At 72.4% G+C, this 55855-nt stretch carries 56 protein-coding genes, 1 tRNA gene and 2 riboswitches (2 of these 59 running past the window's edge); of the genes, 30 read left to right on the plus strand and 27 right to left on the minus strand.

The window, feature by feature from the left end; translation table 11 throughout:
* On the plus strand, positions 1-1159 hold the 3' portion of the coding sequence (locus IEZ10_RS08805) for a DEAD/DEAH box helicase (protein ID WP_189245981.1). 590 nt of this gene lie to the left of the window's left edge; the window shows 1159 of its 1749 coding nt (coding positions 591-1749); its start codon lies off the left edge, out of view; the stop codon is at positions 1157-1159.
* A gap of 141 nt (positions 1160-1300) precedes the next feature.
* On the opposite strand, the gene IEZ10_RS08810 is transcribed toward IEZ10_RS08805, so the two are convergent.
* The 3 genes from IEZ10_RS08810 to IEZ10_RS08820 all read right to left on the minus strand — a co-directional run bounded on the left by IEZ10_RS08810 (position 1301) and on the right by IEZ10_RS08820 (position 3984).
* Positions 1301-1948: a hypothetical protein gene (locus IEZ10_RS08810; protein WP_189245982.1), complete on the minus strand. Its 648-nt coding sequence runs from the start codon at positions 1946-1948 to the stop codon at positions 1301-1303.
* Positions 1949-2117: 169 nt separating this feature from the next.
* Positions 2118-2690: an isochorismatase family protein gene (locus IEZ10_RS08815; RefSeq protein WP_179819182.1), complete on the minus strand. Its 573-nt coding sequence runs from the start codon at positions 2688-2690 to the stop codon at positions 2118-2120.
* Positions 2691-2694: 4 nt separating this feature from the next.
* The gene (locus IEZ10_RS08820; RefSeq protein ID WP_189245983.1) at positions 2695-3984 is read right to left on the minus strand and encodes a nicotinate phosphoribosyltransferase; all 1290 of its coding nucleotides are present in this window, start codon (positions 3982-3984) and stop codon (positions 2695-2697) included.
* A 57-nt stretch (positions 3985-4041) separates the two neighbouring features.
* On the opposite strand from IEZ10_RS08820, the gene clpS reads away from it, so the two are divergent.
* The 5 genes from clpS to IEZ10_RS08845 all read left to right on the plus strand — a co-directional run bounded on the left by clpS (position 4042) and on the right by IEZ10_RS08845 (position 7235).
* Positions 4042-4311 carry an ATP-dependent Clp protease adapter ClpS gene (gene clpS / locus IEZ10_RS08825; protein WP_373287385.1) on the plus strand — a complete coding sequence of 90 codons (270 nt, stop codon included), beginning with the start codon at positions 4042-4044 and terminating at the stop codon, positions 4309-4311.
* Between the two features lie 142 nt (positions 4312-4453).
* The gene (locus IEZ10_RS08830; protein WP_189245985.1) at positions 4454-4984 is read left to right on the plus strand and encodes a DUF2017 domain-containing protein; all 531 of its coding nucleotides are present in this window, start codon (positions 4454-4456) and stop codon (positions 4982-4984) included.
* A 147-nt stretch (positions 4985-5131) separates the two neighbouring features.
* Positions 5132-5548 (plus strand): M67 family metallopeptidase, encoded by a 417-nt coding sequence (locus tag IEZ10_RS08835; protein WP_189245986.1) that lies wholly within the window; start codon positions 5132-5134, stop codon positions 5546-5548.
* 301 nt (positions 5549-5849) lie between these two features.
* Entirely contained in the window at positions 5850-6128 is a 279-nt protein-coding gene (locus IEZ10_RS08840; RefSeq protein ID WP_179819177.1) for a MoaD/ThiS family protein, read from the plus strand.
* A 159-nt stretch (positions 6129-6287) separates the two neighbouring features.
* A complete protein-coding gene (locus tag IEZ10_RS08845; RefSeq protein ID WP_189245987.1) occupies positions 6288-7235 on the plus strand; it encodes a PLP-dependent cysteine synthase family protein in 948 nt (315 codons plus the stop codon).
* A 152-nt stretch (positions 7236-7387) separates the two neighbouring features.
* On the opposite strand, the gene IEZ10_RS08850 is transcribed toward IEZ10_RS08845, so the two are convergent.
* On the minus strand, positions 7388-7957 hold the full coding sequence (locus IEZ10_RS08850; protein WP_189245988.1) for a hypothetical protein: 570 nt from the start codon (positions 7955-7957) through the stop codon (positions 7388-7390).
* Between the two features lie 357 nt (positions 7958-8314).
* Between IEZ10_RS08850 and IEZ10_RS08855 the strand changes: the two genes are divergently transcribed.
* From IEZ10_RS08855 to IEZ10_RS08865, 3 genes are all read left to right on the plus strand, one after another.
* A complete protein-coding gene (locus IEZ10_RS08855; protein ID WP_229811075.1) occupies positions 8315-9199 on the plus strand; it encodes a hypothetical protein in 885 nt (294 codons plus the stop codon).
* A complete protein-coding gene (locus IEZ10_RS08860; protein WP_229811102.1) occupies positions 9168-9458 on the plus strand; it encodes a Scr1 family TA system antitoxin-like transcriptional regulator in 291 nt (96 codons plus the stop codon). Before IEZ10_RS08855 ends, IEZ10_RS08860 begins: the two co-directional genes overlap by 32 nt.
* A 309-nt stretch (positions 9459-9767) precedes the next feature.
* Positions 9768-10922: a methyltransferase gene (locus IEZ10_RS08865; RefSeq protein WP_189245991.1), complete on the plus strand. Its 1155-nt coding sequence runs from the start codon at positions 9768-9770 to the stop codon at positions 10920-10922.
* Here the strand turns inward: IEZ10_RS08865 and IEZ10_RS08870 are convergent.
* Complete coding sequence (locus IEZ10_RS08870) at positions 10912-11184, minus strand: hypothetical protein (RefSeq protein WP_189245992.1); 273 nt, start codon at positions 11182-11184, stop codon at positions 10912-10914. The genes IEZ10_RS08865 and IEZ10_RS08870 overlap by 11 nt on opposite strands.
* Complete coding sequence (locus IEZ10_RS08875; RefSeq protein WP_229811076.1) at positions 11184-11765, minus strand: TetR/AcrR family transcriptional regulator; 582 nt, start codon at positions 11763-11765, stop codon at positions 11184-11186. The genes IEZ10_RS08870 and IEZ10_RS08875 overlap by 1 nt, the downstream gene beginning before the upstream one ends.
* A 106-nt stretch (positions 11766-11871) precedes the next feature.
* Between IEZ10_RS08875 and IEZ10_RS08880 the strand changes: the two genes are divergently transcribed.
* Together IEZ10_RS08880 and IEZ10_RS08885 are read left to right on the plus strand one after the other, a co-directional pair.
* A complete protein-coding gene (locus tag IEZ10_RS08880; RefSeq protein ID WP_229811077.1) occupies positions 11872-12642 on the plus strand; it encodes an ABC transporter ATP-binding protein in 771 nt (256 codons plus the stop codon).
* Positions 12627-14528 (plus strand): hypothetical protein, encoded by a 1902-nt coding sequence (locus IEZ10_RS08885; protein ID WP_189245994.1) that lies wholly within the window; start codon positions 12627-12629, stop codon positions 14526-14528. The genes IEZ10_RS08880 and IEZ10_RS08885 overlap by 16 nt, the downstream gene beginning before the upstream one ends.
* Positions 14529-14584: 56 nt before the next feature.
* Here IEZ10_RS08885 and IEZ10_RS08890 read toward each other — a convergent pair whose 3' ends face one another.
* On the minus strand, positions 14585-15820 hold the full coding sequence (locus IEZ10_RS08890) for an MFS transporter (protein WP_229811078.1): 1236 nt from the start codon (positions 15818-15820) through the stop codon (positions 14585-14587).
* 72 nt (positions 15821-15892) lie between these two features.
* Between IEZ10_RS08890 and IEZ10_RS08895 the strand changes: the two genes are divergently transcribed.
* Positions 15893-16735, plus strand: coding sequence for a LysR family transcriptional regulator (locus tag IEZ10_RS08895; RefSeq protein WP_189245995.1), 843 nt, complete (start codon positions 15893-15895; stop codon positions 16733-16735).
* A 129-nt stretch (positions 16736-16864) separates the two neighbouring features.
* Here IEZ10_RS08895 and IEZ10_RS08900 read toward each other — a convergent pair whose 3' ends face one another.
* Entirely contained in the window at positions 16865-18850 is a 1986-nt protein-coding gene (locus tag IEZ10_RS08900) for a DUF3352 domain-containing protein (RefSeq protein WP_189245996.1), read from the minus strand.
* Between the two features lie 251 nt (positions 18851-19101).
* Between IEZ10_RS08900 and IEZ10_RS08905 the strand changes: the two genes are divergently transcribed.
* From IEZ10_RS08905 to IEZ10_RS08930, 6 genes are all read left to right on the plus strand, one after another.
* Positions 19102-19893: a thioesterase family protein gene (locus tag IEZ10_RS08905; protein ID WP_189245997.1), complete on the plus strand. Its 792-nt coding sequence runs from the start codon at positions 19102-19104 to the stop codon at positions 19891-19893.
* Between the two features lie 106 nt (positions 19894-19999).
* Positions 20000-20962 (plus strand): glutamate racemase, encoded by a 963-nt coding sequence (gene murI, locus IEZ10_RS08910; protein WP_189245998.1) that lies wholly within the window; start codon positions 20000-20002, stop codon positions 20960-20962.
* Positions 20959-21711 (plus strand): MBL fold metallo-hydrolase, encoded by a 753-nt coding sequence (locus IEZ10_RS08915; protein WP_189245999.1) that lies wholly within the window; start codon positions 20959-20961, stop codon positions 21709-21711. Before murI ends, IEZ10_RS08915 begins: the two co-directional genes overlap by 4 nt.
* A 4-nt stretch (positions 21712-21715) precedes the next feature.
* Positions 21716-22432, plus strand: a complete 717-nt coding sequence (gene rph / locus IEZ10_RS08920) for a ribonuclease PH (RefSeq protein ID WP_189246000.1) — start codon at positions 21716-21718, stop codon at positions 22430-22432.
* A gap of 40 nt (positions 22433-22472) precedes the next feature.
* The gene (rdgB, locus tag IEZ10_RS08925) at positions 22473-23114 is read left to right on the plus strand and encodes an RdgB/HAM1 family non-canonical purine NTP pyrophosphatase (protein WP_189246001.1); all 642 of its coding nucleotides are present in this window, start codon (positions 22473-22475) and stop codon (positions 23112-23114) included.
* A gap of 102 nt (positions 23115-23216) precedes the next feature.
* Positions 23217-24887, plus strand: coding sequence for a molybdopterin-dependent oxidoreductase (locus IEZ10_RS08930; protein ID WP_189246002.1), 1671 nt, complete (start codon positions 23217-23219; stop codon positions 24885-24887).
* A gap of 69 nt (positions 24888-24956) precedes the next feature.
* On the opposite strand, the gene IEZ10_RS08935 is transcribed toward IEZ10_RS08930, so the two are convergent.
* Together IEZ10_RS08935 and IEZ10_RS08940 are read right to left on the minus strand one after the other, a co-directional pair.
* The gene (locus IEZ10_RS08935) at positions 24957-25286 is read right to left on the minus strand and encodes a hypothetical protein (protein WP_189246003.1); all 330 of its coding nucleotides are present in this window, start codon (positions 25284-25286) and stop codon (positions 24957-24959) included.
* Between the two features lie 56 nt (positions 25287-25342).
* The gene (locus IEZ10_RS08940) at positions 25343-25672 is read right to left on the minus strand and encodes a hypothetical protein (protein ID WP_189246004.1); all 330 of its coding nucleotides are present in this window, start codon (positions 25670-25672) and stop codon (positions 25343-25345) included.
* Positions 25673-26104: 432 nt separating this feature from the next.
* Between IEZ10_RS08940 and IEZ10_RS08945 the strand changes: the two genes are divergently transcribed.
* Genes IEZ10_RS08945 through IEZ10_RS08955 form a run of 3 tightly spaced genes read left to right on the plus strand, consistent with a single transcriptional unit; the run spans position 26105 to position 28652 of the window.
* Positions 26105-26860 (plus strand): toxin glutamine deamidase domain-containing protein, encoded by a 756-nt coding sequence (locus tag IEZ10_RS08945; RefSeq protein WP_189246005.1) that lies wholly within the window; start codon positions 26105-26107, stop codon positions 26858-26860.
* The gene (locus IEZ10_RS08950; protein ID WP_179819154.1) at positions 26857-27126 is read left to right on the plus strand and encodes a PepSY domain-containing protein; all 270 of its coding nucleotides are present in this window, start codon (positions 26857-26859) and stop codon (positions 27124-27126) included. Before IEZ10_RS08945 ends, IEZ10_RS08950 begins: the two co-directional genes overlap by 4 nt.
* A gap of 56 nt (positions 27127-27182) precedes the next feature.
* Complete coding sequence (locus tag IEZ10_RS08955; RefSeq protein ID WP_229811079.1) at positions 27183-28652, plus strand: ATP-binding protein; 1470 nt, start codon at positions 27183-27185, stop codon at positions 28650-28652.
* Positions 28653-28756: 104 nt separating this feature from the next.
* Here the strand turns inward: IEZ10_RS08955 and IEZ10_RS08960 are convergent, their stop codons facing one another.
* The 3 genes from IEZ10_RS08960 to IEZ10_RS08970 form a co-directional block, all read right to left on the minus strand.
* Positions 28757-31276 carry an ABC transporter permease gene (locus IEZ10_RS08960; protein ID WP_189246006.1) on the minus strand — a complete coding sequence of 840 codons (2520 nt, stop codon included), beginning with the start codon at positions 31274-31276 and terminating at the stop codon, positions 28757-28759.
* 3 nt (positions 31277-31279) lie between these two features.
* The gene (locus IEZ10_RS08965; protein ID WP_189246007.1) at positions 31280-32053 is read right to left on the minus strand and encodes an ABC transporter ATP-binding protein; all 774 of its coding nucleotides are present in this window, start codon (positions 32051-32053) and stop codon (positions 31280-31282) included.
* 293 nt (positions 32054-32346) lie between these two features.
* A complete protein-coding gene (locus IEZ10_RS08970) occupies positions 32347-33336 on the minus strand; it encodes a helix-turn-helix transcriptional regulator (protein ID WP_189246008.1) in 990 nt (329 codons plus the stop codon).
* Between the two features lie 93 nt (positions 33337-33429).
* Here IEZ10_RS08970 and IEZ10_RS08975 point away from each other — a divergent pair, with 93 nt between their 5' ends.
* The gene (locus tag IEZ10_RS08975) at positions 33430-33828 is read left to right on the plus strand and encodes a VOC family protein (RefSeq protein WP_189246009.1); all 399 of its coding nucleotides are present in this window, start codon (positions 33430-33432) and stop codon (positions 33826-33828) included.
* Positions 33829-33848: 20 nt separating this feature from the next.
* Here IEZ10_RS08975 and IEZ10_RS08980 read toward each other — a convergent pair whose 3' ends face one another.
* The 5 genes from IEZ10_RS08980 to bcp all read right to left on the minus strand — a co-directional run bounded on the left by IEZ10_RS08980 (position 33849) and on the right by bcp (position 40230).
* Positions 33849-34520: a response regulator gene (locus IEZ10_RS08980; protein WP_229811080.1), complete on the minus strand. Its 672-nt coding sequence runs from the start codon at positions 34518-34520 to the stop codon at positions 33849-33851.
* 20 nt (positions 34521-34540) lie between these two features.
* Positions 34541-35731, minus strand: coding sequence for a sensor histidine kinase (locus IEZ10_RS08985; RefSeq protein ID WP_229811081.1), 1191 nt, complete (start codon positions 35729-35731; stop codon positions 34541-34543).
* A gap of 383 nt (positions 35732-36114) precedes the next feature.
* On the minus strand, positions 36115-38526 hold the full coding sequence (locus IEZ10_RS08990; protein ID WP_189246011.1) for a M4 family metallopeptidase: 2412 nt from the start codon (positions 38524-38526) through the stop codon (positions 36115-36117).
* Between the two features lie 630 nt (positions 38527-39156).
* Positions 39157-39229, minus strand: a tRNA-Leu gene (locus tag IEZ10_RS08995).
* Between the two features lie 533 nt (positions 39230-39762).
* Positions 39763-40230 (minus strand): thioredoxin-dependent thiol peroxidase, encoded by a 468-nt coding sequence (gene bcp / locus IEZ10_RS09000; RefSeq protein ID WP_189246012.1) that lies wholly within the window; start codon positions 40228-40230, stop codon positions 39763-39765.
* A 111-nt stretch (positions 40231-40341) separates the two neighbouring features.
* Here bcp and IEZ10_RS09005 point away from each other — a divergent pair, with 111 nt between their 5' ends.
* Entirely contained in the window at positions 40342-40680 is a 339-nt protein-coding gene (locus IEZ10_RS09005) for a DUF3618 domain-containing protein (protein WP_179819147.1), read from the plus strand.
* 8 nt (positions 40681-40688) lie between these two features.
* Here IEZ10_RS09005 and IEZ10_RS09010 read toward each other — a convergent pair whose 3' ends face one another.
* Positions 40689-41882 (minus strand): amino acid deaminase/aldolase, encoded by a 1194-nt coding sequence (locus IEZ10_RS09010; protein WP_189246013.1) that lies wholly within the window; start codon positions 41880-41882, stop codon positions 40689-40691.
* 148 nt (positions 41883-42030) lie between these two features.
* Between IEZ10_RS09010 and IEZ10_RS09015 the strand changes: the two genes are divergently transcribed.
* Positions 42031-42651, plus strand: coding sequence for a DUF6286 domain-containing protein (locus IEZ10_RS09015; RefSeq protein ID WP_189246014.1), 621 nt, complete (start codon positions 42031-42033; stop codon positions 42649-42651).
* A gap of 227 nt (positions 42652-42878) precedes the next feature.
* Here the strand turns inward: IEZ10_RS09015 and IEZ10_RS09020 are convergent, their stop codons facing one another.
* The 4 genes from IEZ10_RS09020 to gcvT all read right to left on the minus strand — a co-directional run bounded on the left by IEZ10_RS09020 (position 42879) and on the right by gcvT (position 48109).
* Positions 42879-44861 carry a hypothetical protein gene (locus tag IEZ10_RS09020; protein WP_189246015.1) on the minus strand — a complete coding sequence of 661 codons (1983 nt, stop codon included), beginning with the start codon at positions 44859-44861 and terminating at the stop codon, positions 42879-42881.
* 316 nt (positions 44862-45177) lie between these two features.
* Positions 45178-46554, minus strand: a complete 1377-nt coding sequence (locus tag IEZ10_RS09025; protein WP_189246016.1) for an L-serine ammonia-lyase — start codon at positions 46552-46554, stop codon at positions 45178-45180.
* A gap of 77 nt (positions 46555-46631) precedes the next feature.
* On the minus strand, positions 46632-47021 hold the full coding sequence (gene gcvH / locus IEZ10_RS09030) for a glycine cleavage system protein GcvH (RefSeq protein WP_189246017.1): 390 nt from the start codon (positions 47019-47021) through the stop codon (positions 46632-46634).
* On the minus strand, positions 47018-48109 hold the full coding sequence (gcvT, locus tag IEZ10_RS09035) for a glycine cleavage system aminomethyltransferase GcvT (protein WP_189246018.1): 1092 nt from the start codon (positions 48107-48109) through the stop codon (positions 47018-47020). Before gcvT ends, gcvH begins: the two co-directional genes overlap by 4 nt.
* Before the next feature lie 33 nt (positions 48110-48142).
* Positions 48143-48237: riboswitch (glycine riboswitch) on the minus strand.
* Positions 48238-48336: riboswitch (glycine riboswitch) on the minus strand.
* A gap of 132 nt (positions 48337-48468) precedes the next feature.
* Between gcvT and IEZ10_RS09040 the strand changes: the two genes are divergently transcribed.
* From IEZ10_RS09040 to IEZ10_RS09050, 3 genes are read left to right on the plus strand one after another with little or no spacing between them, the layout of a single operon-like run.
* Positions 48469-49440, plus strand: coding sequence for a hypothetical protein (locus tag IEZ10_RS09040; RefSeq protein ID WP_229811082.1), 972 nt, complete (start codon positions 48469-48471; stop codon positions 49438-49440).
* Between the two features lie 17 nt (positions 49441-49457).
* Complete coding sequence (locus IEZ10_RS09045; RefSeq protein WP_189246019.1) at positions 49458-49772, plus strand: hypothetical protein; 315 nt, start codon at positions 49458-49460, stop codon at positions 49770-49772.
* Between the two features lie 25 nt (positions 49773-49797).
* On the plus strand, positions 49798-50505 hold the full coding sequence (locus tag IEZ10_RS09050; protein ID WP_229811083.1) for a nucleotidyl transferase AbiEii/AbiGii toxin family protein: 708 nt from the start codon (positions 49798-49800) through the stop codon (positions 50503-50505).
* 19 nt (positions 50506-50524) lie between these two features.
* On the opposite strand, the gene tsaA is transcribed toward IEZ10_RS09050, so the two are convergent.
* Both tsaA and IEZ10_RS09060 read right to left on the minus strand, forming a co-directional pair.
* Positions 50525-50929, minus strand: a complete 405-nt coding sequence (tsaA, locus tag IEZ10_RS09055) for a tRNA (N6-threonylcarbamoyladenosine(37)-N6)-methyltransferase TrmO (protein ID WP_189246020.1) — start codon at positions 50927-50929, stop codon at positions 50525-50527.
* A gap of 48 nt (positions 50930-50977) precedes the next feature.
* Positions 50978-51385: a nuclear transport factor 2 family protein gene (locus tag IEZ10_RS09060; RefSeq protein ID WP_189246021.1), complete on the minus strand. Its 408-nt coding sequence runs from the start codon at positions 51383-51385 to the stop codon at positions 50978-50980.
* A 469-nt stretch (positions 51386-51854) separates the two neighbouring features.
* On the opposite strand from IEZ10_RS09060, the gene IEZ10_RS09065 reads away from it, so the two are divergent.
* Entirely contained in the window at positions 51855-52055 is a 201-nt protein-coding gene (locus IEZ10_RS09065; RefSeq protein WP_189246022.1) for a hypothetical protein, read from the plus strand.
* A gap of 210 nt (positions 52056-52265) precedes the next feature.
* On the opposite strand, the gene IEZ10_RS09070 is transcribed toward IEZ10_RS09065, so the two are convergent.
* Positions 52266-52583 carry a hypothetical protein gene (locus tag IEZ10_RS09070; protein ID WP_189246023.1) on the minus strand — a complete coding sequence of 106 codons (318 nt, stop codon included), beginning with the start codon at positions 52581-52583 and terminating at the stop codon, positions 52266-52268.
* Between the two features lie 459 nt (positions 52584-53042).
* Here IEZ10_RS09070 and hutU point away from each other — a divergent pair, with 459 nt between their 5' ends.
* Both hutU and IEZ10_RS09080 read left to right on the plus strand, forming a co-directional pair.
* Positions 53043-54698 carry a urocanate hydratase gene (hutU, locus tag IEZ10_RS09075; RefSeq protein ID WP_189246024.1) on the plus strand — a complete coding sequence of 552 codons (1656 nt, stop codon included), beginning with the start codon at positions 53043-53045 and terminating at the stop codon, positions 54696-54698.
* Between the two features lie 170 nt (positions 54699-54868).
* Positions 54869-55684: a MurR/RpiR family transcriptional regulator gene (locus IEZ10_RS09080; RefSeq protein ID WP_229811084.1), complete on the plus strand. Its 816-nt coding sequence runs from the start codon at positions 54869-54871 to the stop codon at positions 55682-55684.
* 74 nt (positions 55685-55758) lie between these two features.
* On the opposite strand, the gene IEZ10_RS09085 is transcribed toward IEZ10_RS09080, so the two are convergent.
* Positions 55759-55855, minus strand: the 3' end of a protein-coding gene (locus IEZ10_RS09085) for an ABC transporter permease (RefSeq protein ID WP_189246026.1). Its footprint extends 653 nt past the window's final position; only the last 97 of its 750 coding nucleotides appear in the window; its start codon lies beyond the right edge, outside the window; the stop codon is at positions 55759-55761.

Raw genomic sequence — 55855 nt, forward strand, 5'->3', positions numbered from 1 at the left:
GCGCAGCCTCTCCGACTACTCCTACGGCTACGGCCCGGCGCTGGCCGACGGCGTGGTCCGTCCGGTGATCTTCCTCGCCTACGCCGGCGAGATGCGCTGGCGGACCCGCGCCGGCGACGAGATCGCCGCGACGCTCGGCACCCCGCTCACCAAGGACCAGCTCGGCCAGGCGTGGAAGGCCGCGCTCGACCCCAAGGGCGACTGGATCCGGCAGGTGCTCCACGCGGCCGACCGGCGGCTGACCGAGGTGCGCCGGGGCGTCCCCGACGCGGGCGGCCTGGTCATCGCCACCGACCACGAGACGGCCCGCGCCTACGCCCGGCACATCCGCTCGATCACCGGCGAGGGCGCCACGGTCGTGCTGTCCGACGACCCCGACGCGTCCAAGAATATCAAGCTGTTCTCCGTCTCGCAGGACCGCTGGCTGGTCGCGGTCCGGATGGTCTCCGAGGGCGTCGACATCCCCCGCCTGGCGGTCGGGGTGTACGCCACCAGCACCTCGACCCCGCTGTTCTTCGCCCAGGCCGTCGGCCGTTTCGTCCGGGCGAGGAAGCGCGGGGAGACCGCGTCGGTGTTCCTGCCCTCGGTGCCCACGCTGATGGGCCTGGCCGGGGAGATGGAGGCCGAGCGCGACCACGTCCTCGACCGCAAGCCGCCGGAGGAGGGGCTCGACGACTTCCTCCTGGAGGACGCCCAGCGCAAGAAGGACAACCCCGACGTCCTCGGCGACGAGCTGCCGTTCGAGACCCTGGAGGCGGTCGCCACCTTCGACCGGGTGCTGTTCGACGGCGGCGAGTTCGGCACCGGCGCCGAGCCCGGCTCGCCCGAGGAGGAGGACTTCCTCGGCCTGCCCGGCCTGCTGGAGCCCGACCAGGTGCGGACCCTGCTGAGCAAGCGCCAGTCCGACCAGCTCAAGGCCAAGCGCAAGGAGCCCGAGCCCAAGGAGACGGCGCTCGCCCCGCACGAGCGGATCGCCGAGCTGCGGCGCGAGCTCAACGGCCTGGTGGGGGCGTGGAACCACCGCACCGGCCAGCCGCACGGCGTCATCCACGCCGAGCTGCGCCGGGCCTGCGGCGGCCCGGCCATCGCGCAGGCCACCGCCGAGCAGGTCCAGGAGCGGATCGACCGGATCCGCCAGTGGGCCACCCAGCGCCGCTGACCCGCTGACCCGCCGACCCGGTGCTCGTCCCCGCCGTTCCCGGTGCGGGCTCGTCCTGACCTCGGACCGGCCGTTCCCGGTGCGGGCTCGTCCTGACCTCGGACCGGCCGTTCCCGGCTCGGGTCCGCCCGGCCTCGGCGGTCAGGCCCGGTCGAGGGTGATGAGGAGGCCGCTGCGGCCGTCCACCGTCCGGAGCCTGCCCCGGACCGGCGGCGGCGTCAGGCGCGTCCGTACGGAGGCGACGCCGTCCGACACGGTCACCGGGACGGTCCGGGCGCGGGCCGGGCGGTGCTCCATGGTGCCCTCGGCACCCTCGTCGCCCTCGTGCAGCCAGATCCGCACCTCGCGGCCCTCCCGGCGCAGCAGCACGGTGGCGGTGCGGCACTCGTCCGGCGAGGCCGGCCAGAACAGCCGCAGCGCACGCGGCTCACCCGCGCGGCGGACCAGCGCCGCGCGCTCCGGCACGACGGGCCGGGCGGCACAGGGCACGGCGGACGGCGTCGGACCGGTCGCCCCCGGGTGGGTCGCCGCGTGCCCGGCGGTCCACGCCCGGTGCCTGACGACCGCCGGGGACGGCTCCGCCGGTGCGATCGCGTGCCCGGCCGCGGCCGCGGCCACGGTGTCCCGGGGCCCGATCGTCCTGGGGCCGCCGCCGCTGACCCAGACGGTGGCCGCCTCCAGCCCGGCCAGCGCGAGCACCGCCCCGGCCCGGGCCGAGCCCCGGCCGCGCACCAGCAGCCACAGGGACAGGGGGGCCAGGACCAGCCAGGAGACACCGAGCAGCAGCATGGGCGGACACCACCGTGAGATCGAAGAGCGCTTCCGCTCTCCGTGATACTCCTGCCGCGGCCGGCGGTGTCCGCCTTGGACGTTCCGTGACCGTCCTTTGCGAACGGATCACCGGCCTGGCCGGCCTCTGGCCGCCGAGGCCGTCATCCTCGGGGAGCGGTCCCGCCGCTCAGGCGCGGACCACCGGCTCGCCGCTGAGCACGACCCCCGCGGCGCGCAGCCGGGCCAGCGCCGCGTCGGTGGTCGGCCGGGCCACCCCCGCGGTCAGGTCGAGCAGCACCCGTACGGCCAGGCCGCCCGCCGCCGCGTCCAGCGCCGTGGCGCGCACGCAGTGGTCGGTGGCGATGCCGACCACGTCCACCGAGTCCACGCCGCGGTCGGCGAGCCAGCGGCCCAGGGGGGTGCCGTCGGGCGCGGCGCCCTCGAAGCCGCTGTAGGCGGCGGCGTGGGCGCCCTTGCTGAACACCTCCTCGGCCAGGGAGTCGTCGAGCGCCGGGTGGAACTCCGCCCCCGGCGTCCCGGCCACGCAGTGCGCGGGCCAGGAGTCGACGTAGTCGGGTTCGGCGGCGAAGTGGGGGCCGGGGTCCACGTGGAAGTCGCGGGTGGCGACCACGTGGTCGTAGCGGTGGGCGGCGGCGTGCCGCGAGATGGCGGCGGCCACCTCCGCCCCGCCGCTCACCGCCAGGCTGCCGCCCTCACAGAAGTCGTTCTGGACATCGACGATGATCAGTGCATTCGTCACGAAGCTAGTCAAACACGGTCGGAAGCGCGGCGTCGCCCCGGGAGAGATGATGGGCGGCCGCGGGCAGCTCGGCCAGGACCTCGCGGTGCCAGGCGCGCGACGCCTCCAGGCTCTCCCGGCCGACGACCTCCCCGCCGCGCACCAGCGGGACCTGGAGCGGGCGGGCGCCGGAGGGCTCCCGCCCGGAGGTGACGACCAGTTCGGCGTCCGCCGTACCGGACTCGTCGAGCCGCCGGAAGGCGCACTTGCGGCCCCCGCGGCTGGGCTTGCCCACCGACCGCTTCGCCACCGGCGCGAGGACCCCGGAGGCGTCCTCGCGGGCGACGAGCTTGTACACCATCGCGGCCGTCGGCACCCCCGAGCCGGTGACCAGGGAGGTCCCGACGCCGTAGCCGTCCACCGGGGCCGAGGCCAGCGCCGCGATGGCGTACTCGTCGAGGTCGCTGGTGACGATGATCCGGGTCTTGTGCGCGCCCAGCGCGTCGAGCTGCTCGCGCACCTCCGTCGCGATCTCGCACAGGTCGCCGGAGTCGAGCCGCACCGCGCCCAGCTCGGGACCGGCCAGCTCCACGCCGGTCCGCACCGCCTCGGCGACGTCGTAGGTGTCCACCAGCAGCGTGGTGCCCGCGCCGAGCGAGGCGATCTGCGCCTGGAAGGCGCCCCGCTCGGAGTCGTGGAGCAGCGTGAACGCGTGGGCCGCGGTCCCGGCGGTCGGCACGCCGTACAGGTGGCCGGCCATCAGGTTGGAGGTGGAGGAGAAGCCACTGAGGTAGGCGGCGCGCGCGGCGGCGACCGCGGACATCTCGTGGGTACGGCGCGAGCCCATCTCGATGATGGGCCGCCCGGCCGCGGCGCGGACCATCCGGGCGGCGGCGGTGGCGATCGCGCTGTCGTGGTTGAGGATCGACAGGATCACCGTCTCCAGCAGCACGGCCTCGGCGAACGTGCCCTCGACGGTCACGATGGGGGAGCCGGGGAAGTAGCACTCGCCCTCGCGGTAGCCGTACAGGTCGCCCGAGAAGCGGTAGCCGGCCAGGAAGTCGAGGGTCGGCTCGTCCACCACCTGGTTGTCACGGAGGAACGCGAGCTCCTCGTCGCCGAACCGGAAGTCCTCCACCGCGTCGAGCACCCGGCCGATCCCGGCGACCACGCCGTACCGCCGTCCGCCGGGCAGCTGCCGGGCGAAGACCTCGAACACCGCGCGGCGGGACGCCGCCCCGCTGCGCAGCGCCGCCTGCAACATCGTCAGCTCGTAGTGGTCGGTCAGCAACGCACTGCTCGTGGAAGTACTCACGATTCGAAGACTATGGGGGCGGTAGGGCAGACTGTTCCTGTGGGTGGCATCGCTCCGATGGAGGTCGAGCGTCCGGAGTCGGACGTCCGGCCCGACCTGCCATGGGTCACCATCGTCTGGAACGACCCGGTCAACCTCATGTCCTACGTCACGTACGTCTTCCAGACCGTCTTCGGCTACTCACGGGAGAAGTCCGAGAAGCTCATGCTCGACGTGCATCAGAAGGGCAGGGCCGTGGTCTCCAGCGGCACCCGCGAGGAGATGGAGCGCGACGCGCAGATCATGCACTCCTACGGCCTGTGGGCCACGGTGCAGCACGACTCGTGAGCCGCGCCGCGTGGGGGTCCTCTGGGGCCGGGGTTCCGGAGCCGGATTCTCCCGGTGACCCGTCGCGGGGCCGTCCGACGGCGGACGCCGGCGGGAGGCGGCGGACGAGTGAGGGCAGGCGAGTGAAGGTGGTGGGCGGCCGGTGAGTTCGGGGTTCAAACGGGGACACGAGGGCGGGGTGATCGCCGTCTTCGAGGACACCGAGGTCTCGATCCTGCGCTCGCTCGCGGCCCAGATCCTCGACCTGATCGAGCCGGCGCAGACCGGCGACGACCCCCTGGAGCGCGCCCTCGGCATCGGGCCCTCCGGCCCGTCCGAGCCGCCCGGCGACCCGGTGCTGGCCCGGCTGTTCCCCTCGGCGTACGAGGACGACGGGGAGGCCGCCGAGTTCCGCCGCTACACCGAGGCGACCCTGCGCGACGGCAAGCGGGCCGACGCGCGGGCCATGCTCGACAGCGCCGCGCCGGGCCGGGTCGAGCTCACCCGCGAGCAGGCCCACTCGTGGCTGCGCGCCCTCAACGACGTACGGCTGGCACTCGGCACCCGTCTGGAGGTGACCGAGGACGTCCACGAGGAGTTCGCCGGGCTCACCGAGGACGACCCCCGATATCCGGCGTACGTCACGTACGACTGGCTGACGTACCTGCAGGACACCCTGGTCCGCGCCCTCTGACGCGCCGCGGGTCCTCCTTTCGAACCTGGGGCCCGTCCCGGTGCTCGCCGTCTCGGCCCACCCGACACTCGAACAGGTCCGGGCGTCCCGGGCTTCCTCCCCAGGTCACGACGCGGCTCTTCCCGGGCGCTCTGGTACCTTCCAGGCATGCTCACGATCTCGCGGGAACTGGTTGACAAGATCATCTCCCACGCCCGGGCCGACCACCCGGACGAGGCGTGCGGGGTGGTCGCCGGTCCGGCCGGTTCCGACGCCCCCGAGCGGTTCGTCCCGATGGAGAACGCCGAGCGGTCGCCCACCTTCTACCGCTTCGACTCGATGGAGCAGCTCCGCGTCTGGCGGGAGATGGACGACCGCGACGAGGAGCCGGTGATCATCTATCACTCCCACACCTCGACCGAGGCGTACCCCTCGCGCACCGACATCAGCTACGCCTCCGAGCCCGGCGCCCACTACGTGCTGGTCTCCACCCGCGAGGAACTGGGGGAGGACGTGGAGTTCCGCTCCTACCGGATCATCGAGGGCGTGGTGGAGGAGGAAGAGGTGAAGATCGTCCCGGCGTGACCGCGCCGCACCGGCATAGGGCGTAATCATCCTTTTCGGTAAACTGACCACGCCGACCATCGACCCGAGCCAGGAGGACCGACATGCTGTCACGTCCCTGCGCGCGGGCCCGGCACGCGGGCCTGGCGCCCGTGCAGACCTACCTCTTCGCGCACACTCCCACCGTCGTCGTCTACGACTGTCGTTGAGCCGCGGCTCCTCGGAGCCCTCCCCGAAACCCTTCCCGGAATCCCCCCGTGCCCGCCGGTGTTCTGATCCGGAGGGCGGCACTCTCATGACGACACAAGGAGATTGACCCGCGATGGCCATCGAGGTTCGCATTCCGACCATCCTGCGCACCTACACCGACGGCGCCAAGGCCGTCGACGCCAAAGGCGCGACGCTTGAGGAGCTGATCGGCGACCTGGAGACCCGGCACCCCGGGCTGCGGGACCGCCTGGTCGACAAGGGCGCGCTGCGCCGCTTCGTGAACGTCTACCTCAACGACGAGGACGTCCGCTTCCTGGGCGGCCTGGAGACCCCGGTCTCCGACGGCGACACCGTCACCGTGCTGCCCGCCGTGGCCGGCGGCGCCCGCTAGGCCCTGCCTCGTGGGTCCTCGCCGCAGCGGGGATCCACACGGCCCTCCGCCGTCACCGGCCCTCCGGCGGGCCGGTGACGCGCCACTCTCCAGGTCCCGCCGCGCCGCCGAGGCAGGCCGGCGCCGGGACACCACGAAGGACGACGCGGAAGCCACACCATGCGCTTTGACTCACTGATCGACTCGGTCGGCCGCACCCCGATGGTCGGCCTGCCCCGGCTGTCCCCCTCGGAGGACGTGCGGGTCTGGGCCAAGCTGGAGGACCGCAACCCGACCGGTTCGATCAAGGACCGCCCGGCGCTGTGGATGATCGAGCAGGCCGAGAAGGACGGGCTGCTCACGCCCGGCTGCACGATCCTGGAGCCCACCAGCGGCAACACCGGCATCTCGCTGGCCATGTCGGCCAAGCTCAAGGGCTACCGGCTGATCTGCGTGATGCCGGAGAACACCTCCGAGGAGCGCCGCCAGCTCCTGCGCATGTGGGGCGCGGAGATCATCTCCTCCCCGGCGGCCGGCGGCTCCAACGAGGCGGTCCGGGTGGCCAAGGGCCTGGCCGCCGAACACCCCGACTGGGTGATGCTCTACCAGTACGGCAACCCGGCCAACTGGCGCTCCCACTACGAGACGACCGGCCCGGAGATCCTCGCCGATCTGCCCACCGTCACCCACTTCGTCGCGGGCCTGGGCACCACCGGCACCCTCATGGGTGTCGGCCGCTTCCTGCGCGAGCGCGTCCCCGACATCAAGATCGTCGCCGCCGAGCCCCGCTACGGCGAGCTGGTGTACGGCCTGCGCAACGTCGACGAGGGCTTCATCCCCGAGCTGTACGACCCCGACGTCCTGACCACCCGCTTCTCGGTCTCCTCCGGCGACGCGCTGCGCCGTACCAGGGAGCTGCTGGCCACCGAGGGCATCTTCGCCGGGGTCTCCACCGGCGCCGCCCTGCACGCCGCGCTCGGCATGGCGGCCAAGGCCGTCAAGGCGGGGGAGCGGGCCGACATCGTGTTCGTGGTGGCCGACGGCGGCTGGAAGTACCTGTCCACCGGCGCCTACGAGGGCACCCTCGACGAGGCCGAGGAACGCCTGGAGGGCCAGCTCTGGGCCTGACGCACTTTCTGTTTCCGTACGGCAACGGAAAGTGTGCGTGAGTTGGCTGGAGCGGGGTACCATCGGGGTGCCGCCCCCTGCTAGGGGGAGAGGAAGTGAGCCCGGGTTTACTGCCGGAACTGACAGGACCCCGGGCTTCGCGCTTTCTTGGATCAATCGCAGCGGAGCCGATCGATGACCAGATCAGCTCCAAGAGCCGCCATCAGATCCACCTCACCTGCGGCCGCCGACGCGATGACGCCTGCGAGGATGTCGGGAAGCCAGAGCAGTTCCTCGCTCAGAGGGTCACACCACTCGACGCGCATCTCATCAGGCAGCACGTTCCGCGCACGCAGAGCGTTCACCATGTCGAGATCCTCCCTGTCATTCGTGGGACCACGCCTTTCCATGACCACGTGGTGCAGACGTAGCTGAGACAGTCGCCAGTAGAGGCGATCCATGCACTTGCGTCGTGCACGCTTCTGCTTCGATGACGGCATGTCCGTTCCCACGACCGCGACCACTTCGAGCGGTGGTTCGGCGAGTGCATGAACGATCTCAAGCCGGTGTTTCGGCTTTTCGTCCCGCCAGTGCAGACGGGGTTGCTTGGAAAGGAGTAACGCGCGGAGAGCCGTCCGATACATGTCGGCTCGATGACTGGGAACGATCGCGGATGCCAGCACATAGAGGCCCGCACCAACGCGCATGGACTCGTCCACGTACGCGCATGACTCACTGTTCACGATCCGTCACCGTAAGGGATCGGTGTGCTCTCCGCCCCTGGTTCGCCGATAGTGGGCAAAGTGTTCGGAGGAGATGGGCGGCATGTCGATTGACCTGTTCAAATGCGCTACTGAGGTGGAAGATCACTGCGGTCTTATCCCTGGAAGGCCGTCAAGGCGGGGAACGGGCCGACACCGTGTTCGTGGTCGGTCGCCCCGCCCTCGCTGAACGCCTGTAATCGGGGCCGTCGCCTGCCGTGAACGGTCGGTCGGGAACTGTGGTGGGACACGAAGACCTCCGTGCGGTGCGTTCCTGGACGGCTCCACCGCACCGGAGGTCTTCGTCATGATCCCTCACCGGTGTGGGAGCCTGGGCGCGTGGCGGTCGAGTGGTCCCGGGAAGAAGCCCTTGAAGCGGTCAGGGTATGCCTGCCAGGTGTGAGCGTGATGACAGACGGATGCTCCGACCTCGATGTCGTCGTGGAGCCGGACAATCTACTGGTGCTCTTCCGCTGGCGGCGGGATCCGAACGTGTACGCCGTCGAGGTCGCGCTTCCGGCGACGCCCACAAGTCCATGGACCGGCTTGCCGGTGACCTCGGTGTACGAATGGGCCGCGGACGTCATGGCCGGCCTCTCGGAGAACCTCGCGACCGGGCTGGTCCTCCGGAGCCGCCGGAAGGTCCGCGACGGGTATGTCGTGCTGGATGCTCGTGATCTTGTGGACGTCTGCCCCGCCGGTTACTTCATCGAGTCGGTTCCCCTCGTCGGTGCGCCTTCCTCCTGGCGGCCGTCCTTCTCATGGCCGTGGCGGAATCGGACCCATGTCACCTGGGGGCCGCCGGAGGAGCCGGTTCCCCTGCCCGTGTCCAAGGTGGGTTCCTGGCTGGCCAGAGCGGGGATGGATGTGAGCCTGCCCCGGCAGTTGATCGCCGAGACGAGGCTTGCCTGCTGGCTGCAGGCCTATGTCGACAACGACCGTGGAGAACCCTATGTCGGTCACACGGCCGTGTCCTGGGAGGACACGCGGTGCACCACCGCACGTCTCCACCTGGTGCACATCAAGCCCGGCGTCCTGTCGGAGGTACGGGGTGCGTTGGTGCGTTCCGCGGTCCGCATGGTGACCGAGAACGGCGCTCTGCACGTGGTCACCGCGATCGACGTTCCCGAACTGCATAGGCTGGGGTTCCGGCCCGCGAACGAGGGCGGTCTCACGTTGCGTACCAGCGACGCTGACCCGCCAGGGCGTCCTCACCCGCTCTGAGCAACCCATGCACCTTTGGGCGATCATGAACGAAGGGGTGCTGCGCCGCCAGGTCGGAGGCGAGCGCGTCATGAAAGAACAGCTCAATCACTTGGTGGACATTTCCGCCCAGCCGAATGTGACTCTCCAGGTCCTGCCGTATGCAGCAGGCGCCCATGCCGCGATGCTCGGCTCCTTCGCCACCCTGTCCTTCTCCTCCGGAGAGTGGAACGCCTTCCTCGCCATCATCAAGAGCGGCGGACTCGACGCGCTGGCCTGATCGGCTCTTCGACGACCCACCATGTACCGGTGGCAGGAGGGCGAAAAGCCTCTCCGGGATATGCGGACCAGGTCTGGATGCCGACTGAGCAGGAGTGACGACTCCGCGGCATCCGGAGCCGGCCGTACGGACAGGGGAGCCTGAGCCCTGCGCCACCGGTGCCCACTCGTCGTCCTCATCCGCGGCCACCCCGAGCGGGCGCGGTACCGGCCTGCGCCGTCGAACGGCCTCCTCGCCGGATTCGCCGGAACCGGTCCGATCCTCGACCGCCGTAACCCCGGCCATCCGCAGTCAGTAGCCTGGGGTCCGATGAACCGTTTTACGACGCCGGGAGGTGCATTCGACCTCACCCGCTTCCCCGAGGATCCCCGCGACCAGCTCCGTGCCTGGGACGCCGCCGACGACTACCTGCTACGGCACCTCGACGGAATCGACGGCGAACCCACCGACCTGTCGGGCACCGTGGTCGTGCTGGGCGACCGGTGGGGCGCCCTGGTCACCGCGCTGGCCGAGCACCGTCCCACGCAGATCACCGACTCCTTCCTCGGCCGGCAGGCGACCCTGGCGAACATGGGGCGCAACGGGATCCCCATTGACGCGGTGCGGCTCCGTACGACCAGGGACGCGCCGCCGGATCGGATCGACGTGCTGCTCATCCGCGTGCCCAAGAGCCTCGCGCTGCTTGAGGACCAGCTGCACCGCCTCGCACCCCGCATGCACCCGGACACCGTGATCGTCGGCGCGGGGATGGTCACCGAGATCCACACTTCGACGCTGAGGCTGTTCGAGCGGATCGTGGGGCCGACCAGGACGTCGCTGGCGGTGAAGAAGGCCCGGCTCATCTTCTGCTCACCGGACCCGGAGCTCCCCCGGAGCGCCGGCCCGTGGCCGCGAAGCTACGCGCTGCCCGCCGGCGTCGGAACCGTCTCGGGTCTGACCGTCACCAACCACGCGGGCATCTTCTGCGCCGACCGCCTGGACATCGGCACCCGCTTCTTCCTGCGGAACCTGCCGACGCGCCGTGGCCGCGAGCACGTCGTGGACCTGGGCTGCGGCAACGGGGTGGTCGGCCTCGCCGCGGCGCTCACCAACAGCGAGGCCCGGGTGACGTTCATCGACGAGTCCTACCAGGCGCTGGCCTCGGCGGAGGCCACCTTCCGGGCGAACGTGGACGCGGGCACCGACGCGGAGTTCCTGGCGTCCGACGGGATGTCGGACGTGCCCGCCGGGACGGTTGACCTGGTACTGAACAACCCGCCGTTCCACACGCACCGCGCGACGACCGACGCCACGGCCTGGCGCATGTTCAACGGGTCGCGCGCCGCACTGCGCCGCGGCGGCGAGCTGTGGGTGGTCGGCAACCGGCACCTCGGCTACCACGCGAAGCTGCGCCGGCTCTTCGGCAACTGCGAGGTCGCCGCGAGCGATCCCAAGTTCGTCGTCCTGCGCGCCGTCAAGAGGTGACCGCACCGCCGCGCGGCCCGGCGGTGCGGTGGGACCCTACGGTCGGCGGTGCCGTACGGTCGGCCGTACGGCACCCGCGTGATCCGGGAGAGGGTCGGTCGAACAACACTCGCAGGGAGAAGGTCGCCTCGTCGCCGGAGGCGGTGCCGCTCAGGCCCACGGCGCGCAGGGTCTGGACGCCGGGCCTCTCGTCGCCCTGCAGGCTTTTGAGGTAGAAGGGCTCGATCTTGTTGAGATCGGCGTAGAGGGTGATCCGAGCCATCAAGGCCTGGACCCCATCCCGGTGAAGAGGGTCTCGATCACGCGGTCGACGTATTCGTGCGTCAGCGGCTTCTGAACGATCAGGGCCCGGAAGTACAGCGGGCCCGACAAGATCTCCATCGCCAGGTCCAGGTCGAAGCCGGGCGACAGTTGCCCTTGGTCGCGGGCCGCCTTCAGTCGGGCGAGGGTCTTTTCCGCCTGCGGGGTGATGAAGTGATCGTTGAGCGCCGCGGCGACCTCGGGGGCGAGCAGGGCCTCACTGATCAGGGCCCGATACAGGGGACCCACGGGCGGCTGGTCCAGCAGGTCGATGGCCGCGTGGATCTGCCGGCGCAGGTCGGCGATGACGTCGCCGGTGTCGGGGTAGTCCAGATCGGACTTGTTCAGGGACAGGAGCGAGTCGAGGAACAGGGCGCCCTTGGACGACCAGCGGCGGTAGATCGTGTGCTTGCCGACGCCGGCGCGGGCCGCGACCGCTTCGATGCTGAGCTTGGCGTAGCCGATCTCCTCGCCCAACTCCAGCGTGGTCCGCATGATGGCCTCGGTCCGGTCGGTGGCGCGGCTGCCGCGCTTGTCGGTCATCCCACCACCGTAATGGAACGGCACGTGCCGTGTTGACAATCCCGACCATCCTCACCATGCTCCATAAGCGGCACGGCACGTGCCGTTCAGATATGAGAGGGGCACTGTGGGACCATCAAGCACAGACACGGCGCTTCGGCTCGCCGCTCTGACCAAGACCTTCGGCCGCAAACCGGTGGTCGACCACATCGATCTGGAGGTGCCGCGCGGGTCCTTCTACGGCCTGGTCGGCCCCAACGGGGCGGGCAAGACGACGTCGTTGTCGATGGCGGTGGGCCTGCTGCGTCCCGACGGCGGACGGGCCGAGATCTTCGGCCTCGACGTGTGGGCCGACCCCGCGCGGGCCAAGGAACTGATCGGCGTGCTGCCCGACGGGCTGTCCATGCCCGAGCGGCTGACCGGCCGCGAGCTGTTGCGCTTCACCGGCCTGCTGCGTGGCATGGACCTCAAGGAGGTCGAGCGGCGGGCGGGCGAACTGCTGACGGTCTTGGAGCTGGACAGGGCCGAGCGCACCTTGGTGATGGAATATTCGACCGGCATGCGCAAGAAGATCGGTCTGGCCGCGGCACTGCTGCACGCGCCGAGACTGCTGGTGCTGGACGAGCCGCTGGAGGCCGTCGACCCCGTCTCGGCCGCCACCATTAAAGCGATCTTGCAGCGGTTCGTCCGCGGCGGCGGCTCGGTGGTGTTCTCCAGCCACGTGATGGCCGTGGTCGAGCAGCTGTGCGACCACGTGGCAGTGATCGCCTCCGGCCGGGTCGTGGCCTCAGGCCCGCTGAGAGCCGTGCGGGCGGGTCGGAGCCTGGAAGAGCGGTTCGTGAGCCTGGTCGGCGGCCGGATTCCCGAGGTGGGTGAGCTGGCGTGGCTGTCCTCCTGATCCAGATGAAGCTGGCCGTGCTGCGGCACTCCATGACCGGCCGGCGCGCCGCCCAGATGATCACCGGCGCGCTGACCGGGTCGGCCCTCGCGGGGGGTCTGATCGTGGTCGCGGGGCGCGACCACCCGCTCGCGTCGCTGCCGTTCGATCTGCTGGGGGTGGGGTTCGCCCTGTGGACGGCGGGCTGGCTGCTGGGCCCGGCGCTGTTCGGTGGCGGCGATGAGACGCTGCGTCCCGAGCATTTCTCGTTGCTGTCGTTCACGCCGCGCCGCCTGGCGGCCGGGCTGGCGGGGGCCGCGTTCGTCGGCGTCGCACCCCTGGTCACGCTCGTGGCCTTCTCCGCGCTCGTGGTGGTAGCCGCCAAGGCCGGGCTCGGCGCGGCGGCCACGGCGGTCGGCGTGCTCGCCGCCGTCCTCCAGCTGGTGATGTGCGTGCTCGCCTCCCGGCTGGTCACCGCGGTGCTCGGCCAGGTCATGCGGTCCAAGGCGGGCGCGGCGCTGGCCGCTCTCGTCAGCGCCGTCATCTTGGCCGGCCTGCATTCGAGCTGGGTGCTCTCGCCCCTGGCGCAGGCCGCCCTGCGCACCGGGTTCCCCGACCCCTTCTCCACCTGGATTGCGGCGCTGCCCTCCGGCTGGGGTCTGGTGGCCGTACGGGCGGCCGGGCACGGACAGTGGCCGACGGTGGCCGCCGCCCTGACGGGGCTGGCCGCGCTCGGCGTGGTGTGCTGGTACGGCTGGGCCGCCTTGCTGAAGCGGCGGCTGACCACCCGGCGCGCGAGCGGCCGCCCGGCCAGGGTGGCCTCCGGCGCCTGGGCCAAGGGCCCGATGACGGCGGTCGCCGCCCGGGAGTTGCGCACCTGGTCTCGGGACCTGCTGCGCTTTCACTACCTGGTCTTCGCCCTGTGTTACGCCCTGGCGTTCTGCCTGCTGCCGCTGGCCATCGACGCGCCGATCTTCCTGCCCTGGACCGGAGCGGTCTTCGCCCTGTGGGTCGCGGCCATCTCCGCCAACCTCTACGGCGAGGACGGCACCGAGCTGTGGGGCAAGATGATGATCCCCGACGCCGCGCGCCACGACGTGCGCGGCCGTCAGCTCGCCTGGCTGCTGGTCACCGCGCCGCCAACGCTCGTCTTGACCGCCGCCATGGTCGTCTTCACCGGCGAGTTCGATCTGTGGCCCTGGCTGGCGGCGCTCGTGCCCGCGCTGCTGGGCGGCGGCGCGGGCGTGACCGTGCTGGTGTCGGTGCTGCGGCCGGTGCCCCTGGCCGACCCGCACCGCAGAGGCGGCAACCTGCTGGAGAACGGCACCGACTTCGCCCAGGTGCTGCTGGTGCTGATCCTCACCGCGGCGACCGCCGCCCCCGCCTATTTCGCGGTCCGGCTGGGGCCGGTCTGGGCGGGACCGGTCACGGGTCTGGTCGGCGGCGCCGCGATGGCTTGGCTGCTGGGGCGCCTCGCCGCAACCAGACTCGAATCGAGCGCGCCCGAGTTGCTCCTGCACCTGCGCACCGGTGTCTCGCCCAAGCGGAGGCGACCGGCCCCCGCCCTGGATCGGGGGCGGCCGCACCTGCCCAAGCCCGACCTGGGCCTGGAGAAGCTCGGCCTCGATCTGGCCCCGACGGGCCGGCGCGCGTACGTCATCGCGAGCCTGACCCTGTGCTGGGTGCCCCTGGTGGCCCAGGGCATCGTGCCCGCACTCATGCTGACCACCGGCCAGATCACCCGATCGTGGTTCTTGGCCCTGCACCTACCGCAGCATCTCCAATGGCCCACCGTCATCGCCATGATCGCCCTCGGGCTCGTCCTGCTGACCACCGGACTGGGCATCGGCCTCTACTACCTGGCCAAGTCACGGCGAGACGGCATCGAACCAGACGGTGGGCCGTGACAGCCGCCCTTCCGGAAGGGGGCGCGGATCGGGGCCGTGGCCGTACCGGACTGACGTCACGGGGCCGGCGCGGTGGCGTCGCAGGGCTCGGGGGCCTGCGACGAGGACGATGAGGACGACGGAGACGGCGCGGCGGCAGGCGACCGGCGCGAGAGCAGATATCCCGTCAGCGCGGTGAGCAGTCCAACCAGGCCGGCCGCCGCGAAGCCGCCCGCCGGCGTGGACGCGTCGATCGCCGCCCCCACGACCGGGGAGCCGAGCGCGAACCCCGCGCTCGACGCCGAGGACTGCAGGCCGGTCGCCTCGCCTCGCACGCCGGCCGGCGCCAGCCGGCTCACCGCGTCGGCGACCGTGGAAAGGGTCGGTGCGGTGAGCAGCCCGGCAGCGATGACGGCCACGCACAGCCAGGGCCAGTCATGGGCGAGTCCGATCGGAACCGTCGCCAGCCCGAGCAGGCCGAGCAGCAGCCAGGTGGACATCGGCCGGGACAGCGCTCCGTACACCAGGCCGCCCACGACGGACGCCACCCCGAGCACGGCGACGACCACGGCCGCCCACGAGACCTGACCGGTTTCTTGGAGAGTGGCGACGATGGCCAGGTCGACGCCGCTGAGCAGCATCGCGACGCCGAACCCCGTCGTCAGGACGGCGACCATGCGCGCTTCCAGCCATTCTCGGCGCCGGGGCCGGTCCGCCGCCTCACCGTCCGCCTCGTCCTCGGCACGCAGCGGCGGGTCGAGCAGGGCGATCCCCGTCCCGCCGGCGACGATCGCGGCGCCCAGTCCCCATGCCACCACCCCGGGGGACATCTTCGCGGCGCACAGGATCACCACCGCCGGCCCCACCATGTACGACAGCTCGCCCACCACCGACTCCAGCGCGAACGCCGCCCGCCGCTGCTCCGCCGTCGTCATCGCGGCGATCGCCTGCCTGGTGACCTGCTGGATCGGCACCATCAGCAGACCGGCGGCGAAGGAGGCGCCCAGCAGGATCACGTACGGCAGCACGGGCACGGTCAGCCAGAACACGAGCTGTGACACGACCGTGGCCGTCAGCACGGCACGCAGGCCCCGCCGGTCGGTCATCCGGCCCAGCAGCGGCCCGCCCAGCGCGACGCCGGCGGTGAGCGCCGCCACCACGGCTCCCGCCGCCGCGTAACTCATGTCGAGGGCGAGGACGATGTACATCGTCAACGCCGTCGCGTCCGCCGTGATCGCGGCACGGGCGAGCAGTGAGATGCCCAGCAGCGGCGTCATCTCCGGCACCGCGAGCACCTGTCGAAACCTGATCACCGGTTCGACGCTAGGTCACCCGGAAGGTCATAGGAAGTCGTCAGTTCGTTAGACCAGGCATAATGAATGCTTATGGCGCGTGATCTTGAGACGGCACTGCTGCGGTCGTTCGTCACCGCGGTGCGGGCGGGCAGCATCAGCCGTGCGGCGGCGGCGCTCGGCCGCACCCAGCCCGCGCTCAGCCAGCAGTTGCGCAAGCTCGAACGGGCCGTCGGCAGTCCGCTGCTGCACCGGGCGCCGTCCGGCATCTCGCCGACCCGGGCGGGTGAGGAGCTGCTGCCCTACGCCGAGCGCATCCTCGCGCTGTCGGCACAGGCGCTCGCCGAAACAGGACGTGCGCTCACCGGGCACTGCGGGGTGGGACTCCTCGAAGACCTCGCCGCTTCCCGCCTTCCCCAGGCGCTCGCCGATCTCGCGCGGCTGCACCCCGGCGCGACGCTGGAGGTGCTCAGTCTTTCCACCGCGGCGATGCGGGGGACCTACGACACGGGCCGCGTGCAACTCGTGCTCGACGAGGTCCCGGATCTTCCCTGGCCGCCGCGCTGGACGGTGCGTCTGCCGCTGGTCTGGGCGGTCGGGCAGGGTGTCGCCACCGACGCCGATCCGCTGCCGGTGGTGCTTTTCTCGAACACCTGCGCCTGGCGGACGTCGGTGCTGGAAGCGATGGAAGGCTCGGGGCGCCGCTGGCGGGTGGCGTTCGAGAGCAACAGTCTCGCCGGGGTGCTCGCCGCGCTACGGGCCGGGCTCGGAGTCGCGGCGCTTCTGCCCGCCAACCTTGAGCCTGCCATGGCCTGCCACGACGCGGCCGCGTTGCCCGCTCTGCCGGACGTCGAACTCGGCCTCGCCCGCCACCCCGGTACCGAAGGCGACGCGCTCGTCGACGCCGTGGAGACCGCCCTGCGGCGGATGATCTGAGCCGCGGACGGCCGGAGCCCGGCGACGGTGGTCGCCGGGCTCCGTTCTCGGACGTGAACCGGGTCGTCTCCCGGTTCCGGGCCTCACGTGGCGGTCGGCCGTACGGCCGTCGCACGCGAGGCGGGTGGGTCAGTCGAACAGCACTCGCAGGGAGAAGGTCGCCTCGTCGCCGGAGGCGGTGCCGCTCAGGCCCACGGCGCGCAGCGTCTGGACGCCGGCCTTCTCGTCGCCCTGGAGGCTCTTCAGGTAGAGGGGCTCGATCTTGTTGAGGTCGGCGTAGAGGGCGAAGGTCGCCTTGTCGCCGTCGGGGATGGCCTGCTTGAAGCTCTCGCTGTCGCCCAGCTCGCCGTCCTTGGCCAGCGCGGCGGCGTACTCCTGGGTGCTGGCCACGGTGAAGACTCCGTCGCCCGCGACCTTGCCGAGCTGCGGGACGGTGCCGGACTGGGCGGCGAGCTTCTCCACCTTGCCGATGACCGCCTGGGCCTTGGCCGGGTCGGTGGTGATCCGGGCGCCGACCCTGGGCTGGTTGCCGGTGAGGCCGTTGGCGTCCAGCGCGACGGTGAGGTTCTCGCCGAGCAGCGTCACCAGGTCGGCCGGGAGCGACAACCCGGACTGCTGCTGGAGCTGGGCGACGGACTGCTTGAAGCGTCCCCCCGCGGCCTGGTCCGCCGACTCCATGATCTTGGGCCACTGCTTGGCGATCGCGTTGCCGAGGCCGGAGACGGAGACCGCGGCGACGGTGGAGCCGGGCAGCTCGCCCATGCCGTTGGGGGCCGGGTCCTCCAGGCCCTCGACCGGCTGGGTGCCGCGGGTGACACCGGCCAGCTCGGCGTAGTCGCCGTCGAAACGAAGGGCCGCGGCGATCCGGGCGTTCTTGATCGCTTCGAGGGCCGTGGCGTTGTCCTTGGCCTCGGGGATGAACGGGACCATCCGGCCGGCGCTCACCCAGAACGACAGCACGCCGGTCTCGCCGAGCGCACCCAGGTCGTCGGAGAAGTCTGCGTCCTCGGACAGCGTGGGCGCCTGCGCGGCCCGGTCGGCCTCCGCCTTGCTCTTGGCCACCAGCGCGTAGTCGTCGCGGAAGGCGACGCCGTGCTCGTCGTCGCCCATCAGCTTGTCGATCCCGGCCTTGGCCTTGCCCTCGTCGGTGACCTGGACGGCGACCACGGCCTCCGGCTCGCCGCCGCTCTTGACCGGCGGGAGCACCGCCACGCCGATTCGGCTGCCGAGCCACGGCTCGATGTCGGTGGCGTAGTCCACCTTGGCGAGGTCGGAGTCGTCCTTCTTGATCAGGGAGAACAGCGCCTTGCGCGGGTCGTCGCCGCTGAAGGAGTCCTTGGTGGCCGGGAACTTCCGCGCGATCTGGAAGAGCGCGAGCTTCTGGTTGGCGGCCGGGTCGAGGTCCAGGCGGACGTAGGCGATGGCGTTGCCGGGCAGCACGTCGTGCGGCTGGGTGCCGCCGCCGCTGAGCAGGTTGACGGCGTAGAAGCCGCCGCCGCCCACCAGGGCGGCGACCAGGACGGCGATCGCCGTGATCAGCAGGCCCTTGCCGCCCTTGCGGTCCTTGCGGCGGTCCGGCGGGGACGCGGGGTGGCCGGAGCCGAGGATCTCGGTGTTCTGCCCGCCGCCGTAGGGAGGCTGCTGCCCGTAGGCCGCCTGGCCTCCGTACTGCTGGCCGCCGTAGGGCTGCTGTCCTGCGCCGTAGGACGACTGGTCGCCGTACGGCTGCCCGCCGGAGGGCTGGCCTCCGTACTGCTGACCGCCGGGGGGCTGGTTGCCGTAGGGCTGCTGGCCGTACGGCGCCTGCCCGGACGCCTGCTGACCGTAGGGCTGCTGCTCGTAGGGCTGGCCGTAGGACGGCTGCTGGTGGGCGGCCTGCTCCTGCCCGCCGTACGGCGAGGAAGGCTGCTGCCCGTAGGAGGGCTGGCCGTAGACCTGGGTCTGGTCGTAGCCGGAACCGCCCTGGGGGTGACCCGGCTGCGGCTGCTGCGGGTAGCCGCCCTGCTGCGGGTGCCCAGGGGCGGGCGGCGGGACCCGCTGGGTGGCGTCGTTCCAGGGATAGGGGGACGTGCCGTCGGGTTGCCAGCCGGAGCCGGGGGGATTGTTGGGAGACATGCTCACTCACAATGTGGATTTATTGGGTGAAGCGAAAATAGTGGACTTTGGTAACTGATCACTTGCATTGCACTAACCGTGAGACGGCCTGTCAGGGCGGAACCGGGGGAGCGGGGCCTCCCGCGGGGCCGCGTCCCGCACCCGGACGGCGCGGTGTCATCGCAGGTCATGACGGTGATGAGAGGCCGGGGAGGCGGGGCCCGGCGGGAGTCGGTACAGTGAGCGCTCTAGAACAAGGTTCGGGAGTGTGGATGACGAAGTTCGACGAGGCGACGCAGGCGATCCGGGTGGACGAGACCACCTACGACGTGTGCCTGGACGGCGGCTACTCGATCGGCGGCCCCCTCAACGGCGGCTACCTGATGGCGGTGCTGCTGCGCGCCGTGGTGGACGCCTCCCCGCACGAGCACCCCGTCAGCACCGGAGCCCAGTTCCTGCGCGCCCCCGTCCCCGGCCCCGCCCAGGTGCGGCTGGAGCAGCTCAAGGCGGGCCGCACCGCGGCGATGACCCGCGCCACCCTCGTCCAGGACGGCGTCTCCTTCATCGAGGCCCTCGTGACGACGGCGACCCTCGGAGACGCCGCCCCCGACTGGACGGGCGAGCCGGCGGCGGTCCTGCCGCCCGTCGAGGAGTGCGTCAAGCTGCCCGACCCCAAGCCGGAGTCGAACATGACGCTCAGCGCGCAGATGGACATGCGGTTCGACCCGCCCACCATCGGCTGGCTGCAGGGCCGTCCCACCGGCCGCCCCGAGGCCCGCGCGCACTTCCGGATGGCCGAGCCGCAGGACCCCGACCCCTACGTGCTGGCGCTGGCCGTCGACGCGCTCCCGCCCGTGGTGTTCTCCGCCGGGGCGCGCGGCTGGGCCCCCACCGTGGAGCTCACCTGGCACCTGCGAGCCCTGCCCGCGCCCGGCTGGCTCACCCTGGTCGGCAGCGGCAGGCTGATCAGCGACGGCTGGTTCGACGAGGACGTCGAGGTCTGGGACTCCGCCGGGCGGCTGGTCGCCCAGTCGCGGCAGCTCGCCCGCGTCGGCCGCGGCTGACCCCGCCCCCGGCGGGACTCCGCGCGGCGGGACCCCGCGCGACGGGGCGCCGCTGTGACGATTCTTACCGTGATCGGAGGCCCGGGGTCGCCTAACCTTGGGAACCGTGTCGCAAGCAAGCATCGGGATCTTCGACAGCGGGGTGGGCGGCCTCACGGTGGCCCGCGCCCTCATCGACCAGCTCCCGAACGAGTCCATCCTCTACGTGGCCGACACGGCGCGGCAGCCGTACGGGCCCAAGACCATCGCACAGGTCCGCGCCTACGCCCTGGAGGTGATGGACCACCTCGTCGAGCACGACGTCAAGATGCTGGTGATCGCGTGCAACACCGCCAGCGCCGCGGTGCTGCGCGACGCCCGCGAGCGCTACGACGTCCCGGTCGTCGAGGTGATCCAGCCCGCGGTGCGCCGTGCCGTGCGGGCGACCCGCAACGGCAGGGTCGGGGTGATCGCCACCCGGGCCACCATCGAGTCGATGGCCTACCACGACGCCTTCGCCGCCGCCCCCGACGTGCTGCTGACCGGGGTGGCCGCGCACCGGCTGGTGGAGTTCGCCGAGCGGGGCGAGACCATGAGCGACGAGCTCATCGAGGTCGTCCGCGACTACCTCAAGCCGGTGCTGGCCGACGGATGCGACACGCTGATCCTGGGATGCACGCACTACCCGCTGCTGGCCGGGCCGATCGCCTACGTGGCGGGGGACGACGTCACGCTGGTCTCCAGCGCCGACGAGACCGCCAAGGACGTCTACCGGATCCTGCACGACCGCGGGCTCGCCGCGACCTCCGGCACGCCCCGGCACCGGTTCCGCACCACCGGCGACACCGGGCTCTTCGAACGTCTCGGGCGGCGGTTCCTCGGACCGGAGATCGAGACGGTGGAGTTCGCGGCGCTGGGCGACGGCCCCGGAGGGCGGCTCGTGGCCGGCTCCGCCGAGTGGCCCGCAGACGGCGGACGGCCCGAGACGGACGGCGGGCGGCTGACAGCGGCCGGTGGGTGGCCCGCGGAAGCCGGCGGGCGGACGATGGAGGCCGGCGGACGGCTGACGGAAGGGCGGGAGACGCCGTGAAGGTGACGATCGTCGGATGCTCCGGGAGCTTCCCCGGGCCGGACAGCCCCTCCTCCTGCTACCTGCTGGAGGCCGAGGGGTTCCGCATGCTGCTGGACTTCGGCAACGGCTCACTGGGCGCGCTGCAACGCCACATCGGCCTCTACGACGTGGACGCGATCTGCCTGTCCCACCTGCACGCGGACCACTGCCTCGACATGTGCTCCTACCACGTGGTGCGCACCTACTCCCCGCAGGGGCCGCACCCGAGGGTGCCGGTCCACGCGCCCGCCGACGCCCCCCGTCGGCTGGGCCGCGCCTACGACATGCCCGCCGAGCCGGGCATGGAGACCTCCTTCGACTTCGCGCCGCTGGCCCCCGGCACGTTCGAGGTGGGCCCGTTCCGGGTGACGGCCGCGCCGATGAACCACCCGGTCGAGACCTACGGCTTCCGCGTCTCGTACGGCGGGCGCTCGGTGGCCTACTCCGCCGACACCGGGGAGACCGACGAACTGGTCCGGCTGGCCGCCGGGGCCGACCTCCTGCTGTGCGAGGCCAGCTTCCCCGACGTCCCCGGACTGCCCGCCGACCTGCACCTCACCGGACGCCAGGCCGCCGAGCACGCGGCCAGGGCGGGGGCGGGCGCGCTGGTGCTGACCCACCTGGTGCCCTGGCACGATCCGGCCCGCATCCTCGCCGACGCCTCCCGGGCCGGTTTCCCCGGACGGATGGAGCTGGCGCGGAGCGGCGCCGTCTATGACCTAGGGTGATTCCATGGCTCGTGCAGATGGACGCTCCCCTGACCAACTCCGCCCCGTCACCATCACCCGTGGCTGGCTGGCCCACGCAGAGGGCTCGGTGCTCGTCGAGTTCGGCGGCACCCGGGTGCTGTGCGCCGCGACCGTGCAGGACAGCGTGCCGCGCTGGCGGCGGGGCAGCGGCCAGGGCTGGGTCACCGCCGAGTACGCCATGCTGCCCCGGTCGACGAACACCCGCAACGACCGCGAGTCGGTACGCGGCAAGATCGGCGGGCGGACGCACGAGATCTCCCGGCTGATCGGCCGCTCACTGCGCGCCTGCGTCGACTACAAGATCCTCGGTGAGAACTCCGTCGTCATCGACTGCGACGTCCTGCAGGCCGACGGCGGCACCCGTACGGCGGCCATCACCGGCGCCTACGTCGCGCTGGCCGACGCGGTGAAGTGGATGCGCGAGCGGAAGATGTGCTCGGGCAACCCGCTGGTCGAGTCGGTCGCCGCGGTGTCCGTCGGCGTCGTCGGCTCCACGCCGCTGCTCGACCTCTGCTACACCGAGGACGTCGCCGCCGAGACCGACATGAACGTGGTGATGACCGGCTCCGGCGCGTTCGTCGAGGTCCAGGGCACCGCCGAGGGCCGCCCGTTCGACCGCGCGGCGCTGGACGAGCTGCTCGACCTCGGTGCCGCCGGGTGCGCGGAGCTGACCCGCCTGCAGAAGGAGGCCCTGGCGTGAGCGCCGGAGCGGCCCGGGTCGCGAACCGGGTGGTGCCGGCGTGAGCGCCGGAGCGCCGCCGGCCGCGGGGCGGGTGGTGCTGGCCACCCGCAACGCCGGGAAGATCACCGAGCTGCGCCGCATCCTGGCCGAGGCCGGAGTGCCGGTCGAGATCGTCGGGCTGGAGGAGTTCCCCGAGATCGGCGACGTCCCCGAGACCGGCCTGTCCTTCGCGGAGAACGCCCTGCTCAAGGCGCACGCGGTCGCCCGGGCCTCCGGCCTGCCCGCGGTCGCCGACGACTCGGGCCTGTGCGTGGACGCGCTGAACGGCATGCCGGGCATCTTCTCGGCCCGCTGGTCGGGCAGGCACGGCGACGACCTCGCCAACCTGGAACTGCTGCTCGCGCAGGTGTCCGACGTGCCGGCCGCGCACCGGGGCGCGCACTTCGCGTGCGCCGCCGCGCTGGCCCTGCCGGACGGGCGGGAGCGGGTCGCCGAGGGCACGATGCACGGCGTGATCGTCGACGCGCCGCGCGGCACCGGCGGTTTCGGTTACGACCCGATCTTCGTGCCCGAGGGCGAGAGCCGGACGAGCGCCGAGCTGTCGGCGGCGGAGAAGGACGCCATCAGCCACCGGGGCCGGGCCTTCCGCGCCCTGGCCCCGATCCTGGCGGAGACGCTCTCCGGCGGGACGGACTCATAGCGGCGGACGGCCGTTCGGCGGGTGCCCGCGCGGACGGCCGGGCGGGCACCCGTCATCGGCGCGTAATATCTCGGCCCCGCCGCCGGGCGTAGCGTCGGAGGCATGAGAAGTGACAACCGCCTGCCCGGCTGGGCGGCGGCGCTGATCGGCCTGGTGACCGGCGCGGTGGCGGTCGGGGTCTCGCTGCCGGCGGCGGGGTTGGTGAAGGCGTCGGCCTTCCCGGTCGTCGCGGTCGGCGACGCCGCCGTCGATCTCGCCCCGGCCGGGTTGAAGGACTTTGCGATCCGGACCTTCGGTGAGAACGACAAGCCGGTCCTGCTGGCGGGCATCCTCGCCGTCATGGCCGCGCTCGCCGTCGCCGTGGGCGTCTTCGCCGCCCGGGACCTCCGGTACGGCCTGGCGGGGCTGGCGGCCTTCGGGGCCGTCGGCGTGGCCGCCGTCCTGACCCGCCCCGGCGCCGGCCCGGCGGACGTGATCCCCACCGTCGCCGGGGTCGCGGCGGGCGCGATCGCGCTGCGGGCCCTGCTGAGACGGGCCTCCGCCGCCCGGCCCGACGACGCCCGTCCGGAGGAGATCCGGTCCGACGACGCCCGTCCGGAGAAGACCCGGCCCGGTGACGCCCATCCGAAGGAGACCGGGCTCGGTGACGCCCGCCCGGAGGAGACGGGGCCGCCGGTCATGCGGGCCGGGCGTGACCGGTACGCGGTGAACCGGCGCGGGCTGCTGACCGGCGTGCTCGGCGGCGCCGCCGTCGCCGGGGTGAGCGGCCTGGCCGGCCGGGCGCTGACGAGCCGGTCGGAGGTGAGCGCCGCCCGGGCGGGCCTGGTGCTGCCCCGCCCGGCCGCCCCGGCCGAGCCGATCCCGGCCGGGGCGGATCTGCGGATCAGGGGGTTGACGCCGTTCGTCACCCCCGGCCGTGACTTCTACCGGGTGGACACCGCGATCGTCGTGCCGCAGGTCGATCCGCGCGACTGGACGCTGCGGATCGGCGGCATGGTGGACCGGCCGGTCGAGCTCACCCTGGCCGACCTGCTCAAGCGGCCCCTGGTGGAGGCGGACGTCACGCTGTGCTGCGTCTCCAACCCGGTCGGCGGGCCGTACGCCGGCAACGCCCGCTGGCTGGGCGCGCGGCTGGCCGACGTGCTGCGCGACGCGGGGGTGCGGAGCGGGGCCGACATGCTGCTCAGCACCTCCGCCGACGGCTGGACCTGCGGCACGCCGCTCGACGTCGTCCTCGACGGCCGCGAGGCCCTGCTGGCCGTCGCCATGAACGGCGAGGCGCTCCCGGTCGACCACGGCTTCCCGGTCCGCCAGGTCGTGCCCGGCCTGTACGGGTACGTCTCGGCGACCAAGTGGGTCACCGAGATCAAGGTGACCCGCTTCGACCGGGACACGGCCTACTGGACGACCCGGGGGTGGGCGGAGAAGGGGCCGGTCAAGACGCAGTCGCGCATCGACCTTCCGAGGGACGGCGCGCGCGTCCCGCCGGGCCGTACCGTGATCGCGGGCGTCGCCTGGGCGCAGCACCGGGGGGTGGACGCCGTCGAGGTGCGGATCGACGGCGGGTCGTGGCGCCGGGCCCGGCTGGCCGAGGCGCCGACCGCCGACACCTGGCGTCAGTGGGTGGTCGACGACTGGGACGCCGTCCGGGGCCGGCACACCATCGAGGTGCGTGCCACGGACGCCACCGGACACACCCAGACCGCTCAGCGCGCCCCGGTCATGCCCGACGGCGCCACCGGCCTGCACACCGTCACGGTCACCGTCGCCTGAGCCTTTCGGCCTCACGGCCCCATGGAGCCGGCTCCCGGCCGGGTACGGCCCGGCCGGGGCCGCGGGGCGTCAGCCGTTGATTCCCGCGGGCTCACCGCCGCCGCCGCCGGGATTGATCTCCCCGCCATCGCCGATACGGCCCGGGTTGATACCGGGGCCGCTCTTGGGCGTACCCCCGCCCCCGCCCCCGCCCCCGCCGTGGCCGCCGCGCCGGGCGCGGCACTTGGCGGGATGCTTGGCCTCCGAGCAGGGCTTGGCGGTCTTGACCTGGGACGACGCCGCGGAGAACGGTCCGGCCTGCGGGGGGAGGCCGCCGAGTCCGTCCGACGCCACCGCCGGGACGGCGAGGAGGGAGGCGAACATCGCTCCCGCGGAGAGGGCATGTCTGATCGTCGTCATGGTCATCACTCCCTGTCTGGTTCCGGTGCCCGGGCGGTGCCCGGGCCGGGGAACGGTCAGTCGTTGATCCCGCCGGGACCGCCGGGGCCGCCGGGCTGTCCGGGGGCGCCGTCGTCGCCGTGGATGCCCGGGGTGGGCTTCGGCGGGCGGTACCGGTCCGGGCCGAGGCCGTAGGAGGCGGCGGAGTAACCGCGGTGATGCCTGATGCATCTGCTGGTGCTCCGCTTGCTCGGGCAGGTGCCGCCGTCCCTCGCGGCGACCGTGACGGCGACCGGGACGGCGACCTGGGCGGGCTGTGCGGCCCCGGCCGCTGCGGACACGGCCGCCGGGACGGCGAGGAGGGATGCGAGCACCGCCCCCGCGGAGAGGGTGCGCCTGATCGTCATGGACATCACTCCGTCCGGCCCTCGGGGTCCGGGTGCGGCCCGGACCGGCGAACCGCCGGGCCGTCGCCGTACGCGACGCCGTCCCGGCCTGGGAACCTCGTGTCCCACGGTAGGCACGGCGGGTCCCGGAGGTCGTCCAGGGGAGATCAAAGCCTTGCGCACAGCTTATTACCATTAAGTAACATAGCGTGACTGAATGAAGCTGATCGGCTACTAAAGGTGTCCGCCGCCGGGCCGGGCGGCCACGTCGTCGCGGGGTGACGCCGGATCCCCGGGTAACGGCCCGGTAGGTCGCCCCGCCGCCGGTCGGTTCCGGAACGCTCGGTGCGCGCCCCCGGTTCGGTCAACTCGCCCGCCGGTCTGGTCAACTCGCCCGCGCCGCGGGCGGGGCGGCCCTACCATCGGCCCCGGACGGATGGGCGAGGGGGACGCATGACGCGGTTGTTTCTGCCCGAGGGGGTCTACAACCCCGTCGTGGCCGCGGACGGGCGGCGGTGGCGCGACTTCGAGCTGGACGGCTCGCAGCCGGTCCCGGCTCCGGTCGCGGCGCCACGGGAACCGGAGCCGGCGCGCTGGCGGCCGCTGCTGCTCGACCGGTGCCGGCCGTACGGCGTGGCGGGCGGGCTGGCGATGCCCGACCCGCAGACCCAGGAGGACGTGACGCGGGCGGTGCCGCTGACCGAGCGGGGCGTGCCGCGGCGCTTCCCCGACCCGCGCGGCATGTGGATCAGGCTGGTCAACGGCGCCGGCCCCGCCGAGGACCCGTTCCGGGCGACCAACGCGGTGGACTGCGCCCTGGCGGTGCTGTCCACCTGGTACGGCGCACCCGCGGTGGCGGCACCCCGGCGGCCGGAGTACGACCGGGCCGGCAAGCCGCTGCTCACCGGGGAGGCCGGGGGAGTGGCCCGCGCCGAGCGGTGGCTGGGCCAGCGCTTCCGGTACGTCGGGCAGGGGCGGCACTCCTACGTCCCGATCGCGCAGGCGCTGCTGTCCGGCGGGCACGGCTCGTGCGCGGTCATCATGAACCGCTGGCCGGGCGGCGGCAGCCACGCCTGGAACGCGGTCAACTTCTCGGGCGAGGTGATCTGGATCGACGCGCAGCGGGGCCACATGTCGGTGGAGCCGCCGTACGAGTCGGTGGCCGGCGTCTTCTGCGTGGCGGTCGACGCGGAGGGGCGGCGGCTGTGAACCTCGACCAGGCCAGGGCGATCGCCGAGGAGTACTTCAACGGCGTCCGCCGTCCCGGCTCCACCGTGGAGATCCGGCTCCACGGCTTCGGCGGCGGCTACGTCGCCTGGGCCGTGGAACCCGAGCCCGACGACCCCGGCGTGCTGCCCGACACCGTCGGCGGCGGCTGCGTGGTGATCGACAAATACACCGGGGAACTCGCCCTCCGGCCGCTGCTCCACCCCGAGGCGGTCGCCGAGCAGTGGCCGGGCCCCCGCCTCCGGTAGATCGCTGTTTTTAGGAGTACGATACTAATAAACGTACTCCTAGAAATGGAGGACTCGTGCGGCTGACCAAGCCTCCGGACATGTTCGATCGCGACTGGGAGTGGCGGCAGCTCACCCGCTTCGCCGGTGACGACGGCCCGGGCGCCACCCTGGGGGTGGTATCGGGGCGTAGGCGGCAGGGCAAGTCCTTCCTGCTGGAATCGCTCTGCGAGGCCAGTGGCGGCTTCTACTACGCGGCGACGGAGGCCGTGCCGCGGCAGGAGGCGCTCCGGCAGCTCGGTGACGCGGTGGCCGCCTACAACGGCGCACCGGGGACGGTCCGCTTCGGCGACTGGGCGCAGGCCATCGACGGGCTGCTGGCCTTGGCAGCGGACCGTCCGGTCCCCGTGGTCCTCGACGAGTTCCCCTACCTGGTCAGAGACGCCAAGGACCTTCCCTCCGTCATCCAGAAGGCGCTGTCGCCGCGCCGCGCCGCGAGGCTGGCCTCCAGGGCGCGGATTCTGCTGTGCGGGTCCTCGATCTCCTTCATGGGGGGCCTGCTCACCGGTGCCGCTCCGCTTCGCGGCAGGGCGGGCCTCGAACTGGTCGTGCCGACCTTCGATTTCCGGACGGCCGCCGGGTTCTGGGGCATCACCGACCATCGGCTCGCGGCCATGCTGTACTTCGTGCTCGGTGGCACGCCCGCCTACCGCACCGAATACCTCCGCGGCGAAGCGCCGGCGAGCCTCGGCGAGTTCGACGCGTGGATCGTCGAGCACGTGCTCAATCCGGCGAGCCCTCTCTTCCGTGAGGTGCGCGCCCTTCTCGCGGAGGATCCGACACTCCGCGACACGGGTCTCTACCACACGGTTCTCGCCGCCGTGGCCGAAGGGAACGCCACCCGGGGCGGTATAGCGACCCGTATCGAGCGCAAGGCCACCGACATCTCCCACCATCTGACGGTTCTGGAAGAGGCGGGTCTTCTCGTCACCGAACCGGACGCGTTCCGATCCAACAGGTCGGAGTACCGCATCACCGAGCCACTGATCCGCTTCTATCACGTGATCATGCGTCCGTACTGGGCGCAGCTGGAGCAGGTACGGCCCGGCCGTACCGAACGTATCTGGAAGGCGTCCGCGCCGAAGTTCCTCAGCAACGTCGCCGGGCCGGTGTTCGAGCGGATGTGCCGGGTCTGGGCGTCGAACATGGCCGCCGACGACACCTTCGGGGGATTTCCCGCGAGGATCCTCTCGGGAGTCGTCTACGACCAGGCCACGCGCACGGGGCACGAAGTCGACCTCGCCGCGTTCGACCCCGAGGGCCGGCTGCTCGCCATCGGTGAGATCAAGTGGGGAGACGTCGTCGGTCTCGGCCACCTGAACAGACTTGAGAAGATCGCCTCCGTACTGGCCGCCCGGGGGCGGGCCCCGGGGGTGCTCATCATGTTCAGCGGATCGGGGTTCACCGACGATCTCCGGACGGCGGCCGCTTCCGGTGATGGCCGGATCCAGTTGGTGGACCTCCACCGGCTCTACACGGGGGAGTAGGGGAAACGGCCGGGGCGCCGCCCCCGCGGGCGACCCGGCCGTGTGTGCGCTTCTCCACCCGACGCGCGCCGCCCCGCGGACACCCCGGCCGCCGTGCCGGCCGGTCAGCCGGTGGCGAGGGAGCCGACGATGGAGGCGCGGGCGGCCCGGCGGGCCGGCAGCACGGCGGCGATGACCCCGGCCAGGCCGGACAGCGCCACGAACACCAGGATCTGTGTGACCGGCACCTGGAAGGCGACGTCGTCGTTCATCGTCTGCGTCGCGGCCCAGCCGAACCCGACGCCGAGCGCCACGCCGACCAGCGCGCCGATGACCCCCAGGATCAGCGCCTCCACCGAGAGCATCCGCCGCAGCTGGGGCCGGGTCAGGCCGAGCGCCCGCAGCAGGGCCGACTCCCGGGTCCGCTCGTACACCGACAGCGAGAGCGTGTTCGCGATGCCCAGCAGGGAGATGAGCACCGCCAGGCCCAGCAGGCCGGTGATGATCATCACCATCATGTCGAGCGACTCCTCGAACTCGCCGCGGATCTCGGCCGCGCTGGCGACCTTGGCCGTCGGGTACGGCTGCGCCGCCGCCTCGACCGCCCGGCGTCCCACGTCGGCGCCGACGCCGTCCCGGGCGTTGACCATCAGCCGGCTGTCGCCGACCGCGCCGAAGTAGCGGTCGAAGTCAGCCGTCGGCACGGTGACCGGGGGCAGGACCCCGGAGGCGGGGTCGAAGGTGGCCACCACCCTCAGGTCCACCGCGCCGGCCTTGGCGGTCCGCACGGTGATCCGGTCGCCGACCTTCAGTCCCAGGTCGGCGGCGACGTGCCGGCCGATGACCGCGGTCCCGGGCGTGAGCAGCGCGATCGACCCCGCATCGAGCTCCGGCCGGAAGTCCGGCGCCGGGGTGAAGGTCCCCACCCGGAACTCGGCGCCGCGGCCCCCGACCTCGGTGATCTTCTCGCGGAACGCGGCGACCGAGGCGAGCTCGGGCCTGTTCCGCAGGCCCTCGCCCAGGGCGCGGGGGAGTGTGGCGTCGTCGTCCTGCGGCTGGATCAGGTAGTCCACCGGGAACTGCTCGTCGAGCCGCTCGGTGAAGGTCACCCGCACGGTGCCGGTGATGACGGCGATGAGGGTCATCAGCGTCACGCCCACGGTGAGCGCCACGGTCGTGGTGGCCGACCGGCGCGGGTTGCGGCCGGAGTTGTCCACCGCGAGCTTGCCGGGCACCCCGAAGAGCTTCGCGGGCAGCCAGCCGACCAGCGCGCCGAGCGGCCTGACGAGCACCGGGCCGAAGATCAGCACCCCCAGGAAGAAGACCGTGCCGCCTGCCATGACGACGAAGAGCGCGGACTCGCCGGGGTCCATGGCGACCCCGGCCGCGGTGACGCCCGCGCCGGCGAGCAGGAACAGCGCCGCCAGGACCGTCCGGACGACGCCGGTCCGGAAGGTGCGCTCCTCGACCTGCGAGCGCAGTGCCGCGATCGGCGCGACCCGCGTCGCCGTCCGGGCCGGCAGCAGCGCCGCGCCCACGGTGACGACGACGCCCAGGGCCACGGCCAGCCCGATCGTGCGCGGCGACAGGGTGGGGACCACACCGGTGGGCAGCGGCGCGCCGAACGAGGTCAGCGCGGTGAGCGCCCCCAGGCTCAGGCCGTAGCCGAGCAGCAGCCCGAGGGCCGAGGAGAGCAGTCCGACGACCGTCGACTCCAGCAGGACGGAGCCGAAGACCTGCCCGCGGGTGGCGCCGATGCAGCGCAGCAGCGCCATCTCCCTGGTCCGCTGGGCGACGAGGATGGTGAAGGTGTTGTAGATGACCAGGGCGGCCACGAACATCGCCACCAGGCCGAAAAGCAGCAGGCCTGTCTTGAGTATCCCGGTGTCCGCGCCGTTCTGCTTCGCCAGGTCGTCGGCGAACTTCTCCCCGGTCACGACCTGGTAGCCCGACCCCAGGGCGGCGGCGACCGCCGCGCGGGCCTGCTCCTGGGAGACGCCCTCGGCGGCCGCGACGTCGATCTCGGTGAAGGTGCGCTGCCCGGTCATCCGCTGCGCCATGGCGGTGGTGTAGCCGACCGCGCCGGTGTAGCCGAGCTCCTGGTCGAGGCCGACGTCGAACAGGCCGACCAGGGTGAACTCGTGCCTGGTCTCGCGCGAGTCGAGCACCGTGATCCGGTCCCCGACCTTGAAGCCGCGGGTCTTGGCGGTGTTCTCGTCGAGTACGGCCTGCGCGTCGGTCTTCGGCGCCGCGCCGCTGGTGATCTCGGTGCGGTTCAGCGGGCCCTCGACGACGGCGATGCCGGAGGTGGGGTAGTCGCCGGCGGCCTTGCCGTCCTTGCCGATCAGGGCGGAGGTGCCCCGCACGAGCCCCTGGGCGTCGGCGACCCCGCGGGCCGCACGGACCTTCTCCAGCGCCGCCGCCGGGACGTGGGGTGGCACCTGCCGGTCCGTGCCCGGGGCGGGCAGCACGGCGACGTCGACCTTGTCGGCCGCCGCGGCGAACCGCTGGCTGAAGCCCGCGTCGATGGTGTCGGTGAGCACGAGCGTGCCCGCGATGAAGCCCACGCCCAGCGCGATCGCCAGCGAGGTGAGCAGCAGGCGCAGCCGGTGCGCCAGCAGCCCGGCCAGTGTCGCCTTGACCATCCCTCAGGCCTCCAGCTTCATCAGCGTGTCCAGCACGCTCTGCGGGGTCGGCCGGTGGATCTCGCTGACCAGCAGGCCGTCACGGAGGAACACCACGCGGTCGGCGTAGGAGGCCGCCACCGGGTCGTGGGTGACCATCACGATCGTCTGGCCGAGCTCGCGCACCGACGTGCGCAGGAAGGACAGCACCTCGGCGCCGCTGCGGGAGTCGAGGTTGCCGGTCGGCTCGTCGGCGAAGATGACCTGCGGCTTGCTGATCAGCGCCCGGGCCACGGCCACCCGCTGCTGCTGGCCGCCGGACAGCTCCGTCGGCCGGTGCCCGAGCCGTTCGCGCAGGCCCACGGTCTCCACCACGCGGTCGAACAGGTCCTGGTCGGCCTGGCGGCCGGCGATGTCCAGCGGAAGCCGGATGTTCTGCTCGGCGGTCAGCGTCGGCAGCAGGTTGAACGCCTGGAAGATGAAGCCGATCCGCTCGCGGCGCAGCAGGGTGAGCCGCTTGTCGCCCAGCCCGGTCAGCTCGACGTCGCCGATGTGCACCTGCCCGCCGCTGACCGTGTCGAGGCCCGCCAGGCAGTGCATCAGCGTGGACTTCCCGGACCCGGACGGCCCCATGATCGCGGTGAAGGCGCCGGTCGCGAAGGAGACGTCCACTCCGCGCAGCGCGTGCACGGTCGCGTCCCCCCGGCCGTAGCTCTTCGTCAGCCCCTTCGCGACCACGGCGGGCACCGCGTTCTCCCGCGCGCCCCGCGCGCCGACCTCTCCACCGGTGAGGGTCACGTCAACTCTCCTTGCGACAACAGCGTTCATGACGGGAAAAACGCTATTGCCAGGGGAAACGCCCGCCATCGGACTGCAGGACGGACTTGTCCTCCACCGAAGGGCCCGCGCGGAGCGGCCGTTCCCACCGGAGGGGTAGACCCGCATCGGCCATTCGGCCGACCCGGCCCCGCCCCGGGCGAGGGTCCCCGGGCACGGACCCCGGCCGGGCTCGACGAGACTCGGCGGGCGGGGAGCCGGGGCGGCAGGGAGGAGAGCCGGTTGTGCCATCTCCTGACACCGGTTCCTCGCCGTCAGGCCTGGCGGGCGTAGGAGGCGAGGCGATCGCCGAGCGCGATGACGAGGCCGCGCAGTTCATCGGGGCGCTCGATGACGAACGGCCGGTCGAGTGAGGCGAGTGCCGGAGGCAACCAGTCGAGCCGCTCCGCACGTAGCTCGACGCGCAGCCAGCGTTCGGCCGCCGGGTCCTGGTCCGTCGCGGGTTCGTGCTCCGCCAGGCTCGCGATGCCGGCGGGAAGGTGGGCGCGGATGTGCTCGGCTGTCCCGTGGATTCGCAAGGTCACCTCATGCCGGTACTCAGCCGTGGCGAACCCTGACAACACGCGCTGTGCCGGACCGGGACCCGCGGGCGCTTCGAATGAGCCGGGCAGGGTCCTCGCGTCCGCGATGCGCTCGAGCCGGAAGGTTCGGTCCTCGCTGATCCGGGCGTCCTTGCCCGTGACGTACCACCGGCCCGAATGGGCGACGATCCCGTACGCGTGCAGTGTGCGTTCGCTGCGCCGTCCGTTGCGGTCGGTGTAGCGGATCGAGACCGGTCGGCGGTGGCGTACCGCATCGGCGATGGTGAGCAGGACCCCGGCGTCCGGGGTGTCGAACCCGCCGGGCTGGTCCGTGAAGGCGAGAGCCTCCAGGAGTGTGTCGAGCCGGCGGGCGATGTGCCTGGGCAGCACCCGCCGGATCTTCGCCGATGCCGTCTCGCTCGCCGTGTGCTCCGTCGTCGTCAACCCCGCTCGGCGGCCGGCGACCAGGCCGAGCAGCACGGCCAGCGCCTCGTCGTCGCTGAGCATGAGCGGAGGCAGGCGGTACCCGGGAGCGAGCCGGTAACCGCCGTAGCGGCCGCGCACCGATTCCACAGGCACGTCCAGATCGATCAACTGGTCCACATACCGCCGCACGGTGCGCCCTTCGACGCCGAGCCGGTCGGCGAGTTCGGCCACGGTCCGGGTGCCGCCCGACTGCAGCAGCTCCAGGAGTGTCAGCACGCGGCCGGTGGGTCGAGGCATGTGCACAACTTAACGCGAATAGTGGACCGATTCTGTCCACTATTTCTCCTAGCCTGCGACGTGCACGCCTCCGGTACAGCCAAGGAGATCCCCATGGACTTCGTCTCGATCCGCATCATCACCAGCGACGTCGCGCGTCTCGTCGAGTTCTACGAGCGCGCCACGGGGGTGCGGGCGATGTGGGCCACCGAGGACTTCGCCGAACTCACAACCCCCAACGCCACCCTCGCGATCGCCGGCACCCGCACCGTCCCGCTGTTCGCCCCGGGCTCTGCCCGCCCGGCGGACAACCACAGCATGATCATCGAGTTCCTCGTCGACGACGTGGACCGCGTTCACCGGAACCTGACCGGCTTCGTCACCGACTTCGTCAACGGGCCCACCACGATGCCCTGGGGCAACCGGTCGCTGCTGTTCCGCGACCCCGACGGCAACCTCGTCAACTTCTTCACCCCCGTCACCCCGGCGGCCATCGAAAAGTTCGCACGTTGAGGAGCCAACGTCCTGAGACATCACATCCAGTCCGCCGAGTTCGGGGTGACCAGGCCGCTCTCGTAGGCGTACACCACCGCCTGCGCCCGGTCCCGCAGGCCCAGTTTGGCCAGGATCCGGCCCAGGTGCGTCTTGACCGTCGCCTCGGCCAGGACCAGCCGGGCGGCGATCTCGGTGTTCGACAGCCCCCGCGCCACCAGCACCAGCACCTCGCGCTCCCGCGCGGTGAGCCCGTCCAGCGCCGCGGGCTCCGCCGTACCCGGTGACGGGAGGTGTACGGCGAAGCGCTCCAGCAGCCGCCGCGTCGTGCTCGGCGCCACCACCGCGTCGCCGCTGTGCACCGACCGGATCGCGCTGATGAGGTCGGCGGGCGGCACGTCCTTGAGCAGGAACCCGGACGCGCCGGCCTTCAGCGCGGCGAACGCGTACTCGTCCAGGTCGAAGGTGGTGAGGATCAGCACCCGTGGCCCGTCCGGCGCGGCGCGGATCAGCCGGGTCGCCTCCACCCCGTCCATGACGGGCATCCGCACGTCCATCAGCACGACGTCCGCCCCGGCCGTCCGCGCGACCCGGACCGCCGCGGCGCCGTCGCCCGCCTCCGCGACGACCTCGATGTCGGGCTGCGCCCCGAGCACCATGCGGAACCCCGTCCGCAGCAGCTCCTGATCGTCCACCAGCATCACGCGGATCACGTCCCGCGCACCCCTCTCGCTCAACCGGCCGCGGGCTCGCCCACCGGCAGCCGCGCCGTCACCTGGAACCCGCCGCCGGGCCGGGGGCAGGCGTCGACGCTCCCGCCGAACACGGCGGCCCGCTCCCGCATGCCGACCAGGCCGTGGCCGTCCGGGCTGCGGGGGGCCGCGGCGCCGCGGCCGTCGTCGGTCACCCGCAGCAGCAGCTCGCGCACGCCGTACTCCATCTCGACCGTGGCCCGCGTGCCGGGACCGCCGTGCTTGAGGGTATTGGTCAGCGCCTCCTGGACGATCCGGTACACCGTCAGCTCCTCCCCCTCGGGGAGGGCCTGCCGGGCCCCGGTGACGCGCAGGTCCACCGGCAGGCCGGAGGAGCGGACCCGCGTCACCAGGTCGTCGAGCTGGGACAGGCCGGGCTGCGGGGTGTACTCCTCGGCGGTGTCGTCGGCCCGCAGCACGCCGACCATCCGGCGCATCTCGGCCAGGGCCCGGCGGCCGGTGGCGGAGATCGTCCTCATCGCCTCGCGGGCCGTGTCGGGGTCTCCGCCGCCCAGCGCGTAGCCCGCCCCGTCGGCCTGGACGATCATCACGCTGACGTTGTGCGCGACCACGTCGTGGAGCTCGCGGGCGATCCGGGCCCGTTCGGCGGCGGTGGCCAGCCGGGCCTGCTGGTCGCGTTCGCGCTCGGCCCGTTCGGCCCGCTCCTCCAGTCCCTCCAGGTAGCGGCGGCGGGTGCTGGTGTAGATGCCGGTGATCCAGATCGCCACGACGAACACCGAGGAGCTGGCGAAGGATCTGCCGTCGGGGTCGCCGGGGGACTGGAGGAGGGCGAGGAAGACGCCCAGCTCGGAGGTGAGCAGCGCGCCCACCGCCCAGCGCGGCGCGCAGTGCGACGCCACGCCGTACATGGCGATGAGCACGGAGAGGTTGAAGAACTGCGGCTGCGCGTCGGCGAGCCACTGGACGAAGCTGACCAGCGAGACGATCGCGAACACCGCCAGCGGGCGGCGGCGCATCCAGAACATCGGCGCCACCAGCGCCACCGCGAGCACGAGGAACCCCCAGGGCCCGAGGTCCCTGCCGAGCAGGTGGGCGTCCCCGGAGCGGAGCAGCTGAAGGTTGGCGAACGAGATCAGCAGGAACGGCGCCAGCCACAGGAGGTCCACGACCGCCGGGTGCCGCCGACCCCAGGAGTGCAGTCTGCCGAACACATCCCCACGATATGTACGGGCGGATCGATCCCCTTCCCCCTCAGGGCGGAGCACGGTGTACGACCCAGGTAGCACATTTTGTACGGCTTACGTGTGCTTTACCACTTCTTGGGCATCATGGTGGCTGGGAGCACCCTCCGGGGTGAGTAAAGGGAGACCGTTTGTGATGGCGGATCACAACAACGCCGGGCCGCGCGATGGTGAGGACGCACCGCGCGGCCCGGCGACTCGGGAGACATCCGCCCGCCCGGCCGGCCGGCGACTCGGGAGAACACGCCGGCCGGTGACGATGGGGAGAGCGCGAAGCGGCCCCGGCCCCTGGGGAGGGGACCGGGGCCGCGACGTTCACGTGACGGCCGGGCCGCCACGCCGGACCCGCCGGATCAGGACTTGGTGATCTTCACGTCGTCGACGCCGGCCTCGATGAGGCTCGCCGTCGAGGCGTCGGCGGTCTCGACCAGCAGGCGGACCGTCTGACCGGCGTAGGACGACAGGTTCACCGTCGCCGTCTGCCAGGCCCCGGCCCGGTTGGAGGCCGCGCCGAGCTGCTGGAACACCACGGTGTTCGAGCTGCCGCTCACCACGCGGACCCGGAAGTAGTCGCTGCTGCTGGCGTTGTTCAGGTGCGCCAGGTACCAGGAGAACGTCAGCGTCAGCGTCCCGGACGGCAGCGCGATCTCCGGCGAACGGACGCTCGTCAGACCGCCGTCCACGTCGTAGTCGCCCGCCGCGGTGCCCGCCAGACGGCCGGTGACCAGGTCGTTGGACCCGCTGACGGTGGTGCCGAGCTGCAGCGTCACGCCCGAGGAGGTCGTCGCCGCCGGGTCACCGCGCTCCCACTTCCCGGCGGTGGCGGTGTCGGTGCCGCTCGCGTTCACCGTCCAGCCCAGGTCGGTCTCGAAGGTGTCGTTGAAGACGACGTTGCCCGTCGTGCCGACCGTGAGGGTGAACGTGGCCGTGTGGTCCACACTGGCGCCGTCACCGGTGACGATCACGTTGTAGGTGCCCGCGGCCGTGTTCGCCGGGACCGAGATCGTCATGGTGGAGGAGGCGCCCGAGGTCACCGACGCCGGGCTGAAGGACGCGGTCGCCCCCGACGGCAGGCCGGAAGCCGAGAACGTCACGCTCTGCGCGCTGCCCGAGGTGGTCTGCGTGCCGACCGTCGAGGTCGCCTGCTGGCCGGCCTGCACGCTGGCCGAGGCCGGGTTCAGCGTCATCGAGAAGTCGTTGCTCGTCGAGCCGCACGAGGTGGGCTCGCCCGAGGCGGCCGGAACGCTGACGGCGTTCCACGCGGCCTTGGTCGCGTTGAACTCGGTGCAGGAACCCGGGAACAGCTGGATCGCCGCCTCCAGGCTCGCCTTGCGGACGAGCTGGTGGGTCCACGTCGTGGTCTTGCGGTTCAGCGCGCCCATGAAGATCTGGCCCGCCTTCTGGATGCCCACGCCCGCGACCGTCGTGCTGTTGCAGGTCGGGCTGACCGGCTGGCCGTTGGTCGGGTTGGAGCCCATGGAGAGCAGGTAGAACCAGTGGTTCTGCACGCCCGCCGCGGCGTGCACCTCCATGTTCGGCACCGAGGAGGAGTAGCAGTCGGGGTCGCCGAGGAGGGACGGCTTGTGCATGTAGCGGATCGGCCCGTCGCCGACCAGGTCGACCTCCTCGCCCACGCTGAGGTCCGGCGGGTCGTACTGCGCGGGCTCGTTGGCGTAGAACTCCGTCAGCGCGCCGAAGACGTCACCGGTGGACTCGTTGAGCCCGCCCTTCTCGTTGCTGCCGCTCGAACCGCCCGGCGTGGTCTGGAAGATCGCGTGCCCGAACTCGTGGGCCACCACGTCGATCGGCGTCGCCTGACGCTGCCCGTCCTGGGAACGGCCGAAGTTGGTGTAGCTGCCGTTCCAGTAGGCGTTGACATCGCTCAGGCCGACCCGCGCGGGGAAGCCGTTGCCGTTGCCGTCGATGCCGTTGCGGCCCAGCCAGCTCTTGAGCATGTCCCATTCCTGGCTCACCGCGTACATGGCGTCCACGCACGCGGTCTCCAGGTTGGTGCCCGAGCCGTTGCCCCAGCTGTCGTCCGTCCCGGTGTAGGCGGTGCCGCCCTGACCGCCGCAGCGGATGCCCGGGCGGGCCGGGTCGGTCATGGAGTACGACGTGCCGGAGCCGGAGGTGCCGATGGTGACCGGGCCGTTGTAGTAACTCGCCCCCGAGCCGTCCCTGACCTCGTCCGACTTCTCGGCGACCTCACCGGTCACCGCGTCGACGAAGACGTGCATCTTGCTCTCGCGGCCGCGGTCGGCGCCGGTCACCAGAACCTCGTAGGCCAGCCGGCCCCGCCCCTGGGCCATCACCGACAGCTTCGGCGCGGCGACCTCGGCGGGGTCGCTGATCTGCGTCCGGGCGATCTCGGCGGCCTTCGCCGCGTCGATCTTCGGGGTGGTCGAGACGCTCAGCGGCTCGGTCTGGGCGACCGATGTGCTCAGCACGCCGCCGGTGGAGTTCGTCACGACGACGAAGTCACCGCCGTAGACCGGCAGGCCGGAGTAGGTGCGCTCGTAGGCGATGTAGTTGAGCCCGTCCTTGGTGGCGAGAGCGCTGTGGCGCAGGAAGCGGTCCTTGGGAGAGGCCCGCAGGATCGCCGGTTCGGACTCCACCAGGCGGTCGGCGGCCTGGGCGGGAGTGTCGGGGGAGGCGGCCGGCGGAGCCTGGGCGGTCAGCCCGATGGCTCCGGCGGACGGGGCGGACAGTGCCACGGCGAGGCTTGACGCCGAGGCAACGAGCGCAAACGCGACAGAGCGTTTCACGCGGGTGCTCCTTTGCTGAGCGGCGGCCACGGGATCTTTTCGGAGGGGTGTCCGTGGTCCGCCGTGGTGCGTGGTGGCGAGTCCCGGAGCGCGTCCACGCACGCTGCGCGCCTGGCGAGGTGAACGGCGGAGGGGAGGGACTCGTCGGTAGCACTGGGGCTGAGAGGATTTGACCCTGCCGTGAGATCGCCGTCAATATTTCGGTCAAAAGATGAATTTTCACGATTTGGTGACGAGAGTGATCACTGCGTGGAGATCCTGTTCACGGCCCCACCCGCCATTCACGGGCGGGTTTCGGCGGGTACGGATGGGGCCCATTGCCAACCGATCCCACCCGGCGCGGCGGGACGCGGGGGCCCGGCGACCGGCGGCACGCGGCGGACGGCGGGGCGGGCGGAGTGCGGGCGGAGTGCGGGCGGAGTGCGGGGGAGGCGTTTCGGGAAGGGCGGTGGCGAGCCTCTCCCCAGGGTCGCCTCGCGCGGCGGTCACAGCGCCTCGCGGATGGCCGCGAACCTCGGCCTCGCGCCCTTCTCCCTCCGGTGGTACTCGATGAAGAACGCGTCCTGCGGTGAAACGGTCACGGCGGTGTTCACGGACCTGGGGACCGCCGGATTGTTTTCGATTCTTTTGTGGGGCCGGCGGGATTCGAACCCGCTCTGTACAGTACCTAAAACTGCCGCCTCTACCGTTGGGCTACGGCCCCTGCTTTTCCTGCGGAATTCCCTGTCTGAGGATGGCGGCTCGGGCGGGGAAAGCGCAAGTTTTTTTATTCTGTTGTCCAGTCGGTCGCCGTTGATGTGATCGACGTGCAGGGTCAGGGCCCGGCCCGGCCAGATCCCCTCGATCTTACAGCCAGCACACCGGTACGGCACCCCGGCGGCCAGAAGGCTCCGCCGGAGCCGGCCCGCGTCGGGGCGGGGGCCGCCCTTCGGCCATATGGCGAGGATCCGCTCCGGACGGCGGCGCCTGGGCGAGGGCCGCCCCTTGTCGGAAGCGACCCTTCGGAAGTGGGACGCGTCATCCGGAAGCGCTTCAGCCGGCGGCTGATGTGGGCGTGGTCGCCTCCGGCGACGGTCACGCCCAGGCGGCGGAGGACCTCGGTGACGCTGAGGGATTTCGCCGCCGCCTCGGCCGGCATTTCGGGGGTGTATTCGTATTCGATGGGCACACCCCGAGGACGGGTGGCGCGACCGACAATCCCCGGGGTGCGCTCAAATGGCTATAAAAAGGGAAATGCTACTGGTCCACGCCCAGTTCGCGGCGCAGGCGGGCCACGTGGCCGGTCGCCTTCACGTTGTAGAGGGCCTTTTCGATTTTGCCGTCCGCGTCGATGACGAAGGTGGAGCGCAGCACCCCGACGGTGGTCCTGCCGTACATCGTCTTCTCGCCGTGCGCGCCGTACGCCTTGTGGACCTCCAGTTCCGGGTCCGACAGCAGCGGGAAGGTCAGCGCGTCGCGCTCGGCGAACTTCGCCAGCCTGGCGGGGGAGTCCTTCGACACGCCGAGTACGGCGAAACCGGCGGCGGCCAGCGAGTCGAGGCTGTCGCGGAAGTCGCAGGCCTGCTTGGTGCAGCCCGGGGTCATCGCGGCGGGGTAGAAGTACAGGATCACCCGCCTGCCGCGCAGCCCCTCCAGGGAGACGGTCGTACCGTCGGCGGCGGGAAGGGTGAAGTCCGGGGCGGCGTCGCCGGGCTCGAGTTTCATGGTGTCCCTCCGTGGAATCGTTCCCGGGTCAACTTACCGGTCGGCCCGAAGTGTCGTCGGGGGGACGGACCTGACAGACTGATCGATGTCAAGGGCGATGAGAGGAGAGCCATGGCGGACACCGATCCCATGGAGCTGGAACGGCGGATCGCGCGGACCCGTGCCGAGTTGGCCCAGACGGTGGACGCCATCGCCGACCGGGTGAGCCCGAAGAACGTCGCGCGCCGGACGGTCGCCAAGGCCGAGTCGGACGCCAGGAGGTTCCTGGTCTCGGTGGGCGAGCGGGTCGGGGAGGCGGTCGGGCTCAACCCGCGGCCGGTGCGGCCGGGGGAGGAGCCGGAGGACCTCTGGGCCGGGGAGCAGCCGGAGCTCGGGCCGATCCTGGTGGGTGTGGGGGCGGTGCTCGCGGTCAGCGCGGCGGTCCTGCTCTGGCGGCGCCGCCGCCGCTGACCCGGGTCTCAGAGGAAGGTCCGGCCCTCGCCGCGGTAGGTGGGCGCCTCCTCCACGATCTCCTCGCCGTCGACGAGGTGCAGGCTCGCGAAGCGTTCGGACAGTTCGCCGGCCTTGGCGTGGCGGAACCAGACGCGGTCGCCGACGTGCAGGTCCTCGGCCGCCTGGCCGAGGAGGGGGGTCTGGACCTCCCCGGCGCCCTCGTCGGGGTCGTAGCGCAGCCCGCAGGGGAGGTACGGCTGGGGGAGGCGGTCCGGGCCGGGGGCGCCGGAGGCGTGGTAGCCGCCGCCGAGGACGGTGACGACACCGGCGGCGGGGCGGCGGACGACCGGGAGGGCGAACAGCGCGGCGGGCCGGCCGGTGAAGCCGCGGTAGAAGTCGAACAGGCGGGGGTGGAAGAAGCCGGATCCGGCGGCGATCTCGGTGACGGCCTTCTCGCGGGCGGTCTTCTCGATGCTGCCGGTGCCGCCGCCGTTGACGAACTCCAGGTCGGCGACCTGGCGGACGGCGTGGACGATGCGGCCCCGGCGGGAGACGAGCTCGCGCCGCGACCTGGCCTGCATCCACCGGATCGCCCGGGTGCGGGCGGGGCTGCCCGGCGCGGCGTCGCCGACTCCGGCGATCTGGGCCTCGTAGGCCATCAGCCCGACGAGGCGGAAGCCGGTCCGCTTGGCGATGTCGGCGGCCAGGTCGGCGGCCTGGCCGGCCTCGCGTACGGCGGAGCGGCGGGCGCCGACCCGGAGCCGGCCGCCGAGCGCGACGAACCCCGCGTCGATGTCCAGGCAGACCCGGATCTCGTGGCGGTCGCGGACGCCGGCCACGGCCGACTCGACGAGGTCCAGGTGGTCGGGGTGGTCGACCATGATCGTGACCTCCCGGGCCGCGCGGCCGTCGGAGGCCAGTTCGGCGAGCGCGGCGCGGTCGGCGGTGGGGTAGGCCACGAGCACGTCACGCAGCCCGGTGGAGACGAGCCAGAGGGCCTCGGGCAGGGTGAATGCCATGATGCCGGCGAAGCCGTCCATGGCGAGGATCCGTTCGAGGACGGGGCGGGATCGGATCGACTTGCTGGCGACCCTGATCGGCTTGCCGCCGGCCCGCCGGACCATGTTCTCCGCGTTGGAGCGCATGGCCGCCAGGTCGAGGACGGCGAACGGGGGATCCAGGTGCGCGGTGGCCCGGTCGTAGCGCTGACGGTCGTCCATGACCGCAGGATAACCCGGCGATGTCGAACATGAGTAGGATTCATATTCGATGGGCGGCGGTAAAGTCTCCCGCCAGGGCGATCCCAAGATCATGAAAATGGCAGGTCGCGGCCCGCGCGGGGGCCTCCGGCCGGTTAAGCCTGGGGGCGTGACGAGTAGCCTTCAGGAGACCGCGGCGGGGGTCGGGGGGACGACGGCCGAGGAACAGCAGCACGCCGCCCGCCGCCGGGCGGTACGGCTGTTCCGCCCGGCCAGGAGCCCGGCCGGCGTGGTGGTCGCCCTGATGACGTCCACCGCGCTGTCGGCCGCCGCCGGGGTGACGGTCGGGATGGTGACGGACCACCCGCTGGGGAGGGTGCCGTACCGGAGGATCGCCGCCGGGCCCGGCGCCGCCGCCTGGTCGGATCCCGCCGTGATCCTCATCTCGCTGGGCGCGATCATGGCCGGCGCCGTGCTGCTCACCCTCGCGCTGCTGCCGGGACGCACCCGGCTGGTGCCGCTGGAGACCTCCGACCCGCGGCTGTACATCGGCCTGACCAGGAGCGCGCTGCGCCGTACGCTCCGGGCGGCGGCCGAGTCGGTGGACGAGGTGACCGGCGCGCGGGTGCGCCTCGGCGCGCGGGACATCGAGATCACGGTCGTCAGCGGCGCCGAGCGGACCGGCCCCCTGCTCCGCCAGGTCGGCACGGTGGTGGGCGACCGGCTGGCGGGCCTGGGCGCGATCTCCGAGGGGGAGATCGTGGTACGGCTCCGCAGGCGGAGGCTCTAGATGGCCGGCGGACGGGGGAGACGGATGGACGGGGGTCGCGGATGAGGCCGTACCGGGGGAACCGCGTCGGGCTCGCCGTCGTCGGGCTGGCACTGGCCGTGGCCGGCCTCTACGGCTTCCTGCGCGGGGAGGGCAGGCTCCCCTGGCCGCGTGGGGAGCGCCTGCTGCCCCGCGGTCTGCCCGCCCGCGTGGCCGAGCACCCGTGGGCGGGGTGGGCGGCGGCGCTGCTACTGACGGCGCTGGCGCTGCTGTCGATCCGCTGGCTGATCCGGGCCGTGGGACTGGGACGTCTGGGGAGCCGGAGCGGCAGCGCGACCGCCATGCTGGGGGTCGCGCTTAAAGAAATCGAAGGGCTCGGCCGGGTTCGCGTCCGATGGGTCAGATGCGACCGGCTGCGGATCTCGGTGACCTGCGGGCCGGCGTCGGACCTCGCGAAGCTCGTCGCGCGGCTGAACCGCGACGCGGTCGGCAAGGTGCGCCGGACGGTCGGCGACGACGATCTCGGGGCGGTCGTCCGGCTGCACGTCGGACGGCGCTGACCCTCCGGCCCGGGACCCGGCGGGCATGGCGGGCGCGGCGGGCGCGGCGGGCGCCGCCGGCCGGTCCGCCCACGGGTCCCGGTCACCCGCACTCGGGAAGGCACCCGAGAACGCACCGGGAGGCGCGCCGGGGAAGGCGCCGGGAGACACGCCGGGGAACGCGCCGGCCGTCATGGACGACCCCGCCGCCGCGGGCGGGAGCGGATGCACGAGCAGGTCGCTCAACCCGGCCGTCGGGACCGCCGGGCCGGACGCGTCCGGGGTCTCCCGGACCGCTCGGGACGTCCGTGAGAAGGCCAGCCCGGCCGCCAGGCAGACGAACGGCAGTGCGGGCACCACGTACCGGTGGTCGAAGGCCGCGATGAACGGCGGCAGCGCCAGCAGCGTCGCGCCGGCCGCCCACGGCAGCAGCACGGCGCCGCCGAGCCGCCGGACGCGCGCCAGGACGCCGGCCAGGCCGATCAGCGTGATCACGGCGATGAACGGGCCGCGCAGGTAGCCGTACCGCTGGTAGTCGCGGAGCAGCCCGGCGTACGGCTCGGCCAGCACGGGCCGGCCGGAGGCGCCCTGGTAGGCGACGGTGATCTGCTCGGCCGTCCGGCCCTGGGAGGCGGTCCCCTTGGGGAAGGGCCTGGCCGTCTCCGGGAAGACGTAGGCGCTCTGCGGGCCGGGGGTGGGGTAGACGCGGCGGTTCCAGTCGAAGATGTGGGCCACGTCGGCCAGGCCGGTGCGCAGGAAGTCGAGGGGCTGCGCCCTGATGGCCTGGGCGGCGAAGTCGCCGGCGAGCCGGTCGCGCTCGGCCCAGCTCCCCTTGACCTTGTTCAGCGGGGAGGAACCGTCCCAGATGTAGAGCGGCGGGGCCTTGCGCTCGCCGACCGGCTCGTCGGGGCACAGGGCGGCCTCCGGGCCGGCCGGTCTGATCTTCGCGCAGTCGGCGAAGGTGAGCGTGCGCGCGTACAGGAAGGCGTTGCCCCGGGTCATGCCGTAGGTGCCGTACTCGGAGTGGAACCAGGCGGCGTAGGCGCCGAGGCCCAGCGCGGCGGCCACGGCGGTGGCGGTGACCGCCCGCCAGCCGGCCCGGCGGATCACCAGGCAGACGAGGACGACGGCGGTCAGCGGCAGGCCGATCGTCCGGGTGGCGGTCGCCGCGGCCAGCAGCAGCCCGGCGAGCAGGCCGGCCGGGATGCCCGGCCGCTCCCGCCGCATCAGCAGCGTGACGGCCAGCACCGCGAGGAACTCCATCAGGGAGTCGGCCATGACGAGGTGTTCGAGCTGGATCTGGTGGACGTCCAGCAGGATCGGCAGGGCGGCGAGCGTGGCGCCCCAGCCGGGCAGGCCGCCCGGGCGGCGCAGCACGACGTAGACGCAGGCCGCCGTGGCCAGGCCGAGCAGGTGCTGGACCACGACGACGGCCGGCACGCTGGACAGCGGGTGCAGCAGCCACAGGAACAGCGAGTATCCCGCGGGCCGCGACTCCATGGGCCGCGGGTCGAGGCCGCCGTTGAGGTAGACGAAGGAGTCGGCCCAGAACCACAGGGCCGGGCGGTAGCCGAGCACGGCCAGGGCCCGCAGCGCGCCCCCGGCCAGCAGCGCTGCCAGGAATATCCGGTGGGCGCCGAGGAGGCTGAGGAGACGCGGGGAACGGCGGTCCGGACGTACTCCCGCTGACACCTTCCGACCTCCCGGGTTCGTCTCGGCGGGAGGCCCCTGCGGCCGGGACCTCCGCGACGAGCCAACCAGCATAGGCCGCGCGGCGGAGATCAGGTGCGAGAAGGTGGCTTTTGCGCTGATTCGGTGGTCTCGCGCCGGAGACGTTCCCGCGCGGCCGCCGGTCCGGAGGGCGGGAAGCCCGAACCGGACCCGGCGGGGGAGACCCGTCCGCCCTGCCGTCCCGGCCGCCGGACCGAGTCAGGCGGGAAGACCCGTCCGCGGTGCCGTCCCGGCCACCGGGCCCGGCGGGGGAGATCCCCGCCGGGCCGGTGGCGGGTCAGCACTCGATGACGTTCACCGCGAGCCCGCCGCGGCTGGTCTCCTTGTACTTGTCGAGCATGTCCCGGCCGGTGTCGCGCATCGTCTTGATCGCCTTGTCCAGCGAGACGAAGTGCCGGCCGTCGCCGCGCAGCGCGATCCGGGCGGCGGTGATCGCCTTGATGGAGGCCACCGCGTTGCGCTCGATGCACGGGATCTGCACCAGCCCGCCGATCGGATCGCAGGTCAGGCCGAGGTTGTGCTCGATGCCGATCTCGGCGGCGTTCTCCACCTGCTCCGGGGTGCCGCCCAGCGCCTCGGTGAGCCCGGCCGCGGCCATCGAGCAGGCCGAGCCGACCTCGCCCTGGCAGCCGACCTCGGCGCCGGAGATGGAGGCGTTCTCCTTGAACAGCACGCCGATCGCCCCGGCGGTGAGCAGGAAGCGCACCACGCCGTCCTCACCGGGCGTCGGCGTGAACCGGTGGTAGTAGGTGAGCACGGCCGGGATGATGCCCGCGGCGCCGTTCGTCGGGGCGGTGACGATCCGGCCGCCGGCCGCGTTCTCCTCGTTCACCGCCAGCGCGTACAGCGAGACCCAGTCCATCGCCTGCAGCGGGTCCCGCTCGGGCGACTCGCCGCTGAGCCGCCGGTGGAGCTGGTGGGCCCGGCGGCGGACCTTCAGCCCGCCCGGCAGCACGCCCTCCTTGTCGATGCCGCGCCGCACGCACTCGCTCATGACCCGCCACAGGTTCAGCAGGCCGTCGCGGATCTCCTGCGCGGAGCGGCCGAACGCCTTCTCGTTCTCCATCATCAGCCCGGAGATCGACAGACCGGTCTCGGCGCAGTGCGCCAGCAGCTCGGCGCCGGTCGTGAAGGGGTACGGCACCGCGGTGTCGTCCGGCTTGATCCGGTCGGCGCCGGTGGCGTTCTCGTCCACCACGAACCCGCCGCCCACCGAGTAGTAGACCTTCTCGCGGAGCGTGTCGCCCGCCTCGGAGAAGGCGGTGAAGCGCATGCCGTTGGGGTGGTGCGGCAGCGAGATCTTCCGCTCGAAGACGAGGTCCTCACCGATCACGAAGGGGATCTCGTGCGAGCCGTACAGCCGGACGGTCCCGCTCTCGCGCATGGCGGCCAGCCGCTCGTCGACGGTGTCGACGTCCACCAGCTCGGGCTTCTCGCCCGACAGGCCGAGCAGGACGGCCTTGTCGCTGCCGTGGCCCTTGCCGGTCAGCCCGAGCGAGCCGTACAGGATCGCCTCGACCCGCGCGGTCTTCTCCAGCAGCCCGTCCTGGGCGAGGCCGCGGGCGAACCTGTGCGCCGCGGCCATCGGGCCGCCGGTGTGCGAACTGGACGGGCCGATACCGATCTTGAAGAGATCGAAGACGCTGATCGCCATTGATCTGGTCCTTGCTTGCGTCGCCGTGACCACGCGCGCCCCGCGGCCCGCGTGGTCACGGCACTGGTGAGAGGAGGTCAGGACTCACCGGAGGTGAGCACGCCGTACTCCTCGGCGGACAGGAGGTCCTCGGGCTCGCCCTCCATGCGGATGCGGAAGAGCCAGCCCTCGCCGTAGGGGTCGCTGTTGACCAGCGACGGGTCGTCCACGACCGACTCGTTGACCTCGGTGATCTCGCCGCCCACCGGGGCGAAGATGTCGCTCACCGACTTGGTCGACTCGACCTCGCCGACCGCGTCGCCCGCGGCGACGGTGGAGCCGACCTCAGGGACCTGCACGTAGACCACGTCACCGAGGGCCTCGGCGGCGTAGGCCGTGACGCCCACGGTGAGGGTCAGGCCGTCGTCGATGCCCGCGACCCACTCGTGCTCCTTGGTGTACTGCAGGTCACCGGGAATGCTGCTCACTTTTTCCTCCTGTAGAAAGGCAGGTCGACGACCTCGACCGCTTCATGGGTACCCCGGATGCTCACGGCCAGACCCTCGGAGCGGTCACCGTCCACGTAGGCCATGGCGATGGGCCGGCCGAGGGTCTGGGACGGGGCTCCGCTGGTCACCTCGCCGACGACGGCGCCGTCGTCGGCGACGACCACCGGGTAGCCGTGGCGGGGCACTCTGCGGCCGGTCGCGATCAGTCCGACCAGGCGGCGCGCGGGCGGGACGTCCTTGAGAGGCTCCAGGGCGGCCCGGCCGACGAAGTCGCCCGGTTTGTCAAACTTCACCACACGGCCGAGCCCGGCGTCGAACGGGGTCAGCTCGGCGGTCAGCTCGTTGCCGTACAGCGGCATGCCCGCCTCCAGGCGGAGCGTGTCGCGGGCGGACAGGCCCGCCGGGACCAGGCCGTGCGGGGCGCCCGCCTCGGTCAGCGCCGCCCACAGCGGCTCGGCGTCACCGGCGGCGGCGAACAGCTCGAAGCCGTCCTCGCCGGTGTAACCGGTGCGGGCGATGAGGACCTGGATCCCGGCGACGGTCGCGGGCAGGCCGGCGTAGTACTTCAGGCCGTCGAGGTCGGCGTCGGTGAGCTCGCCGAGGATGGCGCGCGAGTTCGGGCCCTGCACCGCGACCAGCGCGTACTGCTCGGAGCGGTCGTCCACCGCGGCGTCGAAGTCCTTGGCCCGGCCGGTCAGCTCGGCGGCGACCCGGGGGTAGTTGGACGCGTTGGCGACGACCATGAACTCGTCGGCGGCCAGGCGGTAGACGATCAGGTCGTCCAGCACGCCGCCGTCCGGGTCGACGATCATGGTGTAGCGGGCGCGGCCCGGCTCCAGAGCCGACAGGTGGCCGACCAGCGCGTAGTCGAGGGCCTCACCGGCCTGCGGGCCGGTCACGAAGATCTCGCCCATGTGGGAGAGGTCGAACAGGCCCGCCGCCTGGCGGACCGCGTTGTGCTCGGCGGACTCGCTGCCGTAGCGCAGCGGCATCAGCCAGCCCGCGAAGTCGGTCAGGGTGGCGCCGAGAGCCTCGTGGACGCCGCGCAGCGGCGTGGGTCGGGACATGTTCGCACCTCAGGCAGGGGACGGATGAGAGCATCCTCCCCCTCTGTCATTGATGCCTGAGAGCTTCGCCCGGTTTTTGCCGGACTTTCACCTTCGGCGAGGCCGCGTGGCCTGCTTTCCAGAGATCACCTACCCGCACGGTCCTTTGCCTTGAGAGGTTCGCGGGGAGGGCTTGCTCCTTCAGGGGTCCTGGCCTGGATGTCAGGACGCTCTCCCGCACGGGTTCATCGGTGCCGTGGCCAGCCTAACCGGCCGTGCCCGCCGAGCGAAATCCCTCGACGGGGGAAACGTGCGTCCCCGTCCGGCCGTACGGCGGGGCAGCCGTGTCGTGGAGATTCCTTGCATAGTCTGATGAATCGATGGACGACTTCTTCCGCGAGAGGATCCTGGAGACGGGACGGCTGCCGCTGTTCTGCTTCTTCGTCGCGCTGATCGTGGCGTTCGTGCTGACCAGGATCAACGTCCGGCTGATCCGGGCGAAGATCGGCTGGTTCGGCGACGTCAGCGTCGGCGACATGCACATCCACCACGTGGTGTTCGGCGTGGTGCTGACCCTGCTGGGCGGGGTGGCGGGGCTGGTCGTCTCGGGCATCTCCCAGGGCTGGTACGCCGTGACCGCCGCCGTCTTCGGCGTGGGGGCCGCCCTGATCCTGGACGAGTTCGCGTTGATCCTGCACCTCCGCGACGTCTACTGGGAGGAGGAGGGGCGGGCGTCGGTGGACGCGGTCTTCACCGCGATCGCGATAACCGGCCTGCTTCTCACCGGCCTGCGCCCGCTGGTCTGGGAGGGCTCCGACGGCACGCCGCGCGGGGCGTGGCTCACCGCCGGCCTGATCGTGGCGAACCTCGTGCTGGCCGTGATCACCCTCCTCAAGGGGAAGATCTGGACCGGTCTGGCCGGCCTGTTCCTGCCGCCGCTGCTGATCGTGGGGGCGGTGCGGCTGGCCCGCCCGGGCTCGCCGTGGGCGCACTGGTTCATGGCGCCCGGCTCCCGGCGGCCCCGGCCCCGGAAGATGGCCACGGCGGTGCACCGGGAGGAACGCTGGCGGCGCCCGGTCATCCGCGCGAAGATCGCCTTCCAGGAGTTCGTCTCCGGCCGGCACGACCTGCCCTCCACCCGCCGCCTGGTCAGGCTCCAGGACCGCCAGGAGAACGCCGCGGGCCGGGACCGCCAGGAGAACGCCGCGGGCCGGGAGCGTCACGAGCACGCCGCGGGCCGGGACAGCCAGGAGCGCGGCACGAGCCGGGGCCGGGAGCACGCCGCGGGCCGGGACCGCCACGAGCACGCCGTGAGCCGGGACGGCCGCGAGCACACCGCGAGCCGGGAGTGAACCGGGGTGAGCCGGCCGTGAGCGAGCTTCCGTCCCGCTGGGAGGGCGTGGCGCACCGGGTGCCCGACTCCCTCGCCGACCTGCGCGGCCCCGCCACCGGGGTGGTCAGCCTGCCCGTCCACCTGGCCTGGTCGGGCCTGACCGAGTTCGACCTGGGCAACCGGCTGCTGCGGATGAGCCTGTACCGGACGATCATCACCGGCGGCGGGCGCGAGGACGCCGAGGCGTACCTCAACGCCGGGATCCTCCTCGCCGACTGGCCCCTGCTGCGCCGCGGGATCGGGCCGAGTTACCGCAGGGCATGGGAGGGCAAGATCTCCGCGTTGGGATGAGCGCGGGCGGAGGGGAGCGAGCCGGGTGGACGCGATACGACTGCCCCCGTTGCAGGAGCGGATGCTCCGGGCCGTCCTGCCGGTCTGCGACCGGTTCGGCCTCGTGCTGGCCGGCGGCTACGCCATGAACGCCCACGGCCTCACCGAGCGCCCGAGCAACGACCTCGACTTCGCCACCGCCGCCGAGACGCCGCTGCCCGACGTGGCCGGCGCCGTCGCCGGGGCGTTCCGGGACGCCGGGCTGGACGCCACCGTGGTGGAGGCCGGGCCCCGGATGGCGCGGCTGGTGGTGAGCGACCCGGTGACCGAGCAGAGCTGCGAGTTCGACCTGCTCAGGGAGGCACTGCAGCGCGGGCCCGTGGTCGTCGGCGACGTGTCCGTGGTCTCCCTGGACGACGCGGTCGGGCTGAAGATGCGCGCCCTGCACGAGCGCAGCCTCGCCCGCGACGTCATCGACGTCGTCTCGGTCTCGCACCTGTACGGCCTCCGCGAGCTGGAGCACCTCGCCCGCCTGCACAACGAGGAGTTCTCACCCGCCGAGCTGGTGATGCGCCTGGAGTTCGTCGAGCTGATCGCCGACGAGGACTTCGAGGCCTACGGCCTGACGGCGGAGGAGATCGCCGGGATCCGCCGGTACTGCGCCGCCTGGGTGGAGGACATCAAGCTCCGCCGCCCGGAGGACGGCGACGCCGAGTACGGCGCCGAACACGACGACCTCCCCGAGGTCGGCTGATCCTCACCGCCGGGAGCGGTCAGCGGTCCGGGGTGAGGAGGGGTTTGACGTCCAGAATCGGGGTCCCGTCGAGGGCTTCGAGGTTGCGGACGTGGACGCGAGTACCGGCGACGGCGAGGATGTGGACGGTGTGCAGGCCGATCGGGTTGGGCCGGTCCGGCGCGCGGGTGGCGAAGACGCCGGTGAGCGGCCGGGTGGCGTCGCCACGCGGGTGGACGGCGAGGGTGTCGCGGTCGGCGCGGTCGAGCCAGGTGAGCAGCAGTACATCGGTGCCCGGCGTCAGGCCGTCCAGGGCGGAGGCGTACCGGTCGTCGAAGACGAGCCAGGCGTCGGGTGCTCCCTCGTCGGGCTGCCGGGGCGCCGCCGTGCGATCGGTCAGCGTCGACTCGACGCGCCCGACCGGGCGCAGCGTGTTCTCGGCCAAAGATCCTCGATCCTTTCCTGAGGCGGGGTCCGGACGCCGGCGGCGTGCCTACGGTGCTTCTTCCAGCTGCCTGCCGACCTGGTCGATCCGGCGGATCCGGCCGTCCGGCGCCAGGCGGCCGAACATGTAGATCTCCGCCGCGAAAGTCTTGCCCTTGCGCAACCTGGTGCGCAAGGTCCACCGGGCGGCGATCCGGTCACCCGAGACCAGCGTCTCGTGGATCTCGACACCGAGCCGGTCGTCAGCGGTCGTCGCCTCTTTGTCGATGTTCCTGCGGACAGGGCGGACGTGGTCGATCATGCGCTGCCGATCGATCACGAGCCCGTCGTTGCGGTACTCGAAGTCCGGAACGAAGTAGCGGTCAAGGATCGTGCCGGGCTCCTCGTCGGAGACGGCCATGTCCCGGGTGTAGGTGATCAGGAAGTCGGCGAGGTCGTGCTCGGAGCTGATGCCCATGATGTCTCCTTGAGGGAAGAGGGTTCACCGGTGGATCGGATCGGGAACGCGCCGAGCCGGCGCCCGGACGAGCTCGCGCCGCCATGACGGGGCCGTCGCCCCGCCGCACCCCGCAGGGGATCACGCGGCGCGGACCGGGCTCCTAGACGGCCGGGTGATGCGGAGTCGATCCTCGCCGCCCGTGCTCGCCGCCGTCGTCGTACGGCCGAAGGCGATATGCGCTACTCCCGTCGTCGTACGTCACCGCGCGGCCACCGCGCCGGAAGCACCCCGCCGGACGCGGCCCCGCGCGGTACGCGGGGCGTGTGACCGACGCACCCGGCCCGGGCGACGGGCCGCTCCCCGCGCCCCGCCGTACGGGCCGCCCTGCAGGCCGGACCGGCGGGCACGGGCCGGTTCGCGGTCCGGCAGGCATATCCGGCCGTTCGGCGGGAAGCTGAACGGCCTGCCTGCCGAAGGAGTGTGGATCGTGGGTCTCGTCGAGAAGCTCAATCTGCGTGAGATGAAGGCAAAGGCCAAGCGGAAGCTGGGCGGCCGGATCGGCGACCGGCGGCTCGCCGCCGAGGGGCGGACCGAGGAGGCCGAGGCCAGGCTCCTCAGGACCCAGGACGAGATCCTGGACACCGTGGCCGAGATGCGCAGGGAGTACGGCGCCGCCCGCCGCGGCTGACGCCCGTACCCTCAGCCCGGCCGCGCCGGGCGCCGGCGCTCCGCGGCCCGTGCTCCCCCTCCGGGCCGTGGGGCGCCGGTGCCCGGCGCGGTCGTTCCCTTCGCGGTCGTCCCCTCCGCGGCGCCGCCGTCCTCTCCGCGGACGGGCTCCCGCGCAAGGTGGCTTCCCGTGAGCGGGCGGCCGGTCCGGGCGCCGTGTCCGGTGGCGCTACTAGTCCGGGCTCTGCACCTGGTAGCGGGGCCCGAGCTCGGGGTGCCAGGGGTCGGTGGCGGCGACGACCAGGCCGGGCCCGCCGATCAGCTCCTCCAGCACCTCCTCGACGCGCCCGGGGTCCAGCCCCGTCACCCGCGCGATCTCCGTCACGTGCCCCGGCCCGACGGAGCTCTCCAGCTCCGAGACGGCCCGGAAGACCGCGGCCTGCTCCGTGGTCAGGTTCGCGTCGACGGACGGGCCGATGTCCGCCGCGTCGCCCGACACCCCCGTCAGGTCCGAACCGCCCGGCAGGTCCGCGTCGTCCGCGTCCGTCATGCCGATCCCCCTCCTGGCGCCCCTGGCATTCGACAGGTCCCCCTGACCGTCACCATCCCCCCGGGTGACCGCCTCAAGCCTTCGGCGGGGATTGCGAAAAATCTGCGTAGCGGGTGGCGAGATACTTAGGAAGACCCCGCCTCCCGCTGATTCGCCGCTCCGGAAACCGGGCACCTGGCCTGTGCGGAGCCTCTTCTTCGCATCGGAGCGTCCAGTGGGCGCTCCCCGGCTCACTCCCCTTCGCCCAGTCCGTGCGGGACAAGGGTCATGGCGGGGCCGGAGGACGGCCGGAAACGGAGGGCGTCCCGGCGGCGGCCGGGGCGCCCTCCTGTGCCGGGCCCCTCACATGGGGCCCGCCGCGCCGGGTCTCTCACCCCGGGTCTCTCACTCCGGGTTGACCCGTGGCCTCCGGGTGACAAATATGAATGCATTCATTCATGACGATGAGGAGGCTCGGTCATGACCGGCAGCCGGACCGTGCGCGCCCCGCGCGGCACCACGCTCACCGCCAGGGGATGGCCGCAGGAGGCGGCGCTCCGTATGATCCAGAACAACCTGGACCCGGAGGTGGCCGAGCATCCCGAGCAGCTCGTCGTCTACGGCGGTTCGGGCCGGGCCGCGCGCGACTGGCGTTCCTTCGACGCGATCGTCCGTACCCTGACCACGTTGGAGGGCGACGAGACGCTGCTCGTCCAGTCGGGCCGCCCGGTCGGGGTGTTCCGCACCCACGAGTGGGCGCCGCGGGTCCTCATCGCCAACTCCAACCTGGTGCCCGACTGGGCGAACTGGGAGGAGTTCCGCCGCCTGGAGGCCGCGGGCCTGACCATGTACGGGCAGATGACGGCCGGCTCCTGGATCTACATCGGCACCCAGGGCATCCTGCAGGGCACCTACGAGACCTTCGCCGCCGTCGCCGCCAAGCGGTTCGGCGGCTCGCTCGCCGGGACGATCACGCTGACCGCCGGGCTCGGCGGAATGGGCGGCGCCCAGCCGCTGGCCGTGACCATGAACGGCGGCGTGGTGATCTGCGTCGACTGCGACCCCCGGTCCATCGACCGCCGCATCGAGCACCGCTACCTGGACGTCCGCGCCGCCGACCTCGACGAGGCGCTGCGCCTGGCCTACGCCGCCCGCGACCGGCGCGAGCCGCTCAGCATCGGGGTCGAGGCCAATGCCGCCGACGCCTTCCCCGAGCTGCTGCGCCGCGGCGCCGAGATCGACGTCGTCACCGACCAGACGTCGGCGCACGACCCGCTGATGTACCTGCCGTCCGGCATGGCCTTCGAGGACATGGCCGCCGAGCGGGACAAGGACCCGGCGGGCTTCACCCGCAGGGCCCGCGAGTCCATGGCCCGGCACGTCGAGGCCATGGTCGGCTTCCGGGACGCAGGCGCCGAGGTCTTCGACTACGGCAACTCCATCCGGGGCGAGGCGAAGCTGGGCGGCTTCGAGCGCGCCTTCGACTTCCCCGGCTTCGTGCCCGCCTACATCCGGCCGCTGTTCTGCGAGGGCAAGGGCCCGTTCCGCTGGGCCGCGCTGTCGGGCAACCCCGCCGACATCGCCCGGACCGACCGGGCGATCCTGGACCTGTTCCCCGACAACGAGCCGCTGGCCCGCTGGATCAGGATGGCCGGGGAGAGGGTGCACTTCCAGGGACTGCCCGCCCGGATCTGCTGGCTCGGGTACGGCGAGCGCCACCTGGCCGGGGAGCGGTTCAACGACATGGTGGCCTCGGGCGAGATCGAGGCGCCGGTGGTGATCGGCCGCGACCACCTCGACTGCGGGTCGGTGGCGTCGCCGTACCGGGAGACCGAGGGCATGGCCGACGGCTCCGACGCGATCGCCGACTGGCCGCTGCTGAACGCCATGCTCAACGTCGCCTCCGGCGCCGCGTGGGTCTCCATCCACCACGGCGGCGGCGTCGGCATCGGCCGGTCGATCCACGCCGGTCAGGTCACCGTCGCCGACGGCACCCGGCTCGGCGCGGAGAAGCTGAACCGGGTCCTGACCAACGACCCGGGGACCGGTGTGATGCGGCACGTCGACGCCGGCTACGACGAGGCCGCCGCGGTGGCGGAGGAGCGCGGCGTCCGCGTCCCGATGCGCGAGTCCTGACCGGTCCCGCGGGCCCGCGCCGGACCGGCCGGGCCCGCCACCGGACGAAGCGCGGCCGGGCCCGGCGCGGGCGGACAAGCGCCGGACGCGCGGTGGGTGCGCGGTGGGTGCGCGGTGGACACGCGGCGGGTGCGGGAATGCCCGCGTGCGGCCCGGCGGTTGGAGGGGACGTGGGGGACGGACTCGATCGACTTCTTGAGGGCCGGCGGCTGTCGCCCGTGCAGCGGCGGATCGCCCGCTACCTCGGCGACCACCTGGACGAGGCGATCTTCCTGTCCAGCGTGGAGCTGGCCGACCGGGTCGGGGTGAGCCAGCCGTCGGTGACGAGGTTCGCCGTCGGGCTCGGCTTCGCCGGGTACCCCGAGCTGCGGCAGGCGCTGCGACCCCTCGTGGTGGGCGACCAGGTCCCGCCGCGCGCCAACGACCTGCAGACCGCCATCGACGTCGAGATCGGCAACCTGCGCAGCGTGCGCGAGGGTCTGGCCGACCCGTCGCCCGTCGCCGAGTTGGGCGCCGCGCTCGCCGCGTGCGAGCCGCTTCCGGTGCTGGGGCTGCGCGTCTCCAGCGGGCTGGCCACCACGTTCGCCTACTTCGCCCGCCGCATCCACCCCGACGTCCGCCTGATGGTCCACGGCGGCTCCGAGCTGGCCGACGGCCTGCACGCCGCGCGCCGCGCCGGGGCGGGCTGGCTGGTCGCGGTGGTCCTGCCCCGCTACCCCGCCGAGGCGGTCGCCGCCCTGGGGCGGGCCCGCGAGCTGGGCCTGCGGACCGCGGTGATCACCGACCGGCGCGACGTGCCGTTCGAGGCGGACGTCCTGCTGGACGCGCCGGTCGGCGAGCGGCTGGTGTTCGACTCGCACGCGGCGCCGCTCGCCCTGGCCATGGTGCTGGTGGAGGCCATGGCCGACGCGGCGCCGCTGCGCACCCAGGCCCGCCTGGAGGAGTACGAGCGGATGACCGACCAGGGCGGGGTCTTCGCCGAGTGACGGCCCCGGCCCTTCGCCCGGCCCCGCCACCGGGAGCCGGGGCCGCGAAAGGGCCGGGGAGCGCGCGGCGCGGGTCAGCCGGCCAGCTTCCGCAGCGAGCGGACCGACCAGGTCAGGGTGAGGACGCCCAGGACCAGGAACAGCGCGAAGGCCGTCGGGATCGTGCCGCTT

Origin of the sequence: Streptosporangium pseudovulgare (genome assembly GCF_014648055.1) — a bacterium.
GTDB lineage: Bacteria > Actinomycetota > Actinomycetes > Streptosporangiales > Streptosporangiaceae > Streptosporangium > Streptosporangium pseudovulgare.

What these genes read in the sequence shown, in the direction of transcription:
- IEZ10_RS08810 (WP_189245982.1), bottom strand. Translation starts at nt 1,948, where the DNA reads ATGCTGCTGCTCGGTGTCTCCTGGCTGGTCCTGGCCCCCCTGTCCCTG.
- clpS (WP_373287385.1), top strand. Translation starts at nt 4,042, where the DNA reads ATGGAGGTCGAGCGTCCGGAGTCGGACGTCCGGCCCGACCTGCCATGG.
- IEZ10_RS08835 (WP_189245986.1), top strand. Translation starts at nt 5,132, where the DNA reads ATGCTCACGATCTCGCGGGAACTGGTTGACAAGATCATCTCCCACGCC.
- IEZ10_RS08840 (WP_179819177.1), top strand. Translation starts at nt 5,850, where the DNA reads ATGGCCATCGAGGTTCGCATTCCGACCATCCTGCGCACCTACACCGAC.
- IEZ10_RS08845 (WP_189245987.1), top strand. Translation starts at nt 6,288, where the DNA reads ATGCGCTTTGACTCACTGATCGACTCGGTCGGCCGCACCCCGATGGTC.
- IEZ10_RS08865 (WP_189245991.1), top strand. Translation starts at nt 9,768, where the DNA reads ATGAACCGTTTTACGACGCCGGGAGGTGCATTCGACCTCACCCGCTTC.
- IEZ10_RS08870 (WP_189245992.1), bottom strand. Translation starts at nt 11,184, where the DNA reads ATGGCTCGGATCACCCTCTACGCCGATCTCAACAAGATCGAGCCCTTC.
- IEZ10_RS08875 (WP_229811076.1), bottom strand. Translation starts at nt 11,765, where the DNA reads ATGACCGACAAGCGCGGCAGCCGCGCCACCGACCGGACCGAGGCCATC.
- IEZ10_RS08895 (WP_189245995.1), top strand. Translation starts at nt 15,893, where the DNA reads ATGGCGCGTGATCTTGAGACGGCACTGCTGCGGTCGTTCGTCACCGCG.
- IEZ10_RS08900 (WP_189245996.1), bottom strand. Translation starts at nt 18,850, where the DNA reads ATGTCTCCCAACAATCCCCCCGGCTCCGGCTGGCAACCCGACGGCACG.
- IEZ10_RS08905 (WP_189245997.1), top strand. Translation starts at nt 19,102, where the DNA reads ATGACGAAGTTCGACGAGGCGACGCAGGCGATCCGGGTGGACGAGACC.
- rph (WP_189246000.1), top strand. Translation starts at nt 21,716, where the DNA reads ATGGCTCGTGCAGATGGACGCTCCCCTGACCAACTCCGCCCCGTCACC.
- IEZ10_RS08930 (WP_189246002.1), top strand. Translation starts at nt 23,217, where the DNA reads ATGAGAAGTGACAACCGCCTGCCCGGCTGGGCGGCGGCGCTGATCGGC.
- IEZ10_RS08935 (WP_189246003.1), bottom strand. Translation starts at nt 25,286, where the DNA reads ATGACGACGATCAGACATGCCCTCTCCGCGGGAGCGATGTTCGCCTCC.
- IEZ10_RS08940 (WP_189246004.1), bottom strand. Translation starts at nt 25,672, where the DNA reads ATGACGATCAGGCGCACCCTCTCCGCGGGGGCGGTGCTCGCATCCCTC.
- IEZ10_RS08945 (WP_189246005.1), top strand. Translation starts at nt 26,105, where the DNA reads ATGACGCGGTTGTTTCTGCCCGAGGGGGTCTACAACCCCGTCGTGGCC.
- IEZ10_RS08960 (WP_189246006.1), bottom strand. Translation starts at nt 31,276, where the DNA reads ATGGTCAAGGCGACACTGGCCGGGCTGCTGGCGCACCGGCTGCGCCTG.
- IEZ10_RS08970 (WP_189246008.1), bottom strand. Translation starts at nt 33,336, where the DNA reads ATGCCTCGACCCACCGGCCGCGTGCTGACACTCCTGGAGCTGCTGCAG.
- IEZ10_RS08975 (WP_189246009.1), top strand. Translation starts at nt 33,430, where the DNA reads ATGGACTTCGTCTCGATCCGCATCATCACCAGCGACGTCGCGCGTCTC.
- bcp (WP_189246012.1), bottom strand. Translation starts at nt 40,230, where the DNA reads ATGAAACTCGAGCCCGGCGACGCCGCCCCGGACTTCACCCTTCCCGCC.
- IEZ10_RS09005 (WP_179819147.1), top strand. Translation starts at nt 40,342, where the DNA reads ATGGCGGACACCGATCCCATGGAGCTGGAACGGCGGATCGCGCGGACC.
- IEZ10_RS09010 (WP_189246013.1), bottom strand. Translation starts at nt 41,882, where the DNA reads ATGGACGACCGTCAGCGCTACGACCGGGCCACCGCGCACCTGGATCCC.
- IEZ10_RS09025 (WP_189246016.1), bottom strand. Translation starts at nt 46,554, where the DNA reads ATGGCGATCAGCGTCTTCGATCTCTTCAAGATCGGTATCGGCCCGTCC.
- gcvT (WP_189246018.1), bottom strand. Translation starts at nt 48,109, where the DNA reads ATGTCCCGACCCACGCCGCTGCGCGGCGTCCACGAGGCTCTCGGCGCC.
- IEZ10_RS09040 (WP_229811082.1), top strand. Translation starts at nt 48,469, where the DNA reads ATGGACGACTTCTTCCGCGAGAGGATCCTGGAGACGGGACGGCTGCCG.
- IEZ10_RS09060 (WP_189246021.1), bottom strand. Translation starts at nt 51,385, where the DNA reads ATGGGCATCAGCTCCGAGCACGACCTCGCCGACTTCCTGATCACCTAC.
- IEZ10_RS09070 (WP_189246023.1), bottom strand. Translation starts at nt 52,583, where the DNA reads ATGACGGACGCGGACGACGCGGACCTGCCGGGCGGTTCGGACCTGACG.
- hutU (WP_189246024.1), top strand. Translation starts at nt 53,043, where the DNA reads ATGACCGGCAGCCGGACCGTGCGCGCCCCGCGCGGCACCACGCTCACC.